Below are 41,843 nucleotides of genomic sequence, written 5' to 3'. Positions count from 1 at the left end.
TTCGAATTAAACAATGCGTTGTTATCACGTGCACGGGTGTATCGCTTGCAGGGGCTTTCAAAAGCAGACCTGGAGCAGGCCTTAAACAGAGCGCTCGAAGATACAGAGCGGGGTCTGGGTCAGCGGGGGTTAAGGTTAGAAGGTGAAGCCCGGGCAAAGCTACTGGATTTAGCCGGTGGTGACGCTCGACGGTTGCTGAATTACCTTGAAGTAGTGGCCGACTTTGTTGAAAGCAGCAGTCAGCCTATTACGCCTGAGCTAATTACCGCCGCTATTGGTGAAAAGGCCACCGCATTCGACCATCAGGGTGACCATTATTACGATATTCTATCAGCGTTTCATAAATCGGTACGGGGCTCTTCGCCAGACGGTGCCTTATATTGGTACGCGCGCTTATTAACAGGCGGCGGTGATGCTCTGGTTATAGCACGTAGGTTACTGGCTATTGCCTCTGAAGATATTGGTAATGCCGACCCAAGAGCCCTGCAGTTAGCGTTAAATGCCTGGGATACGTATCACAGAGTAGGGCCGGCAGAGGGCGAAAGAGCCATCGCTCAGGCCGTTATTTATTGTGCCTGTGCCGCTAAGAGTAATGCGGTGTACAATGCGTTTAAAGGGGCACTCAGGGCGGCCAAAGAGCACAGCGACGCGCCGGTACCGGAACACCTACGCAATGCACCCACCAAAGTGCATAAAGAGCAGGGATACGGCGCTGATTACCAATACGCGCACAACTACCCAAATGCTTATGTGCCAGGTGAACGTTATTTACCGTCAGAACTGGCTGAAACGCAGTTTTATCAGCCCGAGCCGCGAGGCTTAGAAATTAAGTTGCAGGAAAAGCTGCGCTGGCTACAGGACATGGACGCTAAGTCAGACTGGAAAAGGGAGCCGGATGAATAACTTATTGCTGCATTTTTTCTGCGTAGCTGCCGGCGGAGCCATTGGCGCCTCGGGACGTTACGCTATTGGCCTTGGGATGCAATCATTTGGACTGCGGGCATTCCCTTTTGCGACGCTGACCGTTAACATATTAGGCTCGTTTTTATTGGGACTGTTACTGGCGTATGGACAACAACAATCCTTGTCAGAGACAACCCGCTTATTCCTTGGTGTTGGGGTTTTAGGCGCATTTACAACCTTTTCAACGTTCTCGGTTGAGGTTGTGACGCTGGCCAGCCAGGGCGAAATGCTAAAAGCCGCCTTACACATAGGCTTAAACGTAATTATCTGTATTGCTGCTGTTGTTGCAGCAATGATGTTGTACTCAACAACGGTTAAATAGGACACTCATGCTAGACGCTAAATACTTCCGAGAGGAATTAGACAATACCGCAAAGGCACTTGCTAAAAGAGGCTTCGACTTAGACGTTGCTAAACTCAGCAAGCTTGAAGAACAACGTAAAGAGGTACAGGTACGTACTGAACAACTTCAGGCTGAACGTAACAGTCGCTCCAAAGCGATTGGTAAAGCAAAAGCTGCCGGTGAAGACATACAGCCTTTATTGGATGCGGTGAGTGATTTAGGTGACCAGCTGGATAGCGCGAAAGAAGAGCTTAAAGCGATTCAGGAAGAGCTTAACGGCATTATTATGGGTGTGCCTAACCTGCCGGCAGACGAAGTACCGCAAGGTGAAGATGAAAGTGAAAACCGGGAAGTACTGACCTGGGGCGAACCTAAGTCGTTCGACTTTGAAGTAAAAGATCACGTTGATCTTGGCGAAGCCTTAGCTAAAGGTATGGACTTTGAAGCCGCAGCAAAATTAACCGGTGCGCGCTTTGTTGTTATGCGTGGTGGCATTGCTCGTCTGCATCGTGCGCTGACTCAGTTCATGCTGGACTTACACACACAAGAGCACGGTTACCTGGAAACCTACGTGCCTTATATGGTGAATCAGGATTCTTTGCTGGGAACAGGGCAGTTACCTAAATTTGGTAAAGACTTATTCCACATTGAAGGCGAGTCACAAGATCAAATACCAATGTCACTGATTCCAACGGCTGAAGTACCGTTAACGAACTTATACCGTGACGAAATAGCCGATGAAGACGAACTGCCGCTTAAATTTACGGCGCATACACCGTGTTTCCGCAGCGAGGCTGGTTCTCATGGTCGTGACACCCGAGGCCTTATTCGACAGCATCAGTTCGATAAAGTCGAGCTAGTTTGGTTAGTAAAACCTGAAGAATCAATGGACGCGCTAGAGCAACTGACCGGGCATGCTGAGACTGTGCTGCAAAAGCTGGAACTGCCGTATCGTAAGGTATTGCTTTGCACTGGCGATATGGGCTTTGGCGCCGCTAAAACTTACGACTTAGAAGTATGGTTACCAGCGCAACAGGCGTACCGTGAAATCAGTTCTTGCTCAAATATGCAGGACTTTCAAGCGCGTCGTATGCAGGCTCGCTTCCGTCGTAAAGGTGCAAAGAAACCAGAGCTTATGCACACATTGAATGGCTCGGGTTTAGCAGTAGGCCGGGCGTTAGTTGCTGTACTGGAAAACTACCAACAGGAAGACGGCTCAATAGTTGTGCCTGAAGCCCTGCGACCTTATATGGGTGGTCTTGAAGTTATTAAGGGCTAAGGTTAACCCTAAATGCACTTAGCTGGTTTCGGCAGGCCCGCAATTCGTGTGGCCTGCTTAGCCGGGCCTTTCGGGAATAATTTGTAAAGGTAACGACTGTTGCCTTTATCTTCTCCCAGCTGCTTTTTCATGGCTTTCACCAAAACACGCATAGCCGGACTGGTATCGAATTCTCGGTAAAAGTCTTGTACAAAATTGACAACTTCCCAGTGTGCCGGTGTCATATCAATACTTTCAAGCTCCGCAATATGCAGGGCCAGCTCTTCATTCCAGTCATCAATATTGGCTAAATACTCGTGCTTGTCGGTTTCGTATGTTTTACCGTTAAATTCAATCATGCGGACTACCACGTCATTTGCTGCTGAAAACTGAGAACCAGTTCAACCCATTCTTCGTCCGATTTTACCACAAGGTAATTAGGTTCGGTCGCTTTTGAGATCTCGATATCGCTTTTACGAGCATAAACAGTTTGCGCTACTGGCGAGCTGTCAGGAAGTGTTTTTAGAGCTTGTTCTGACACTAAAAACGCATCGTCTTGCCCAAGCAGATGGCTGTGCATTTCTAACCATGCTGACAGTGAATTGTCCCGTATCCAATGCAAAGTTTTCATGAGAACTGCAGCACCTCGTCAAACTGATTCAGATGTTGTTTCAGCTGTTCCGTTTTAATAGTGGTCACTTCAATATTTGCCGGAAGGGCATCAATGTCTATGTCGGAGTTTGAACACAGAGCAATAGGCTCAGCATCTAATAAGTCCAACATAGCGTAACGCTTTGACGGTGCTTTCACTAATACATCAGTGGCACTGTTAATAAGAACAAGTTGTATCGGTGTGTCGAAGCTTGCCAGTGCGAGGGCCACATCGAGCGCCTCGGTAGCTGTATCTGGATTATTGCTGCTTTGTACTATGGCTATTTTTTTCATGGGACTAAAATTGTAATGTCCGGTCACTGGTGGCTATGGCTTTGGATAGGGCGGTGAGTCCTGTAGCTTCAAAGCTAGGATGAAACTCATCTATACCAATGCGCTCAGCCACGGTATGGCAAACCACCAACGGGATGCCAGATTGGTTTTTAAAATCACTCCATTGCTGAATCAGCTTCTCGTTTTCTGCAGGTGTTTGCGCAACGGCATGATCAACCGCTTGTCGGTAAAAAAACAGGCAGGTTATTTCATGTCCTTGCTTAATAGCATTCTTTGCAAAGGTTAGAGCATCCAGTGAGCGTTTCTGATTCGACGCCGAGCTTTGCAAAATAAGAGTGAGTTTAGCCACGTTTTTCCAATAGTTAATAGCCTATATACAAAAACGCCCCGCATTGCGGGGCGCATTACATTATGTGTAAATGACGATTACTCGTCGCCGCCAAATGCCATCAGTAATGTTAGCAAATTGACGAACAGGTTATAAATAGACACATACAAGGTAACGGTCGCCAGTATGTAGTTGCGCTCGCCACCGTTAATAATATCGCTGGTTTGCCACATAATCAGCATAGCCATCAATGGAATCATTATTGCTGACAATGCTAAGTGCAGAGCTGGCATTTGGAAGAACAAGTTAGCAATAGCGGCAACAATAACCATGATGATACCGGCAGTTACTAAACCACCTAGCTTGGACATGTCTTTCTTAGTCGTCAGAACATAAGCTGAGGTAGCGAAAAAGGTAAGTGCGGTACCGCCGAGGGCAGTAGCAACCATTTCGCCGCCGCCTGGCATTGATAGGGCCATATTAATAATTGGACCTAAGGTGTATCCCAGGAAGCCTGTCAGGCCGAAGGTGAAGACCAAGCCCATAGCACTGTCTTTGGTTTTATAAACACCAAACAGCAGACCAAAATAACCAACTAGGGTTAAAATCAACCCTGGGTGTGGCCAGTTCATTGCACTGCTAATAGCTGCAACAACGGCACTAAAGGCCAAAGTCATTGCTAATAGGGTGTAAGTGTTACGTAGTACTTTATTGACGGCCAGTGCCGATTCATTCTGACCGACATATACCTGACTGCGATTGTTCATAGATTTCTCCGTGTTGAACTACTGTCTGTTAAGACGCTTTATTATTAAAAAAGTTTCCTAAATACTACAGCATAAATGGGGTGTTAGGGCAGTAATTTCCAGTAAAAAGTAGACAGTTTGTCTAATAAACGCCCAAACAGTACCTTTATTTAAATTTTTCCTTTACAAGCGGAATTTAGGTCTTTAATATTCGCATCGTTCTCAACGACACAGTCATTGAAAACAACAATTCGGAGAGGTGGCAGAGCTCGGTTGAATGCACCTGACTTGAAATCAGGCGTGGGTTCATACCCACCGGGGGTTCGAATCCCTCCCTCTCCGCCAAATTTAGATGAAAAAGCCCGACTCATTGAGTTGGGCTTTTTCATTTCTGCCATTACATTCTTGTCATTCCCTTTTTAAATAGTATCCTAATCAGTAATTCAAACAGTTGTTTAACAGGGAAGCGATATGCAGTTTCACGAGACTTTAGCGTTAATTGAGAGTGACAAGAACAACCAAACCATTACCTTGCCTGAAGGCTGGGCACAGGGGCGGGCATTTTTTGGTGGTTTTAGTGCTGCCGTTGCTGCGCAATTTCTTCTGCAACAGTTTCCGCAAGACTATCATCTGCGCAGCTTTGCTATTTCTTTTGTTGCTCCGGCGACACCAGGAGATGCGACGTTAAGTTATCGAGTGCTCCGTCAAGGCTCCTCGGTATTCCAGGTTGCCGTTGAACTGACGCAAAATAATGAAGTGATGCTTGCTGGTTTAGCAAGCTTAGGTAAAGGGCGTCAGTCTTCAGTATCTGTCAGTGGTGAAACACCGCCAGACTTAAAGACTGTTAACGACGGCCCGGGCTTGCCAGAGGCTGATATTGTCCCTGAATTTGCGAAGAACTTTGATTATCGAATTACCTCCGGAGGAATGCCGTTTAGCGGACAACCGGGAAGAACCTTCGGTGGTTGGGTACGCTTCAGAAATGAGCAGCAGAAACTGACCATAGCGGCTATTTTAGCGTTAGTGGATGCCTGGCCACCGGCCGTGTTACCACACTTAAAGCAGCCAGCGCCCGCATCGTCGCTCACCTGGACTATTGAGTTTCCTGATAAGCCGTTAGCAGACTTCAGTACTCATGACTGGTATCAGTATGAAGCTTTTATCGAGCATGCTGAAAACGGTTACGGTCATAGTCGGGCCGGACTTTGGTCAGACAACGATGAGTTATTGGCAATAAGTCGTCAAACCTTTACTGTGTTTGCTTAATTTACTCTGGCCCGGGTATAACGGCGTACCGCTATGGAAACAACCGCACAATCGATAAAACAACACCTTATTGATACCCAACCAGGGTTTGATTTGGTGTTGTTGCAATTGCCTGAGCGTGCACCTCTTAAACCTTCAAATACGCCGATAATTGACGCCTTACCGCGAATTATTATTCGGCAAATGCTGTCGCTTAAAGCGTCGGCAACCATTATTGAACGTACGGAACAAGCCGCCAAGTCTTTAGGCTTACAATCCATTGCGCATCTGCCAACCAATAGCTTACTAAATTGTGGAGTGAGTCGCACAAAAGCGGCAGCAATTCAAAGCGTTGATCATTGCCAGAAAACCGAGCCTGAGCGGATTGCAAATTGGGCAAGGATGACATCAGAGGCGCTTGTTAGTGATGTGACTAAGCTTAAAGGTATTGGTCCCTGGACTGCATCGATACTTGCTATGTTTCACTTTGCGCATGAAGATCTTTTTCCCATTCAGGACTCTTCATTACGAAAAGCTATCAGCCAACTGAAAGATCAGGACGTTTACATTATTCCTGAAAAAGCCACTCCATATCGTAGTTATTTAGCCTGTTATTTGTGGGACATGTTAGATCAAGCAAGACGATAAAGCCCACGCCAAACGTGCTCTGCAAGAGTAGCGCATAAAACCATCGACGTACGAATACTGCAAAATTGCTGGTTATTGTAAAGATTTGTAAAAGCAAGTTGCGAGGCTAATGAAAACCACTGAATATTCGCTCCCGAATTCGGGCAGAGGGGTACGAGTTCATCAACTTTAAGGACAATAATATAACCAATACGCAATAAGGAACATGGCTAATGAACCGTATTATTTTAGCGATACCTAATCCTATCACCAGCGCAGGGATGGCGGCTGTGATACAACAGCACTTTCATACGCAAATTGAAGTGGTTAATTCAATGAACGCGCTGAGACAAGCGTGCTACAAATACGATGATGCACTCGTTATATTGAGCAGTCAACTCTCTGGTGTAGCAACCGTTGAGCACTGGCGACGCATTAAAAGACGGCATGTCGACTTACAGTTAATTGTCTGGGGCCGAAACCAGCAAGATATTCTTAACTTTCAGTGCGGTATTAGTCAGGTCGATGGCTATTTACTGGAATCCTCTAATAGTGACGAGCTTGTACAAGCGCTAAAGACCCTCAAAACAGGAAGCATTTATGTTGCCGCTCCGGTTGCTGAATACTTAGCTCGGAACCCGCGCAGCCGAGAACAGCAGGGAATGGTCGATGCGCTTTCAGACAGAGAATTGCAGGTGGCGCAAATGCTAAGTCGCGGCATTCGGGTCAGAGAAATTGCAAAACATTTGTGCATCAGCAGTAAAACAATAAATACCTTCCGCTACCGCATTTTCTCTAAACTTGGCATTGATGGTGATGTACAATTGTCACATATGGCAATTCAATCGGGTCTGGTTGACCTAATTCAGTTTGAAGGTAGATGACAAATAGCAATTCAGTAACCTTTAATTACAAAGACTTTCTTCGGAACCTGACTCATCAACCCGGTGTATACCGTATGTATGATGAGTCGGGCGACGTTATTTATGTTGGAAAGGCGAAAGATCTCAAAAAGCGAGTTTCCAGCTACTTTCGAGAAAAAGTTGACGCCGTCAAAACTCAAGTTTTGGTTAAGCAAATAGCGTCAATGGATGTCACTGTGACCGACACGGAAGCAGATGCTCTTATTCTCGAAAACAGCTTTATTAAAAAATACCGACCGCGCTACAACGTTTTATTGCGTGACGACAAGTCTTACCCTTATATTATTTTGACCTCCCATGAGCACCCTAGGTTAGGGTTCCACCGCGGTGCGCGCCGAGAGAAGGGCGACTACTTCGGTCCTTTCCCAAATGGTAGTGCGGTGCGCGAAAGTCTTAATTTGATGCAGAAGTTATTTCCGATTCGTCAGTGTCAGGACTCCTATTACCGAGCTCGTACCAGACCATGTTTGCAGTATCAACTGAAACGCTGTCTGGCGCCTTGCGTTAATAAATGCACCGATGATGAGTACAACGAACAAGTCCAGTTGGCAAAGCATTTTCTGAATGGAAAAAATCAGCAAGTTATTGATGAGTTGGTAACAAAAATGGAGCAAGCCAGTGAGGCGTTGGAATTTGAAAAAGCGGCACGGTTTCGCGACCAAATAGCGGCGCTGCGCAAAACTCAGGAACGCAACTCTGTCACCGGTGCCCAGCAGGAGCTTGATGTTATTGGCATGGCTCGTGGTAATGGCATGACCACGATTCAAATGATGTTTATACGGGATAACCACTTACAGGGCAGCCGCAGTTATTTTCCTAAAGTGCCGGCAGACACCAGTGACGAGGAAGTCTTGCGCGCTTTCTTACTGCAGTTTTACCTATCAGATAATGCGGGCCGAAAAACGCCACGCGAAATTATTCTGCCAGACACGGTAGAGCCCGATGAAGTCCTGGCACAAGTCATGGGGCAGGCGCTCAACCGCTCGGTGAAAATGCAGAACAAGGTTCGTGGTGAACGTAAGCAGTATCAACAGCTCGCCGCTAAAAATGCGGTGAATGCGTTGGAAAGCCGTTTGAATCAGCAAAGCACCATGAACCGTCGTACTTCTGCATTGCAGCAGGTACTGGATTTTGGTGTACCCATTCAGCGTATGGAGTGTTTCGATATTAGTCACACTATGGGTCAGCAGACGGTAGCTTCCTGCGTGGTGTTTGATCAAAACGGGCCGAAAAAGTCCGACTACCGACGCTATAATATTACCGGAATTACTCCGGGGGATGACTACGCCGCTATGTCTAAAGCATTGGCAAAGCGCTATGATAAAGCGCGAGAGCAGGGCAACATACCCGATATTCTATTTATTGACGGTGGTAAAGGGCAGCTGTCACAAGCTGAGAAGTATTTCGAGGACTGGGGCAGTGATGCCCCGATGCTTATTGGTGTAGCAAAAGGTGAGTCCCGTAAACCGGGGCTTGAAACGCTGATTATGGCGGGCAGTCATGAGACTATTCCGTTAAGTAAAGACGCCAGTGCGCTGCATTTAATTCAGCATATTCGTGACGAGTCACACCGTTTTGCAATAACCGGACACCGTCAGAAACGCGCGAAAGTGCAGAAAACATCGACTTTAGAGCAAATAGAAGGCATTGGTGCTAAACGTCGACAAACGCTTTTGAAAAATCTGGGTGGATTACAAGAGGTAAAAAACGCTAGTATTAGTAAACTTTCTAGCGTACCTGGTATTAGCCAGGCCATGGCGGAAAAAATTTATTACTCGTTTCGGGATGAGTAAAACCAAATAAGGAAACAGCGGATAATGAAGTGGAATATCCCTAATATTTTGACCAGCTTTCGGATTTTTCTGATTCCGGTGTTTCTGGTGGTGTTTTACTTGCCCTTTGAAGATGCTCGTTTTTGGGCGGCCTTTATTTTTTGGCTTGCCGCTATTACCGATGCATTAGACGGCTTTGTTGCACGTCGCTTTAATCAATTCACTAAATTTGGTGAGTTTTTAGACCCGGTGGCGGATAAAGCCATGGTTGTGGCGGCGTTAGTGGTGATAGTTGAGGACTTTAATGCGGCCTACATAACCATACCTGCGTTAACCATGATTTGCCGGGAGCTTATTGTAAGTGCCTTACGTGAGTGGATGGCGCAAAGTGGCAACCGCGGTAAAGTTGCGGTATCAAATTTAGGTAAACTGAAAACTATTGCGCAAATGGTCGCGCTTATTGGTTTAATTTGGAACGCGAATATCTATATTTTCTGGATTTCTATTGTTTTATTCTACGCAGCCTTTGTTCTGACCGTGTGGTCAATGTGGGAATATTTGCGCGGCGCCAGCAAAGAATTGACTAGAAATTAGCAGCTTTGCCGTAAATTTGCGCAAACAGTCATAAATTTGATAAAAAGTCATTGACTGAAAAAGATTAAACAGTAGAATGCCTCGGCAGATGACGGTGCGGGAATAGCTCAGCTGGTAGAGCACAACCTTGCCAAGGTTGGGGTCGCGAGTTCGAATCTCGTTTCCCGCTCCAAATTCTGGCGGGTTGGCAGAATGGCTATGCAGCGGATTGCAAATCCGTGGATCTCGGTTCGACTCCGGGACCCGCCTCCATTATTCGAGAACACTTCTTGTAGTGCCCGGGTGGTGGAATTGGTAGACACAAGGGATTTAAAATCCCTCGCTGGTAACAGCGTGCCGGTTCAAGTCCGGCCCCGGGCACCAATTCCGTATAAAATAAATAAATTTGATGCTAAACTCTTTTGTATCTAATTGGTACAAGGCGTTTCATTATGGACATCAAAGACATCCTTGAAAGCACTAAGCATTTGTCCGGCAACGACAAAGCTAAGCTTGCTCATTGTTTGATCTCTTCTTTAGATACAGCTCAAGATGATAATGTCGATGGCGCTTGGGCAGAACTGGCCGAAGAGCGACTGTCTCAACTTAATAGCGGGGCAGTAAAAGGCGTTTCATGGTCCGAAATTAAAGAGCAAGTAAAAGGCAAGTAATTGAAGCCTCTTACCTTTCACCCTAATGTAGCTCACGAAGTTGGTGCCGCGTATCATTGGTATGAAAGCCATGCAAAAGGGCTAGGGGATGACTTTTTCTCAGAGTTGGAAGCCTCCTATAAAGTCATATCTGAATACCCAGAAGCTTGGCCTACTTTTTACTCTCGTTTTAAGCGCTATGTACTCAACAGGTTCCCATTTTCCATCATCTTTAGTGTAAAAGGTGACTCCATCTTTGTTATAGCGGTTATGAATAACAGGCGGAAGCCGGGGTATTGGCATAGTAGGGCTCAATAGGTAAAAAGCGAGGAAAAAATTCCTCGCCTCTTCAACGCACTCCTTATACTTTATAGGTTCTACCGTTGTTAAGGCTTCTTCTTCCACTGACCATCAACCTTCACAAAATGCCCTGGCTGTGTGCGTTCAATGGCGCGTTTGCCGGCCAGTAGCTCAACATCAGCAACGGCAATGTCGTTTTCTTCTGCTATGCGGGCATATTCCTGACGTCTGGCTTCATTTATTTGTTCTGCTATTTGCTTTGCTTGCGCAGAGGACTTAACAACGCCTAAATAACCATTAGGTTGCTCGCCAACCCAGCCTTTATCTTTGGCTGATGACAGCTCGTCCATGGCTTCTTGTAAGGTTATTTCCTGTGCGTAACTTGCTGTTGGCAGGCTCATGCCTGAAATAGAGAGTAGGGCGACGAACGCACTAATTGTTAGTTTTTTCATGTCACAATCCTTTGAAAGTTAAAATAAACCGCTCGACTCTGAAATAACGTCGTCGAGTGCTTTGTCGACTTTAACGTAAATTTCATGCTCAATTTTTACGTTCAGATTAATGGTTATTGGCTCTTTCGGAGCCGCCACCTGAACGGTTGGGGTGCAGGCGGACATGAGCAGCACCGATAGTGTAATGACAAGCAATTGTTTCATATCGTCCTCTGATTAATTGACCCGTTGCTGGATCCGTTTACGAATAACGTCGCTGACACTGTTGCTGAGCTGTATGCCTTTAATGAGCGCAGGTAGGTCTTCCTCTAAAGTGACGTTTAATTTTACCTTACGACCATTTTCAACGGCTGGGTTATATCCGTTCAGCTGTAACTCTAAGGTTAGCTCACCGTTCTTGTCATAGCCAACGACACTCGACAGCTCTTGGTAATAAAAGTCCTCCAGTACGCTGGCGAGTGTTTTCAGATTTGGGTTTGAACCAACGGCAGAGCGCAACGCCGAAGAGTCTACCTGCAAATGCCCACCAGGCGCGACAGCACTTAAATAGCCTTTTTCGACTGTTAGTTGTTGAGAGTCCCAAACGAGGGGGATGGTTCCCGAAATTTCGCCGTCTATCGCAATTCGGTTACTTGGATACTGGCGCATGAGTTCACCGAGGTTGATACGCTCGAAGACAATAGGAATACGTATTTCGTTAACAAACTTATAAGTTTGTTCTGGTATTCTAACCGAGCCTCCCAGAGCTTTAATGCTATGACTGTTGAGCTGCACTGTACTGTTTCGCAGGTTCTTGAAAGGAATGACGCCGGCAAGCTCAGCTTCTACCGGACCAATAGTAAACCCTTGCTGAATACTGCCGACGGATAAGCTTGCCTGTTGAAAACTCAAACGCTCTGGAGTCGTATTAAATTGAGTGCTCAAATTAGCGTTGGCCACAGACGTTGTGTCATATATGGCATCGATGGACTGTAAGTTTGCGTCTCCTTCATCAATGCTCCATTTTCCTGTTTCTAAATTGCCTGACAGCCTAAAGCCCGCCGTAGCGGTGCCTTTGTTTAGCGTTAATAATGGGAGAGTGTCTTGTATCAGCGGTGACAATTGTGCCTGTAAGTCTGCTTGCGCTAAGTCATGAATGTTTATATCTATATTCGAGGTCAATCTTAAATCTTCTGTCAGTGTGCTGCTATGATTGAATGCCGCGCCCTGAGCTAATTCAATAGTGCCTTCGGCGTCAATACGGCCGTTTTTGTAATGGATATTATGCGATAGTTGAGGTTTTAAACTCTGAAAGCCAGCTACTTTTATCGCGACATTATTAACTTCCGTTGTCAGGTTTGCTGTTGCCGTTTCGGGGGCGGTAAAAGGTATTTCTGCAAAGAGCGTTGGAATTAAGAAGTCAGCATTGGCAAATTCTGATTCGGCAAAAAACGAAGAGGGCTGCTTTGAGCTAAGCATCAGCTTATCGCTCTTGAGCGTTATGTCAGCGTTTAAGGCTAAGTCGCTCAACGTATTAAGTTTGAGTGGACTTATGGCGTCAATACTATGCACCACGATTCTGTCGGCACTTAGGTTAGTTTTTGGGAGCTTAAGCCGAACAAACTGAGCGTCGTTTTGAACGAAGTGACCCATCGTAGTTACCCTAACGCCAGAGACGTCTTTACCGTCAAGCGCTGCACTAAGCTGAACCGGCCAGGCTGTTTTATTCAGTATTTGCTGATAGCTTAATGGTTCAAGCGCTAAAGAGTCCTGGCTGGTCAGCTGCCACTTTACCGTGCTTATTTCTAAAGGCAGAGTTGGCCACTGTGTCAGGTCGCCACTGAGACTTAAGTCATAGCTTTCAATAACGCCGCTTTTAACGTTGAAACGTATATTTCCGTCAGCGGCGGATGTAACGCCTGACACTGCGACATTCACAGGCTTCTGTAATTGTAAGATGAATTTGCCGGAAGTCGCGTTAATGAGGCCTTCTGGACCTGTTAATTCGGTTTCTGGTGAAAGCGAGCCTTCGGCATTAAACAATAGGGCAATGCGTTCGTTTTTTACAAACTCTGATGCTTGAGCAAGTCGTTCGGTTGGAACCTTTGCTGAACCTTCAATATTCCATTCACCACTAATAAGCTCGTAATTGGCGTTGAAGTGGCCAAGGTTATGCTCTATATCGACCGATAAAATTGAGTTGTCGCGAGACAGGTGAATAGCGAGTGCTTCAGGATGAGAAAGGCTTAAACTGAGGTTAGGGCGCTTTGTGTTTAATGTTACTTCCCCCTGAAGCGGGGAGTACTGCCTGAAAAGTTCGCCTTTCAGTGTGACCTTGTTAAGAATAACCGTTTCAGGAAGCCAGCTTGGCACAGGCGTGTTTAGTAGCTTTTTAATGGTAAGCGGTGCAGCAGCTGAGTTCGACGTGGAGGATGACGGTAACTCGTTCATTGTCACACTTAACTGTTCAATGACCACTCGTTCTTTGGACAGCGAACCGATGCTTATCGACCAGTCCTCGATACCAACCTTTGCCAGTTCACGGTTAGCTATCGACAGGCCGATTAATAGCCCAATGCCAATAAACAGGACAAGTGTCAGTAAGATACTGCCGGTAATGGCTAATAGACGCCAAAGCATGGGCTTAATGTCAGGCATTTACCGACCCTTACCTTACTCTGAAGGTTAAGTTCACGCGGACATTGCCGGTGAGTGGATGCTGGCCGTTAGCGAGTTTTTTTACGCCGTGGTAACGAAGACGATCGGGGCCGCCCCAGACAAGTACGTCACCATGTTGCAACGTCACTTTTTGTGGACTGCCACCTCGTTTGAGGCCTCCCCAGAGAAAAGTAACGGGTAAGCCAAACGAGAAAGATACAATAGGCTGTGAAAAGTCGGACTCGTCTTTGTCCTGATGAAGTCCCATAGCAGCGCCGGGATGGTACACGTTAATTAAGCAGGCATTGGGAGAAAACGATTCAAATCCACACTTTGCCGCTGCCTGTTCAGCAAGTGTTTCTAGCGTTTCAGGCATAGGCGGCCAGGGCTTCTCAGTTATTGGGTCTGTGTCTGTGTAGCGATAGCCCTTTTTGTCGGTTATCCAGCCAAAGTCGCCGCAGCTGCTGGTACGTACTGACATTTTACCGCCCCCGGGCGTCACAAACTGTCTTAGTGGTGACTGTTTAATAACGTCCCTGAGGTGGCTTAAAATAGTATCTGCCTGAGGTTCGACATAGCCATGAAGTAGGTAGGCACGTTCACTAAACTGTGTAACCTCCTGTTTCTCGCTTGCAAATAAGTCGAGTGATGCCATAGCTCAGCAAATCCGGTTAGAGTGCGCGACTCATAATTAGGCGATCTTCGCCCGGGCCTAAGTAATCCTGAATGGTTTCGATAACTGAAAAGCCCGTTTGCTTATATAACTTGATGGCAGCGGCATTGTCCGGAGCCACACTGAGCTCCAGTGTTTTCCAACTGCTTTCAGCCGCTGATTTAATAGCCTGCTCCAACAATATACGGCCAAGCCCCTGACCTTGAAAGCTTTTACCAATAAGCAAAGACATTAAGGTTGCCCGGCTGCCATCGAGCGGCACGATAAGGCTGTAACCGGCAACTTTTTCGTCACTTTTTATGGTTAAAAAACCTCTAGGCCATTGTCGTAGAGCTTGGTAAAAAAACAAGCTGGAGTAGGCGTCGTTGTCATAAAGCTGCTTTTCAAAAAAAGCGATACGAGCAATATCTTCTGAGGTGGCCGCTTGTACGGTCACAGGTGCATCGCTTTTATCCGCTTGTGCCAGCGAGCCGACACATAGCCGACACTCGCCGGAAGCCTGCGCAGAGCCTTCAACATAACGGAGTTTATGAGAAGCGCTCTCTCTGTTACTGGATACCTGATAAACTCTGTCTCTTGAAGGAGTTTCGCTGCTCATAATAACCTTTGTTAGTTAAAAGGGGTAAACCCAACTGAGCCAATAAAAGTCGAGGCCGTCGTTAGGGCGCTTAATGTCTGCATTAGAATAATGAGTATAGCCAAAGTCAATGCGAGCGTCAGAGTTTTTGCTGAACTGCCAGGACAATGAGATACGATCTTCAAACTGAAACTTGGTTGAGAGCTTTCTGTTACCGAGACTGGTCTTATCGAAATAACTGCCGCCAATACCCGCTTCTAAATAAAGCGGCCGCTCTGAGCCGGCTATATGCCAGGAAGCAACAGGGCTTATAGTAAACGCCGTAATGTTGTCAGATGTATCATTCGAGTCCTGCCAATGGTTTAACCCCATATCCACATAAAGCTTAGGCGAACCCAAAAAGCCCGGCATTTCTAAAGGAATGTCGGTAAAACGGTAGGCCACACGAGCGCCACGGAATTGGTCGGTTGAATACGAAGCCGTAAAGCTGACTTCATTAGCCAGTGCAGAGGATGAAGCTAAACTACTTGATAATAATAAGGCACTTAGAAGCGAAAAACGTCTTAACATGTCGCTCTCTTAATGGTTGATGAAAAGTGCCTTTATTTTATATACATTCACGAATGTATGTAAACGAGTTATTGGTTAATTAATTGTAACCATTTAATAAAAGCGACAAGGGCAACTGACTGACGCTTCCGTTTTTTGTAAAATACCGAGAGTGGTGACTTAATTGGCTGTGCATACTCTCGAAAAGGCGTTAAATGAGATAGTTGAGCGTTTAACAGGCTGCTATCGACTAAGGTCACGGCTTTTTCTGTTTGAGCTAAGTCCAGCGACATGTAAAAGTCATCGCAATGTATAATACGCTGGCTTTTGAGCTTGGACTGGTTTGCTTCGGCCAATTTGGTATGTTCCGGATTATCTGGGTTAATTATCCAGCTTTGGTGATATGGCGTGTCATTGGTTGAAATAGCCGATGCCGGGACAAGGTCATTTTTCGATAAACGCTGACTTTGTAAGTGTTTGTCGTTTATCTGACCATAGCCAATAGCAATATCCCAGCTTTGATGTTGTACGGCAGAGACCATGTCAGCGGCATGTTCACCGGCAAAGTAGTCAGCACAGCGTGTAAAGTTTAATTGTATATGCGGGTAAAGGGCATGAAAGTCCTCGAGCTTATTGGCTAACCAAAAGCGGAAACGTTCAGAGCTTATAGCAACGGTCAGCTGAGTTGTTGTGTTATCACTCAAACTTCGGGTACGCTCTATAGCACGCTCTAACTGATCAAATATTTGCTCAATTTGTGGAGCCAGTTCAAGCGCCACTGGCGTTAAAGAATGAACCCGGTTATCGCGCTGAAAAAGTCGCATGTCGAGTTGCTCTTCAAGCGCTTGAATTTGACGGGTAACGGCCGACTGAGTCACTCCAAGTTGTTGTGCAGCCTGCTTAAAAGAACCGCTTCTGGCCGCAACATCAAAGACTCGAAGTGCATTAAGTGAAGGAAACTTTGCTTTTTTCATATTAATTATTTGGTATTTGTAATTAACAAAATGTAACTTTGATTCTCGCAGGTAAGTTACTAGAAAACAAGGAAGGAATACGTTGTCGTACTGGAGTGAGTTTTTAACTATTGCGTTAATTCATTTGTTTGCTGTCGCAAGTCCGGGCCCCGATTTTGCGGTTGTGTCGCGCTACAGCTTGAGCTTTGGCAGAAAAGCGGGTTACTGGGTAGCGCTGGGTATCGCGGCAGGCATTATTATTCACGTTGCGTACTCGCTGGTCGGTGTGGCACTCATTATTCACCAAACTCCCTGGTTGTATCAGACCTTGCTGGTGGTAGGGGCGTTGTATCTTGGATTTATTGGTACTCAAGCGATAAAAGCAAAACCCCGAACGACAATGTCTAGCGACGAATTTGAGGCCATAAAGCCGAAAAAGCGCAAAGCCTTTATTGTCGGCTTCATCACTAACGGTTTGAACGTTAAGGCCACTTTATTTTTTCTGACGTTATTTACGACTATTATCGCACCTGAAACTCCTTTTTCAGTTAAGTTTGGTTATGGGGTTTATTTGGTTATAGCAACCGGCGCCTGGTTTTTGTTTTTAACCTGGCTGCTAACCCAGCCAGCCATTTTTAAACGGGTTTGGCGTTACAGCCATTGGGTAGACAGAGCCATGGGGCTGGCGCTTATATTACTGTCTGCTAAGTTACTTTGGGAATGGTTTTTACTTATCGAGCTTATCTGAGCCGGGCTTTCGGGTTATACTGAGTAAAATTTTAGAGAACAGCAAAGAGTCACTTTTTATATGCAGTTATTTGTGAACGACCTTACCGTTATTGATTGCTCTTATCTTTGCCCGCAGCGCGGCATTGTGGGGGAAAGTTGGATTGTCGATATTGTTCTTGACGGTAACCTGAACGAACAGTCCATGGTGCTTGATTTTGGTAAGGTCAAAAAGCAAGTGAAAGCCATTATTGATGACTCGGTCGATCACAAGCTGCTGGTTCCCGGCGACCATCCGTACACTAAGGTCACCCATAATGAAGACGACAGCTCTTACTGGGTCGACTTTGAGCGTGACAACTCCCGTTCAATACACCTGTTTTGTCCGTCAGACTCTTTTGCCTTTATCGATGCCGAAGTAGTCAGTATCGAGACGGTTACTGATTACGTCAAAGCGGTGATTAAACAAGAACTACCGGTGAACGTTGAAGGTCTGAAACTCACCTTACGTCCTGAGCAAATTGACGGTTTTTATTATCACTACACTCACGGTTTAAAAAAGCACGATGGCAACTGTCAGCGTATTGCCCACGGGCATCGTTCAAAGCTACAGATATTTATTGACGGTATTCGCCAGCCAGCGTTAGAGAAAAGTTGGTGCGATAAATGGGAAGACATTTATATTGGTACCGAAGACGATATCGCGACTTTTAATGAAATGACGCTATCGAAAGCGGCAAATGGCGTAGACGAAAACACTCACATTGGTTACAGCTACACCTCAATTCAGGGATTGTTTGAATTGGTTATGCCGCATAGCGAAAACTACGTGATTGAAAGTGACTCTACGGTTGAATGTATTGCGCAGTACCTGGCCTCGACAATAGGGCAGGAGCACGCAGGCAAGTCAGTGGAAGTCAGAGCCTACGAAGGCGTTGGTAAAGGAGCTATTGCTTATGCGTAAGTCTCGTTTTATGGGCGTGTTGATTGGTCTGATTGTATCGGCCCCTCTGCTTGCCAACAGCTCTGTGCCTCTTGAAGTTAAAGGGCCTTTTACACAAGGGGCGTTGCATTTAGGTAAAACGGTCGCTGGAGCTGAAGTGACGCTAAATGGTGAAGCGGTGGAAGTGACCGACAATGGTTACTTTGTTTTTGGGTTCGGTCGCAAAGCAGAACTTGAACATGAGCTCAGTGTGTCGGCCAACGGAGAGACCCGCACTAAAACCATTACACTGAGTGAACGAGAATACGATATTGACCGTGTCGATGGTGTGCCGCAAAAGACAGTGACACCAGACCCGGAGCAGGTTAAACGAGCTCGAAAAGAAGCTGAAAAAGTGTGGTTGGCAAGACAAAAAGCGTCTAAAAATAAGCACTTCCTGACGCCTGTGGCGAAACCTGCTGAAGGGCGTATTAGTGGGGTTTATGGCAGTCAACGAATCTTTAATGGCGAGCCTCGTAACCCTCATTATGGAGAAGATATTGCTGTGCCAACAGGTACCCCTGTAAAAGCGCCATGGACCGGGAAAGTGGTTTTGGCGGAGCCTGACTTATTTTACTCGGGTGGCACTATCATTATTGAGCACGGCTACAAAGTAAACACCACCTATTTGCACCTCAGCAAGTTGCACGTGGAAACTGGCGATACAGTAAAGCAGGGTGAGGTAATAGGAGAAGTTGGCGCTACAGGCCGCGCTACGGGGCCTCATTTAGATTGGCGGGTTAACTGGGGAAATACCCGGCTAGATCCGGCATTACTTCCCCAGCTTTACGAAGACTAACTTTCTACGGTAAGCCATCCATTCAATTTGGCAGCGTCTTTAATCAAGAGCTGCCAGCATGCCGGGGTTGGCTCCTCCCAAATTAAATCTAACGTTAATAGCTCGTCACGTCGAAATGCATGCACGGTAACTTTCTGACCAGGGCGATAACGTGACAAGACAGATTTCACGTTTGCATCCGTCACTTGCAAGTGATCAATCGCAATAATACGGTCTGACGCGGACAAACCAGCGTTGTAAGCTGTTTCGTCATGGTAAACACTTAATAGCTCCAACCCAGCAGAAGAGGCTTTGTACTTTGCGCCTAAATTGACTGGAGCAGGGTCATCAGCAGCTTTCAGTGAGTTGTCATCCGCGGGTACTGAGCGCGTAACTTCTAGTCCAAACTGATTCAATAAGCTTTCTAACGGCAGGCTTTGTTTGACGTACAGTTGCTCGCGTAAAAAGTCGGCAACATCAACGCCTGAATAACTGTCCAAAATGTTAAGGACGGTGTCATCTGCCGTTCCTAAACCGGTTTTCCCGAACTCATGCCAAAGCTTTTTCATGACATGAGCCAATGTCAGCGAATGGTTGCTTTGCAAACGCAGTATTAAATCCAGACTAAGCGCAATAAGCGCGCCTTTTGAGTAGTAGCTGACAATACTGTTCGGCGCATTCTCATTTTGCTGATAAAACTTAGTCCAGGCCAAATAGCTCGACTCTGTCACGCTTTGTTGGTACTGACCGGCGCCACGCTCAACCCGAGCTAAGGTTTCTGACAGAACTTTTAAGTATTGCTCGGCGCTGACAATGCCTCCGGCATGTAGTAGATAGTCGTCGAAATAGGAGGTCATGCCCTCATAAAACCACAGTTGTTCGGTATAGCTTTCTTTATCCAGTTGATAAGGAATAAACGCTTTAGGTTTTAATGTTTTCACATTCCAGCTGTGGAAATACTCATGGCAACAAAGGCTCAAGAAGGTTTGGTAGTCTTCATTAATACCATGGTCATGCTCGCCAATTAGACTTTTACGACTGCACAGAAGGGCGGTTGAGTTACGGTGCTCGAGCCCGCCAAAGCCTTCACCAACAACCATAGTCAGAAAGGTGTAGGACTTAAATGGAGCTTCTCCAAACATTGATATCTGAGTTTCACAAATACGCGCCAAATCGGCACAGATTTTTGAGGTGTCGGCAAAGTGACGCCCGCTTAACACCAATGAGTGCTTAATTCCGTGGGCAATAAATTCTTCAATGACCAGGTCGCCCATTAAGAACGGATAGTCGATAAGGGCGTCGTAGTTTTCTGCCTCGAAGGTTCCCCAGGAATGAGGTTGGCCGGTTAAGCGGGGCATGCCAGTCGCCACTTTCCATTCAAGCGCATCGACTGGTGCGTGCAATGTTAATTGGCAAGCTTCGTCTTCTCGGCCAGCAACAGCAAGACATAAACTGGTGTTGTTAAAGAACCCTTGCAATTGGTCTAAATAGGCAGAGCGAACAGACAAGTCCCACGCGTAGACTTGATACCTAACAGTGACTGTTTTTTCAGCTGTATTCAGCCGCCAGCGGTTTTTGCTTACTTGCTTTATTGCTACCGCTTCACCGTTAGCTTCGGCATACAATCCGATAATATGCCTAGAGAAGTCGCGTATGAGATAACTGCCCGGAATCCAGTTAGGTAACCACAGCTCCTGCTCTGGCTCGGGGGCGTCGATAGTAAGAATGACTTCGAATAGGTGACCATGTAAATCGATAGGTGTTATATCGTAAGCGATCAAGAGCGTCTCCTTTGCTTGACACTGACTGACATCTAGCGATCATAGTAGCATACAGATAGCTAGCGCGAGACCCGTATGAGCACCAAAAAAATCACCGAACTGGTTCCCGGACAAAGAATTGAAGTACAACTGACTAATTCAAACGTGCCCGCACGGTTTTTTACTGAGTTTATCGGTGCCTTAAAAGATCGCTGGCTTATTCTAAATATGCCCGATGCACGAAAATACAGTGATTTACGGGAGTATATCGAGGAAGCGATTCCTGTCGTAGTACGGTTTGTGTTAGAAGCAGGGAACGGTGAAATTTGCGCTTTTCGAAGCGACATTAACTACATTGTTTCTCACCCGACAAAAATGCTCTTTATTCGTTGGCCAAATGAGGTGGAATACCGCGTAATTCGTAAAGGGCGGCGGTTTGATGCATTCTTACCAACCGTTGTTGAAGGTCAGTCTACCGAGGGGGCCAAGGTTTCCCTCAAAGGTCATGTTCTGGATGTGTCGGAAACCGGCTGCCGGGTTAAACATGAGCTACCAGAGAGTAATGACAAGATCTTGTGGGAAAACGGCAGTAAAGTCGACCTAGTCATAGAGCAAAAAAATAACCGTCAAGTGACGTTAAAAGCCATTGTTCGTCAGATTAAACGAAACGACCACTATGAATTGGGCTTACAGTTTTTAGGCAACCAGAAAGACGAAGTGAATGCGTTGTTCTCCGGAAGCTTAGTCGATATTGAAGAGTTGTCTAAACTGGAGGCGTCAGGAAGCGCATGAAGCATTTGTTGAATCAGTGGCAAATGCTGATGGAAAATAGAAACCGGTTCTTCTGGTTGTTACAAGCCGGCGGTTGGATTGGCTACGCGTTAGTGAACTACATTGGCTCACTCATGCATGAAATGCGTGATATTTACACGCTTATTATTATTCTTGGCGCGTATGCTGGCTTTCTTCTGACGGTTCCGTTGCGCTATTTCTACCGGCGAATATGGGAGATGGCACCACCGCTTATGGTGCTTATTGCTATCGTTGCGTCTTATGTTATTTCGGTGCTTTGGGCCATTATTGATAACGCGACTTACTGGGAAATTTATAAATTTGGATTCAGACCTGACAGCCCATTCTTTTATTTAAAAAACAGCCTGGCGAAGTTTTATATTATTTTAAGCTGGAGCGGGCTGTATTTTGGTATTAAATACTACCAAATGCTGCAGGAAGAAAAGCAGAAAGCGCTGTTGGCCTCGTCTATGGCCCACCAGGCGCAATTAAAAATGCTGCGTTACCAGCTCAACCCGCACTTTCTGTTTAATACACTTAATGCGATATCAACACTTATTTTGATAAAAGACTCAGACAAGGCCAATAAGATGGTTAATAAGTTGAGTCGATTCTTAAGGTTCTCACTGGATAACGATCCGATTAAAAAAGTACCGCTGGAAAAAGAGATTGATGCGCTGCTGTTGTATTTGGACATTGAAAAGGTGCGCTTTGATGAGCAACTAGAAGTGACTATAAATCTCGAGGAAGAAACTAAGCAGGCATTGGTTCCCAGTTTAATCTGCCAGCCGCTTATTGAAAACTCGATTAAGTACGCCATTGCGCAGGTCGAAGGGGTGGGTAAAATAAGTATTCAATCGAAAAAAGTAAACGATGATTTAGAAATAACTATCTGTGATAACGGCCCCCAACTGGAATCTGACCCTAATAAACTGTTCAGGAAAGAAGGCGTTGGTCTGAATAACACTAAGCAACGTTTACAGTCACTGTACGGTAAGCACTTTATATTTAACATGAGTAAGAACGAAGGCTCAGGTCTTTGTGTCACCATTGTTATACCTTTTGAAACACTGGAGAAAGTATGAGTCAGCGCTTAAAAACGCTCGTTGTTGATGACGAACCTTTAGCACGAAAGGGCTTGTCAGTGCGTCTGGAAGCTTTTGAAGAGCTTCAGCTTATGCCGGAGTGCCCAAACAGTCGCACGGCTGTCGATGTTATCGTCGAAGAAAAGCCGGATTTAGTGTTTCTGGATATACAAATGCCCGGACTGAATGGCTTCGAGGTCTTAAAAGCTGTCAAAGAGCAGGGTGGCGAATTGCCGACCGTTGTTTTTGTTACGGCTTATGATGAATATGCGATAAAAGCCTTTGAAGTAAGGGCGTTAGACTATTTGCTGAAGCCGGTCGATGACGACCGACTGAAAGAGTGTGTCGAACGAGTTATTGCTGAAAACAGCAGTTTCGATACAGAGCAACATGAAAAGTTGGTGGGTTTGGTTGCTGAAGTGACAGGGCAGAATGCGGAAGATCTGCTGAAAACCTTATCGGAAGGTGGTGACATAGCGACGAACCAGTACCCCGATCATATTGCGATTAAAGACAGCGGTGAAATTACACGGGTGGCTATTAAGGACATTAAATGGATTGATGCAGCGGGCGACTATATGTGCATCCACGCTAACGATGACACCTATATTTTGCGTCGTACCATGAAGGAGCTTGAGAAAGAATTAAGCCCTCAGCTATTTCAGCGTGTACATCGCTCTGCTATTGTCAATGTTAACCAAGTCGAGAAACTGTGTAATCAGCAAAATGGCGAATACCATTTGCAGTTAAAAAATGGACAGCAGCTGAAAGTCAGTCGCAGTTATAAAGACAAAATTAAACAGCTGATTTTAGGTCAGTAAAAGGCTACCACTATGCGCATTTTGGGCTTCGCTTTACTAACTCTACTGGTGCTGTCGGGCTGCACAGCGAATATCGGCTACCAGTTCGCAGATACGCTAGTTGAATGGCGGGTAAAAGAGTACGTTGACCTCAATGACCAACAAGAAGCGACGCTTGCAAAAAAAGTGGATGAGCTTCATTTATGGCATGCCCGCACTCAAATACCCGAGTATCGTGAAGCGCTCTTTAACTTGCGTGAAAAGGTGCATAACCAAACGCTTGAAAAAGCCGATATTATCGCTTTTGAAGACACTTTATTGGACTTTTGGCAGAACGTGTTGAACAGAGTGTCAAAAGAAACCGCGTTAATTAACGACTTGTCGGTGAAACAAAAGCAGCAACTGTTTGAAAGAATAGAAGAGAAACAACAAGAGCGTTTCGAAAAGTTTGAAGAGAAACAGTCTGAAAACCCTATTTTGCGACAGCTTGAGCGGGTTAATGAAGTTGAAAGTGACTTGGAAGATATTATTGGTGACCTGACAGAGCAACAGGATAAGTTACTGCGTGACTGGGTTGCGAAAAGCCCTTCTATACAGGAAGATTGGCTGAATTACCGGGCACAATGGCTTACAGAATTTGAAACCATACTACTGACAGAGCCAACCGATACCAATAAGCTGACAGCTCTGATACAAGACCCTAAGCAACTGCGAACCGAAGCGCTTCAGGAAAAGATAGAGCAAAGCAGTAACACAAGAAATACGTTTTTATGGAATATGTATTTGAGCTTGTCTGACAACCAACGAGAAGCGGCAGTAGAGAAGGCCGACGAATACATCGACCTTCTTGATAGTATTATGGAAGACTTTAACGATTAACGGACTTCGATAATTTTACAGGTGTTGCTTGAACCAACCGTTTCCATAACATCACCGTGTGTGAGAATCACTAAGTCACCGGTTTTCAAGTGGCCTTTGGTTTTCAGCACGTCTATGGCTTCCAGAATAGGGTTATCCGTTTTAGTTGAGTCAAAATCAATAGGGTATACACCACGGTACATCGCCGATTTATTGCGACTTTCCGCATGACGAGACAGCGAGAAAATTGGCAAGTGTGAGGTAATACGCGACATGAGTTTAGCCGTAAAGCCAGACTCTGTTAGTGCAACAATAGCGGCAACCCCACTTAAATGTGTAGCTGCATACATTGCTGACATGGCAGTCGCTTCAGTAATGCTGGAAAAAACCTCTTCCAGATCTTTATGATCGAGCTTCGCTGAGGGGTGCGTTTCTGCGCCCAGACAAATATCAGCCATGGCCTTTACGGTGGCAATAGGATGCTTACCAGCAGCTGTTTCAGCCGACAACATCACCGCGTCAGTGCCATCGAGCACTGCGTTGGCGACGTCCATGACCTCCGCTCGAGTTGGCATTGGGTTCTCTATCATCGACTCCATCATTTGCGTTGCAGTAATAACAACGCGGTTTAACTGACGAGCGCGAGAGATAATAAGCTTTTGTTTACCAACAAGCTGAGCATCGCCAATTTCTACACCTAAGTCACCGCGGGCAACCATAACAGCATCTGACGCTCGAATAATGTCGTCTAAGGCATGTTCGCTGGCGACGGCTTCTGCACGTTCTATTTTGGCACAAAGCAAGCCCTTGCCACCGGCATCACGCAGCAGATGACGTGCCTGGTTGATATCATTACCACTACGGGGGAAAGATACAGCTAAATAATCAACGCCAATTTTAGCGGCGGTTTTTATGTCTTCATGATCTTTTTCCGTTAGGGCAGCGGCAGAGAGGCCGCCACCTTGGCGGTTAATGCCTTTATTGTTTGATAGCGTGCCACCAATAGTGACAACCGTATGCACCTTGGTGCCTTCAATATCAGTTACTTTTAACTGCAGCCGACCATCGTCCAGCAAAAGAATGTCGCCAGGCTTCACATCTTGTGGTAGCTGTTTATAATCAAGTCCCACAGCGTGTTCGTCACCGGCGTCTTTCGCCATTTCCGCATCCAGCGTAAACTGATCGCCAGCGTTTAATTCAACGTAGTCATTTTTAAAGCGGGCAATACGAATTTTCGGGCCTTGCAGGTCACCAAGTATGGCAACGTGGGCATTTAATTCTTTAGCAATGTCGCGCACCATAGAGGCTCGTTTAATATGATCGTCAGCGCTGCCGTGCGAGAAGTTGAGACGAACTACGTTGGCACCCGCTTCAATGAGGGCTCGTAAGGTGTCTTTTGAGTCTGTGGCAGGGCCGAGGGTTGTAACAATTTTGGTGCGTCGAAGCATGCTTAACTCCAGCAATTTATTAGTAATACTCAGTTTAACATAGGCTTTATATCAGTAGTATGACAATAAAGTCACAACTCTTTAAGGGGGGAGAATTGTTCAATGGCAGATAAAGACTGGAAAAAACTATCGGACGCTGAATGGCGAGAACAGCTGTCCGACGAGACCTATTATGTTTTAAGAGAAAAAGGGACGGAAAGACCTTTTACGGGTGAATATTTGGTGGCGGATAAACACGGTGTCTATCGCTGTGCCGGTTGTGGTCAGCCTATATTTAGAGGCGACACCCAATTTGATTCACATTGTGGCTGGCCCAGTTTCGACGCTGCTATTGATGGTGCCGTACGTTACGAAAAAGACATGAGTCATGGCATGGTACGCATTGAAGTGTTATGCAGCCGCTGCGATGGTCATTTAGGCCATCTATTTGATGATGGCCCTACAGAAACCGGGCAGCGTTACTGCATCAATTCAGTGGCTATGCATTATGAAGATGAGTAACGGCCTTTAAACTGACCATCCTTGATTTGGTCGACAATATCTTCCGCCTGATCGTCCCAGTCATCGTATTCATCTTCTGATGCGGTGACGATATTTTTCATGCTGTTTTTATCCAGGTTGTCCTGGCCAAGCTGCCAGGCAACTTGTGACCAAACATAGGCTTTTTCAGCTTTGCCTTCTTTAAGGTACATAGATACTAACGTCGAAGGTATTTCGGGGTTAATGCGATCACCTTCCTTATATAGGCGTAGGGCGTTGTAAAGCAGCTTGAATGTTTTTTGTGAGTCTTGCTTGGTGTAATAGGTAGCCAGAGCGAGTTGCAGCTCGGGTGTCTGCATACGCTTAGAGCCTTCCATTGCCAACAGCTTATCAAGTGCGTTTGTATCTCCTTGATTAGACCAATGCCAGTAAAGCCAAAGAGGGTGCTCAGAATTTTCGGTTTCTTTTGCCAGCGCTTTTATATTTTTCTGCGAGTTAATGTAAGCTTCAATACGGTTTGACTGTTTTTGTTTCAGCTTTTTATGTTCGATAGTCGACGCCAGCTCAATGCATTTGCTGTATTCCTGCAGGTCCTGCATCAAATAGTATTGGTTTTCGGGAGTTTTGTTCTGACTGACATCGTAACGACTGAATATGAGTTGACGGCGTTCGGAGTTACACCAGTTGTCATCATTTAAGTCACTGCACATTGATGGAGTACCCTGACAAATTTCCCTAACTGTCGGAGCGCTGTCATAACATCCCGCCAAGGGAAGCAAGGCAATAAAAACTGCGTATTTTTTAAACATAGTCACCCGTTTACGATATCACTAAAAGCTGATTTTCTCTTAAAGTTGGCTTCATGCCGACCTTTTCAGTACAATACTGCGGATTTTTAAGCGTAGCACTTTATTTGCTTACTGAACACGCTCACTGAACATTAAGTACAGAGGACAGGGCTCAATATGAATGCTAACCAGCAAGATCCAACTCTAGCAAGCTGGCAAGAACGCCAGGAATACGCCGAACAAATGCAGCCGATTCTCGGCAAGCTTTACCGTAACTTTGGTGTTGAAATTCTTGTTTACGGACGTTCTCTTTTGAACGTTTCAACTATCAACATTATCAAGTCTCACCGTTTAATTCGCCGTTACGAAGGCCAGAAAGTTCGCTTGCGTGAAAGCTTCCCATTCCTGGAAGCAATGGCTGAGTTGAAACTGTCTCCAGCACGCGTTGATTTGGGTAAGTTAGCTTATGGTTACCTGTTTGGCGGCAAAAGCGATGACTTGTCAATTAAAGACTATGTTAAGCGCGAACTGACTGACATTATTGACAGAGAAGACGATATTGAGCCGCGTGATGTTGTGCTTTATGGCTTTGGCCGTATTGGTCGTTTACTGGCTCGCCAGCTTATAGAACGTAATGGTGCTAACAACAAAATGCGCTTAAGAGCGATAGTTGTTCGCGGCGGACGCGATGGCGACTTAGAAAAGCGTGCAAGTTTGTTGCGCCGTGACTCTATCCACGGTCAGTTTAACGGTTCTATTACCGTTGACCACGAAAACCAAAGCATTAAAGCAAACGGTACCAACATCAAAGTGATTTACTCTGATGGTCCGGATCAAGTCGATTATACCCAGTACGGTATCAACAACGCGATTGTTATCGATAATACGGGTATTTGGAAAGACGAAGCTGGCCTTGGTCTGCACTTAAAGTCGAAAGGGGTAAACAAAGTCTTGCTGACAGCCCCCTCAAAAGGTGACATCAAGAACATCGTATTTGGTGTTAATGACAGCGATATTGAAGACAGTGATGCGATCGTTTCAGCGGCAAGCTGTACAACCAACGCAATTACGCCTGTATTGAAAGCCGTTAATGACAAATACGGTATTCGCAACGGTCACGTTGAAACTGTGCACTCGTACACCAACGACCAAAACCTGATTGATAACTACCACAAAGCAGACCGCCGTGGGCGCTCAGCTCCGTTAAACATGGTTATTACCTCAACAGGTGCAGCAAAAGCGGTCGCTAAAGCATTACCGGAAATGGCTGGTAAGCTTACTGGTAACGCAATTCGTGTTCCAACGCCGAACGTGTCGATGGCTATCATGAACCTGAACTTAGAAAAGACGACGTCTCGCGATGAGTTAAACGACTTCTTGCGTGACACTGCTTTGCATTCTGAGTTGGTTAACCAAATAGACTACACCGCATCAACTGAAATTGTGTCCTCTGACTTAGTCGGTTCGCGCCACGCGGGTGTTGTTGACTCACAAGCAACTATTGTCGATGAAGATCGTGCTGTATTGTACGTTTGGTATGACAACGAGTTTGGTTATAGCTGTCAGGTTGTTCGTGTAGCAGAAGCTATGGCGGGACTTAAGGTTCCGAACCTGCCTAAATAACGTTAAAAGAGCGCCCGGCGGGCGCTTTTTTGTTACAACAGAATTGCTTAATAAAGGGTGAATTATGCGTATTTCTGCTAACTTTGATAGTGGCAACATTCAGGTTATTAGCGCTGACAGCGCCGACAATATCCGACTCGCAATAAGTAAAGACAACCAGTCCGAGTTTTATCAGTGGTTTCACTTTAAACTTTTTGGTGAAGCCGGTACTGAACACGTCATGGTCATTGAAAATGCATCGGGCTCAGCTTATCCAGACGGCTGGGATGGTTATGAAGCATTAGCGTCTTATGATCGCGAAACTTGGTTCCGTGTCCCGACAGAATACAATGGTAAAGAACTGACCATTCGCCACACACCAGAGCAGGAAAGTGTCTATTACGCCTATTTCGTGCCGTATTCTTATGAGCGCCATCAGGACTTAATTCAGTCGGCTCAGCAGTCAGTAGACTGCTATCACGAATTACTCGGCGAAACCATTGACGGTCGCGAGCTTAACTTATTGGTGATTGGCGAACCGGCAGAACACAAAAACACCATTTGGGTTACTGCGCGTCAGCACCCGGGCGAGTCTATGGCTGAGTGGTTCATGGAAGGCTTTTTAGGTCGCTTATTAGATGATGAAGACGGTGTAGCTCGTAAGCTGCTCGACAATAATGTCTTTTATGTTGTTCCTAATATGAACCCAGACGGCAGCGTTCGTGGGCATTTGCGTACCAACGCGGTAGGCACTAACCTGAACCGCGAATGGGCGGAACCAAGCTTGGAAAAAAGCCCGGAAGTTTTCTACGTTTTAAAACGTATGGAGCAAACCGGCGTCGACATGTTTTTAGATGTGCATGGTGATGAAGCCTTGCCATATAACTTCGTTGCCGGTTGTGAAGGCATTCCGTCATACGATGAGCGTCATAAGGACTTGGAAAACACTTTTAAAGCTGCTTTATTAACGGCGACACCAGAGTTCCAGACCAAGTATGGTTATGACCTTGATGAACCCGGCCAGGCTAATATGACAGTTGCCAATTCAGCCGTGGGCGAGAAGTTTAAGTGTCTTTCGTATACGCTGGAAATGCCATTTAAAGACAATGCTGACTTACCAGATGAGGATTTCGGCTGGTCTGCGCCACGTTCGCAGCGTTTAGGTGAAGACGTATTAACCGCAATATTGGCAGTATCGCCAAAATTGCGTTAAAACTAGAGTGAATTAACAATAATAACAACAAGAGGGGGTCTTCCTTGGAAGCGCTCAATAATTTTCTATTATGGATTGATGGGTTCTTAGGCTCTGCAGCCTATTTCCCATTCATTCTGCTGGGTGTGGGTCTGTTTTTTACGTTATACCTTGGTTTCCCACAAGTTCGTTACTTCAGACACGCATGGCGCGTTCTAGCCGGTAAATTTGACCGCAAAGACTCGCAAGGCGACACCAGTCACTTCCAGGCTTTGTCGACAGCCCTGTCCGGTACAGTAGGTACCGGTAACATCGGTGGGGTTGCACTGGCTATATTCTTAGGTGGCCCAGCCGCTATTTTCTGGATGTGGATGACGGCATTCTTGGGTATGACCACCAAGTTTGTCGAGGTGACCTTATCGCATAAATACCGTGTAAAAACCGAAGACGGCACTATGGCTGGTGGCCCTATGTATTACATGGATCGCCGCCTTAACATGAAATGGCTAGCCGTTATCTTTGCTGTTGCCACTATTGTTAGTTCTTTCGGTACGGGCAATATGCCGCAAATTAATAACATTGCTCAGTCGATGGAGCAAACTTTCGAGATTGATCCTGTCTGGACCGGGGCTATTTTGTCGATACTGTTGGCGATGGTTATTATTGGCGGTATTAAACGTATTGCGGCGGTAACGTCAAAGATTGTTCCTATCATGGGGATTCTTTATGTTATCGGCTCTTTAAGCGTTATCTTCTTCAATATTGATAACATTGGTGAGTCATTCGTCTCTATTTTCAGAGATGCCTTTACTGGCTCAGCGGCTGCCGGTGGTTTCTTAGGGGCAAGCTTTGCGTACGCCTTTAACCGAGGGGTTAACCGTGGCTTGTTCTCGAACGAAGCGGGTCAGGGTTCTGCGCCAATTGCTCACGCCTCTGCGAAAGCGAAAGATCCGGTTGCTGAAGGTTTGGTATCGATTCTCGAGCCTTTCCTGGACACCATTTTAATTTGTACTTTAACCGGTTTGGTTATTCTCTCTTCTGGTGTATGGACCGAGAAGCATGAGAATAACTTTGCTCGCAGTGACCTCGACTTTATTGTTGGTCAGTACAATGACGTTGATACTGACGACCGTGAAGAGCTTTATAAGTACTTGAACGGATTCAGTGATACTGAAATTGAGCGTTACTCCGGTAAGCTGGAAGTGGTTGATGGTGAAGCGCAAACAGGCGGTGAAATTACTATTTTGCATGCCCGTTCAGTAGCTGAAGATGTTCGTTTTATTATTGCCGGCGAGGATGCCTATAATGGTACCGTTGAGATTAAGAACGGTAACTTAATAAAAGAAGACATCGAAGTGGTTGGTAAGTCATTGGTGCACTCGGCTGCGTTGACTTCATTAGCCTTCGCTAACGGCTACTTCGGCGATTACGGACAATATATTATTCCATTAACGCTACTGATGTTCGCGTTTTCGACAGCTATTGCCTGGTCTTACTATGGTGACAGGGCGGTTGTCTATCTAGTCGGGCAAAAGGGAGTTATGCCATACCGTATCCTGTATGTTGCTGGTTTCTTCTGGGCGTCTTTCGCAGATACCACACTGGTTTGGACGGCGTCGGCAGTTGCTATTGTTCTGATGACGCTACCTAACTTGCTGGGTATGTTATTGCTTCATAAAGAAATGAAGTCGACTGTTAAGTCTTATTGGAAAGACTTTGGTGACGCTGACAAGAAAAAATAAATTCTTTTGAGTCAATTAAAACGGCCAGTTCTTGCTGGCCGTTTTTTATTTTCTTATTCACTATGCTTGAAATTCAGCGCAAAAGCCTTATATTGCAAGGACTGCATAAGAGGTAGGTTATAAAATTATGGCGTTAACGAAATGCCCATCTTGCAATAAACGAATTTCATCAAAGGCTCGTGAATGCCCACATTGCCAATTTGTTTTGGCGGGGCAGAGCAAAGAAGACATTCAGCGCGAGCGGCGCCGCTTGAACCAGGAAAAATCCGATAAGCTGGTTTCTCGTTCAATGCTGGCCTTAATTATTGCAATAGCCGCTTTTACCTATTTGTTTATGCAACAACCACAACCTCAGTCATGGGGCTATAATATCGCTATTGGCGGTATTGTTGTTGGCTTAATATGGTTTGTTATAAACCGAGTTCAGTTGATGTTCCTGAAAAAGAAACGGTAACCCATGCAGTTCGATGACTTAATTAATAGCATGACGCCTGAGGTGTATGAACGCTTGGTTCAATCTGTTGAGACTGGCCGGTGGCCTGACGGCAACAAACTAACCGACGAGCAACGAGAAAATTCGCTGCAGTTGGTTATGGCGTACCAAGCTCGGTTCGGTAACTCTGACGAGGCGTATACGGTGGGTCCGGACGGCAATATTATTTCTAAATCTAAGCGAGAGTTAAAAGACCAATTCCGCTCTGACAATGACACGGGTTCAATAGCCCGTTTCAAGCTCGATAACTAAGTTGAAACTACTATGAAAGCTAAGTTGTATTCCGACCTTTTACGCCAGTCTCAAGCTATTACAGAGGGCGAGCCTAACTTAATAGCTAATTTAGCCAACATCTCCGCCTTGTTGTACGACACTGTCGATGACATAAACTGGCTTGGATTTTACCTAACCGACTCAAATAATGAGCTTGTTTTAGGCCCATTCCAGGGCAAAGTAGCTTGCGTAAGAATTCCGTTTGGAAAAGGTGTTTGTGGGGTTGGTGCACAATCTCAAGAAACGCAGTGTGTTAAAAATGTGCATGAGTTTGAAGGTCATATTGCTTGCGACTCAGCATCAAATAGTGAAATTGTGGCACCTATTGTCGTGAACGGCATAACCGTGGCTGTTCTCGATATTGATAGCCCATCTATTGGCCGTTTTGACAATGAAGATGCTGAAGGTTTTCAAAAAATAGCCGATTTCTGTAGCACGCTAAACTGGCCGAAATAACACTGATGTTTGCGGAATTCGATATTCATAGTTATTTAGTCACGCGCGAGGACGCTATATTCTTCGACGATGATGCCGAAGAAGCTGCGGACCAAATTAATGAAATGCTGCATCATATTAATGCGTTGCGCGCAGATGACGATAACACAGAGCAATTGGAAGAAATGGTTCGTCGTACCCTGTATGACTGGATAGAGGAACCGGCTCTTTTAGAATTATCATTTGACGAAATGGACGAATACGTTCAAAACCTAATGGACGACGTTCGAGAACAGGAAGAAGAACAGAATGAGTGAACCGGAAAAACTAACGAAAAGCAAAGACGTTATTGCCTATCTAGCAGAACAGTTTCCTAACTGCTTTTCGTTAAAAGGTAATGCCAAGCCTCTAAAAATCGGCATTTTTGAAGATTTGGCCAAACGCTTAGAAGACGATGAAAAAGTCAGCAAGACACGCTTAAGAACAGCGCTTCGTCACTACACAAATAGCTGGCGTTACCTTTACAGTATTAAAGCCGGTGAAGCTCGAGTCGATCTTGACGGTAACGAAGCCGATAAGGTCACTGAAGAGCATCAGGAACACGCTCAAGAGTCATTAAAAGAATCTAAAGCGAAAGCGGCACAAAAAGCTAAAGAGAAAAACGCCGCGAAGCCTAAGGCACCAACAAAAAAGAAAAAAACTGAAGTTAGCAAAACCAGTAAACCTAAAGCAGCTAAGAGAAATCCGAAACCAGAGCTCAAACTGGAAGAAGCGGAACTAAGCAAGCTTTCTGTGGGTCAACAAGTACAGGTGAAAGCTGGAAACCAACCCATGACGGGAACCATTACTGAATTGGACAAAAGTGATGTTCAGGTTCAGTTGGCAAATGGTCTCAGCATGAAAGTGAAAGCTGATAAGATATTTTTGCGCGCTTAGGAGCATTGAATGAAACACTTGGCTGTAAAAAGTTATTTATTGGCGTTGGCTGTCGCAGTACCTGCAGCTTACGCTATCCCTCCAAAACACAGTGTCGATGAGTTGCCGGAATTAGAGCAAGAGTCTCAGCACGATACAGCCAGTGAACGCATTACATCCTATTTCACTCGTTATCACTTTAGCGGAATGACGCTGGATAACGAGTTGTCTGAGCAAATTTACGACCGCTACTTCGAGATGATCGATTACAGCAAAATGTTTTTGCTGAAAGAAGATGTTGAAAGTGCGGCTGAATATAAGCACTTGTTTGATGACATGCTTAAAAGCGGTGAGCTCGACGTTGCTTATGATATTTATCAAAACAGTTTAGAACGCCGTTTTGAACGCTATACCTACGCGTTGTCTTTGCTTGACGACGAAAAGCCAATGGACTTCTCGGAACAAGGCGATAAGTATTATTACGATCGCGAAGATGCTGAGTGGGCTAAAACGGAAGAAGAGCTTGATGAGCTCTGGCAAAGCCGCGTTAAATACGATGCGCTTAATTTGAAGCTTGCCGGTAAAGAGTGGCCTGAAATCGTTGAAACCCTGGGTAAGCGGTACAATAGTGCACTTAACCGTTTAACGAAGTCTAAGAGTGAAGATGTATTTCAGACGCTAATGAATGCTTTTGCTCGCTCTGTGGAGCCGCATACCAGCTACTTATCGCCCTCGAACTCTGAGCGCTTTAAACAGAACATGAATTTAGAGCTTGAAGGTATCGGTGCTGTTTTGCAGTCAGAGTATGACTACACCGTTATTCGTAGCCTGGTTCCTGGCGGTCCTGCTGATAAAACAGGCAAATTATCGCCCGAAGATAAAATTATCGCTGTTGGTCAGGGCGAGGGCGAAGATAAAGAAGAGTTTGTTGACATTATTGGCATGCGTCTGGATGACGTTGTTGAGCTAATAAAAGGCCCTAAAGGTACTACCGTACGACTTCAGGTACTTAAGTCCAGCCAAGGGGCAGGCGGCACGCCAAGTGTTGTTAAGGTTACTCGTGACAAAGTTAAACTGGAAGACAGAGCCGCTAAAGCAGAAGTGAAAACCATTGAAGAAGGCGTTTATGAAGGCCAGAAAATGGGCGTTATTGAAATACCAGGCTTTTACAACAATCTGACTGCTGATGTCCAAAAGCTTATTAAAGAGCTTCAGTCTGAAAATGTGGAAGGCCTTATCATCGATTTGCGTGGAAACGGCGGTGGTGCCCTGACAGAAGCTATTGGATTAACCGGTTTGTTTATCGATAAAGGCCCTGTCGTGCAGGTAAGTGATGGTCGTGGTCGCGTTGATGTGAGTGAAGATAAAGACGGTAAAGTATTTTACTCCGGACCTCTGTTTGTCATGGTTGACCGTTACAGCGCGTCAGCTTCCGAAATATTCGCAGCGGCGATGCAAGATTATGAACGTGCGCTTATTCTGGGTGAAAATACCTTTGGTAAAGGCACTGTTCAGCAGCACCGTGGGTTAGCGCGTCGTTTCGACTTTTTTGATGAGCCTCTGGGCAGTGTACAGTACACCATCGCTAAGTTTTACCGTATTGACGGTGGTAGCACGCAGCTGAAAGGTGTTCAGCCTGATATCGTATTTCCTTCGTATGTTGAGCCATCAGAATGGGGCGAAAGCAAAGAAGATAATGCGCTACCGTGGGACAAAATCAAAAAAGCAGACTTTAAGCCTGTCAATAGAGTTGATGACTCAGAAGTTGAAGTGCTGCAAGCGCGTTTAAATAAACGCATTGAAAAGGCGCCAGAGTTTGAGTTTATCTTTGAAGATATTGAGCGATACCGCATAGAAAAAGATAAAACATGGGTAAGTCTCAATTCAGACCAGCGTAAGAAGAAAGAAGATGAGCAAAAAGCTCGTCAGCTTGAACGAGTCAATGCCCGATTAAAACGAGCGGGCATGGAGCCGGTTGAAGATATAGAGGACGCTCCTGAAGAAGTGACCGAGGTTGATCCGTACCTTGAACAGGCGTTGCTCGTTGCGATGGATTTCATTAACGGCGAGGAACTTGCCGCAAATAATTAATGAACACTGTATCATTGAAATACCGCCTTAACTGGCGGTATTTTTTTAATACAACCGACAACAACAGAAGCGGTTGTGATATAACTCAATAAAATAACAACAATAACTAAAACACGATGACAAACAATCAGACAATTTCAAGCCGCTGGTCTAGCAGGCTAAGCTTCATTCTCGCATCTTCCGCAGCTGCTGTGGGCTTAGGTAACATCTGGAAGTTCCCTTACGTTATGGGCGAAAACGGTGGCGGTGCCTTCGTACTTATTTATCTGCTTTGTATTCTCGGCATTGGTATCCCCATTATGGTTGCGGAAGTAATCATAGGCCGTCGGGGCCGACACTCACCAGGATACGCTGCGAAGTCGGTGGCGGAAGAGTCAGGTAATAGTTCATTTTGGCAAAGCGCCGGTTGGCTGGGGATGCTGACCGGGTATTTAGTTTTAAGCTTTTACGCTGTTATTGCCGGTTGGGCGTTAGCATACGTTTTCAAGGCAGGACAAGGGTTGTTTGAAGGCGCTTCGGCAGAGCAAGTAGGTAATGTGTTTACTGGTTTGCTCTCATCGCCGGGCGAGCTCATGTTATGGCATAGCATTATCATCGTAGCGACAGTTTTAGTGGTTGGTAATGGTGTGAAAAACGGTTTAGAACGTTCTGTCCGATTTCTATTGCCTGCGATGATCCTGTTACTGGTTGGCATTGCTATATACGTTGGCAACATCGGCGATTTCTCTGCCGCTATTACTTTTATGTTTGAGCCTGACTTTAGCAAACTGTCGGTAAACGGTGTAATGATTGCTTTGGGTCACTCATTTTTCACATTAGGCTTGGCATCTGGCGTGGTGATTATGTATGGCGCTTACTTGCCTCGCGAAACATCAATTGTTCAAACCAGTCTATGGATAGCTGTGATTGATACCATAGTTGCACTACTTGCCGGTTTGGCTATATTTCCCCTGGTTTTTGGTTTCGGCCTTACGCCTAGTGAAGGACCTGGACTCATCTTTACAACCTTACCGCTGGCATTCGCGGAAATGCCTGCCGGCACTCTACTTGGCACCGTCTTTTTTGTGATGCTGGTTATAGCCGCATTTACTTCAGCCATTGCGATGATCGAGTCGTCGGTCGCTTTTGTTGCAGAGAAGTTTTCCTTAAACCGCTGGCCGGCTACGTTAGTTTCGGGTCTTGTTTTGTGGTTGCTGGGGCAGCTAACTATTCATTCATTTGCCGGTACTGAATGGGCACAGCTTAGTGGCGAATGGTTAGGTAAACCCATTAACTCAATTTTTGATATTATTGACCTTTTGACATCGAGCATACTTTTGCCATTAGGCGGTTTACTGCTCGCAATTTTGGCTGGCTGGGTAATGAAAAGAGAGCATAGTGCAGACGAGTTAGACAGCCACAAATCCATTTTTGATATTTGGTTATTGTGCGTTAAATACATAGCGCCGGTAGCTATTATTATTATTTTCTTGCAGTTAATTGGTTTTATAAAACTTTAGGTTAAAAATTAATGAGTCATACAAATAAACAACCGAGTTTGCTCCAGGCGCTTATTCCGCTAATGGCGCTGATAGTTATGTTGGCATCATCCGTTTATCTATTCGGAGAGGATTCCTCCTATGGCCCTAACCAAATAGCACTATTAGTGGCGTCAGGCATAGCCGTTATTATTGGCTTTCGCAATGGCTTTAGCTGGACACAAATAGAAGAGGGGATTACTGAGGGTATTTCAGTCGCCCTTGGCGCTATGCTAATCATTCTTGCGGTTGGCTCATTAATTGGAACCTGGTTGCTGTCCGGTACAGTACCAACTCTTATTTATTTTGGTTTAGAGCTTTTAAACCCAGGACTGTTTTACGCCGCCAGCTGTATTATTTGCGGTATTGTCGCTCTCTCAATTGGTAGCTCCTGGACAACTGCGGCTACCATAGGTGTCGCGCTTATGGGGGTAGCTTCAGGTATGGGGCTGGAACCTGCTATTGCAGCCGGTGCTATTGTTTCCGGGGCTTATTTCGGTGACAAAATGTCGCCGCTTTCAGATACCACAAATCTGGCCCCCGCAGTGGCCGGAAGCGAGCTTTTCGCCCATATTCGTTATATGGGGTATACCGCAGGTCCTGCTTTCGTTATTTCAGTTATTCTTTTCTTAATTTTAGGTTTAAATGCTGACACGAATGTCAGTTTACAACGCCTCGAACAAATGCAAGTTCAGCTTCAGAGCACCTTTAACATTGGCTGGGAAATGTTGGTGCCGCTGGCAATACTGTTATATTTGGCAGCGACTCGTAAGCCCGCATTACCGACGGTTTTTTTCGGGGCCTTACTTGGTGGCGCCTGGGCGCTTATTTTCCAACCGGAAATGGTCACGCAAATTGCTGGTGAAGAAGGTTGGGTTGCATCGTTAAAAGTTGTTTGGCTGGCATTGTCTGATGGAACCAGCGTCAGTACCGGCAGCGCTAACTTAGACTCCCTGTTAAGCGGCGGTGGTATGGTTTCCATGCTCAACACCGTTTGGCTGATTCTTAGCGCCATGACTTTCGGCGCTATTATGGAAAAAATAGGCCTACTTGAGCGTTTTATTCGGGGCATGTTAAAAGCGAGTAAGTCTGTTGGTTCACTTATTACCGGAACTATATTTACCTGTTTTGGTGCCAACGTTTTAACCGCTGACCAGTATATGGCTATCGTTCTTCCAGGGCGCATGTTCCGGGAGGAATATGAGCGCCGTAATCTTGATCCTCGCGTGCTGTCTCGTACGTTAGAAGACAGTGGTACTATCACCTCAGCACTAATTCCATGGAATACGTGCGGTGCTTATATGTTCTCGGTGCTTGCGGTAAGCCCATTTGAGTATGGTATCTTTGCGTTCTTCAATTACTTAACACCGTTAATTGCTATCGTGTTTGCCTACACAGGCTGGACCATTCTTTATAAAAAGCCAGAGCAAAAAGAAGCAATGGCTTAATCAGTAACGAAAGGAAGTTATGACACAGTTACCGAAAGCGAAGTATAGAAAAGATTATCAACAACCCGAATTCACTATTTCAACGGTTGATTTGACCTTTGAGTTACACCCTGAAAACACACGGGTCACTAATGTCATGAAGGTTGAGCGTCAGGGCAACCACAGCAAACCGTTGGTGCTTGATGGCGAAGACATAACGCTGGATAGCGTCAAAGTGAATAATGAGGTTATTCCAGCCGAAAAGTGGAAGGTTGAAAATAACCAGTTGGTACTAGAAACAGCGTTCGATAGCTTTGAACTAACCATTGAGAATACGGTTAACCCAAGCGCCAATGAGGCGCTTGAAGGTTTGTATTTAGCCGAAGGAACGTACTGTACTCAATGTGAGGCCGAAGGGTTCCGTCGCATTAGTTACTTCATGGATCGCCCAGACGTTCTGGCAAAATACCGCACAACGGTTATTGCCGATAAAAAAGACTATCCATACTTGCTATCAAACGGTAATCGCGTTGAATATCGTGAAATGGAAGGTGGTAAGCACCTGGCAGTGTGGGAAGACCCTCATCCGAAACCCAGTTATTTGTTTGCTTTAGTTGCTGGTAACTTCGACTTACTGGAAGATACTTTCACAACCAAAGATGGCAGAAACGTAGAGCTTCAGCTGTTTGTCGATAAAGGCAATCTTCATCGTGCCCCACACGCCATGGAGTCGCTCAAAAACGCGATGAAATGGGACGAAGAGCGTTTTAACTTGGTTTATGACCTCGATATTTATATGGTCGTTGCCGTCGACTTCTTCAATATGGGAGCTATGGAGAATAAGGGCTTAAATGTCTTTAATGCCAAATACGTATTGGCGAATCCAGAAACCGCGACTGACCAGGACTTTCTCAACATCGAGTCGGTTATCGGCCATGAGTACTTTCATAACTGGACGGGTAACCGAGTGACTTGCCGTGACTGGTTCCAGCTGTCGCTGAAAGAGGGCTTAACCGTTTTTCGAGATCAAGAGTTTAGCTCTGACTTAGGCTCTAGAGCGGTAAACCGCATTAACGATGTCAAAGTCATTAGAAGCCATCAGTTTGCTGAAGATGCCAGCCCAATGGCGCACCCCATACGTCCGGATAAAGTGGTTCAAATGAACAACTTTTATACCGTTACGGTATATAACAAAGGTGCAGAAGTCATTCGCATGATTCATACCTTGTTAGGCGAAGAGGGCTTCCAAAAAGGCATGGCGCTATATTTTGAGCGCTTCGACGGCCAAGCCGTTACCTGCGAAGATTTTGTTGCGGCGATGGAAGATGCCAATGGTGCTGACTTTAGCTGTTTCCGCCATTGGTATTCACAAGCGGGTACACCAACAGTTTCCGTCGAGCAAGATTATGATGCTCAGCAACAAAAATTGACTATTACCCTGCGCCAGGAAACGCCTGCAACGCCCGGACAAAGTGAGAAGGCCCCATTCCATATTCCGGTGAAATGGTCAGCGTACTCCTTAAAAGGGCAGCCATTGCAGTTGTCTGATGAACAGCTGATTCATCTTAAAGATAAAGAGCTAACGCTAAGCTTCGAAAATGTCGCCGAACAGCCTGTTTTATCGCTGTTTGAGAACTTTTCAGCACCGGTGAAAGTGAAGCGCGACATCAGTGACGATGAATTACGTGTTCTAATGGCTCATAGTCAGGACGAATTTAGTCGATGGGATGCTGCACAAACACTATTTTCGCGTAAAGTAGAGCAGGCTATATCAAAAGACACAACTGTAGAGTTAGACGAACAAACGGTTACATCTTGCCGAAACTTACTGCTTGGAAACAGCGATCCGGCTTTAATTGCTTTAGCGTTAACATTACCAACGCCTGCAACCATCGCTGAAAACTTTAGTGTGATACCTGTTGAGCGAATTAACGAAAACCTCGATGCGCTTAAACAGAAGCTCGCTGAAGCGTTAAAAGAAGACTTTATTAGTGTTTACTATAAGTGTGCAACTCAGCACCCTTATGAGTTGTCGGCACAAGACATTGCGGCGCGACAGTTGAAGAAAACCTGCTTAAGCTACCTGGCCTTAACCAGCAACAGCGATGAACTGCTTGAGCAAGAATTTAATCAAGCGGACAATCTGACTGATCAGCTTGCGGCATTGCAGGCCGCAGTTTGGTCAAATCATTCGCTGGCGAACACACTCCTGGAGGCCTTTGATAAGCAATGGCGTGAGGAGAAGTTGGTGATGGACAAATGGTTCAGTACTCAAGCGATAGCCAATAACGAAGCGACCGTTGAGCGACTGATTGAGCTTATGTCGCACCCTGATTTCAGCATAAAAAACCCGAACCGGGTTTATTCGTTACTCGCTGCTTTTACACAGAATCAAGCGCAGTTCCATAGAGCTGATGGTAAAGGGTACCAACTGGTAGCTGAGCAAATTAAAGTGTTGAATGACTTTAACCCTCAGGTAGCGTCGCGCTTAGTGTCTGCGTTTGTCAGTTGGCGTCGCTATGACGAAAAACGTCAAGAGCTAATGAAAGCTGAGTTGAAAGGCATTCAGTCTTTACCAAACTTAGCCAGCGACTTGTTTGAAAAAGTAGAAAGTTGTCTAACTGAATAATTATTTAAGGTAGGCGAGTAACGTGATCATCCAGTATGTCTTTAGTCTGTCCATGAGCTATCAGGAATACTGTGATGTTTACTACAACAAGGGGTTTCAACAGGTCGTAGTAACCACCGACAATGGCACGCGGGTCGCTATTCCCGCGGGCCGTTTCATTAAGTTTATTGACAGTCAGGGCATAAGAGGGCGCTTCCGCCTACAAGTCGATGAAAATCAAAAATTTGTTGATTTAAGTCGCCTCTAAAGACTTCCATTCATTTAAATAACATAGTTATTTCTCAATCCCCGAAATATCTGGTCTAAACACTGGTTTTTAATGCGAAATAGCGTTGAAAGCCTATGATAAATGTCCGACAATAACATCAATCATAGATTCATTGGCCGCGGGCCGCATTTGGCTTGCCTGCGACGTTTCACCAACAACCTCAAGGACTCTGTAATTATGTCGTTGGTCGATAGTCAATCTCCGGTTTTACTGGAAAAAGTCGTTGAATTGATAAATAAGAAAGTTCC

45 protein-coding genes and 4 tRNA genes are annotated in these 41,843 nt (G+C 45.6%); 34 read left to right on the top strand and 15 right to left on the bottom strand.

The window, feature by feature from the left end; all coding sequences use genetic code 11:
• The 3 genes from B3850_RS02835 to serS form a co-directional block, all read left to right on the top strand.
• Window positions 1–903 (top strand): recombination factor protein RarA (locus B3850_RS02835; RefSeq protein ID WP_286911365.1); only part of this gene is annotated, 903 nt, incomplete at its 5' end.
• Complete coding sequence (gene crcB / locus B3850_RS02830; RefSeq protein WP_286874377.1) at window positions 896–1,285, top strand: fluoride efflux transporter CrcB; 390 nt, start codon at window positions 896–898, stop codon at window positions 1,283–1,285. The genes B3850_RS02835 and crcB, both read left to right, overlap by 8 nt.
• A 7-nt stretch (window positions 1,286–1,292) precedes the next feature.
• Window positions 1,293–2,585: a serine--tRNA ligase gene (gene serS / locus B3850_RS02825; RefSeq protein ID WP_286911364.1), complete on the top strand. Its 1,293-nt coding sequence runs from the start codon at window positions 1,293–1,295 to the stop codon at window positions 2,583–2,585.
• A gap of 8 nt (window positions 2,586–2,593) precedes the next feature.
• Here serS and B3850_RS02820 read toward each other — a convergent pair whose 3' ends face one another.
• From B3850_RS02820 to B3850_RS02800, 5 genes are all read right to left on the bottom strand, one after another.
• Entirely contained in the window at window positions 2,594–2,923 is a 330-nt protein-coding gene (locus tag B3850_RS02820; protein WP_053953594.1) for a TusE/DsrC/DsvC family sulfur relay protein, read from the bottom strand.
• A 5-nt stretch (window positions 2,924–2,928) separates the two neighbouring features.
• On the bottom strand, window positions 2,929–3,195 hold the full coding sequence (locus B3850_RS02815; protein WP_126751252.1) for a hypothetical protein: 267 nt from the start codon (window positions 3,193–3,195) through the stop codon (window positions 2,929–2,931).
• A complete protein-coding gene (locus B3850_RS02810) occupies window positions 3,192–3,509 on the bottom strand; it encodes a DsrE family protein (RefSeq protein ID WP_286874373.1) in 318 nt (105 codons plus the stop codon). The genes B3850_RS02815 and B3850_RS02810 overlap by 4 nt, the downstream gene beginning before the upstream one ends.
• 4 nt (window positions 3,510–3,513) lie before the next feature.
• Window positions 3,514–3,858, bottom strand: a complete 345-nt coding sequence (tusD, locus tag B3850_RS02805) for a sulfurtransferase complex subunit TusD (protein WP_286874371.1) — start codon at window positions 3,856–3,858, stop codon at window positions 3,514–3,516.
• A gap of 77 nt (window positions 3,859–3,935) precedes the next feature.
• Window positions 3,936–4,604 carry a Bax inhibitor-1/YccA family protein gene (locus tag B3850_RS02800; RefSeq protein WP_053953598.1) on the bottom strand — a complete coding sequence of 223 codons (669 nt, stop codon included), beginning with the start codon at window positions 4,602–4,604 and terminating at the stop codon, window positions 3,936–3,938.
• 232 nt (window positions 4,605–4,836) lie between these two features.
• Here B3850_RS02800 and B3850_RS02795 point away from each other — a divergent pair.
• From B3850_RS02795 to B3850_RS02750, 10 genes are all read left to right on the top strand, one after another.
• Window positions 4,837–4,928, top strand: a tRNA-Ser gene (locus B3850_RS02795).
• Between the two features lie 126 nt (window positions 4,929–5,054).
• Window positions 5,055–5,849 (top strand): thioesterase family protein, encoded by a 795-nt coding sequence (locus B3850_RS02790; protein WP_286874369.1) that lies wholly within the window; start codon window positions 5,055–5,057, stop codon window positions 5,847–5,849.
• Window positions 5,850–5,882: 33 nt separating this feature from the next.
• Window positions 5,883–6,476, top strand: coding sequence for a DNA-3-methyladenine glycosylase family protein (locus B3850_RS02785; RefSeq protein ID WP_286874367.1), 594 nt, complete (start codon window positions 5,883–5,885; stop codon window positions 6,474–6,476).
• 212 nt (window positions 6,477–6,688) lie between these two features.
• Window positions 6,689–7,339, top strand: coding sequence for a LuxR C-terminal-related transcriptional regulator (locus B3850_RS02780; RefSeq protein ID WP_286874365.1), 651 nt, complete (start codon window positions 6,689–6,691; stop codon window positions 7,337–7,339).
• Window positions 7,336–9,171 (top strand): excinuclease ABC subunit UvrC, encoded by a 1,836-nt coding sequence (uvrC, locus tag B3850_RS02775; protein WP_286911363.1) that lies wholly within the window; start codon window positions 7,336–7,338, stop codon window positions 9,169–9,171. The genes B3850_RS02780 and uvrC overlap by 4 nt, the downstream gene beginning before the upstream one ends.
• 24 nt (window positions 9,172–9,195) lie before the next feature.
• Complete coding sequence (pgsA, locus tag B3850_RS02770; RefSeq protein ID WP_058579208.1) at window positions 9,196–9,744, top strand: CDP-diacylglycerol--glycerol-3-phosphate 3-phosphatidyltransferase; 549 nt, start codon at window positions 9,196–9,198, stop codon at window positions 9,742–9,744.
• A 96-nt stretch (window positions 9,745–9,840) separates the two neighbouring features.
• A tRNA-Gly gene (locus B3850_RS02765) sits at window positions 9,841–9,916 on the top strand.
• Between the two features lie 6 nt (window positions 9,917–9,922).
• Window positions 9,923–9,996: transfer RNA gene (locus B3850_RS02760), tRNA-Cys, on the top strand.
• A gap of 24 nt (window positions 9,997–10,020) precedes the next feature.
• Window positions 10,021–10,107 (top strand) — tRNA-Leu (locus B3850_RS02755).
• A 68-nt stretch (window positions 10,108–10,175) separates the two neighbouring features.
• Window positions 10,176–10,394: an addiction module protein gene (locus B3850_RS02750; RefSeq protein WP_058579207.1), complete on the top strand. Its 219-nt coding sequence runs from the start codon at window positions 10,176–10,178 to the stop codon at window positions 10,392–10,394.
• Window positions 10,395–10,759: 365 nt separating this feature from the next.
• On the opposite strand, the gene B3850_RS02745 is transcribed toward B3850_RS02750, so the two are convergent.
• The 7 genes from B3850_RS02745 to B3850_RS02715 form a co-directional block, all read right to left on the bottom strand.
• The gene (locus B3850_RS02745) at window positions 10,760–11,125 is read right to left on the bottom strand and encodes a YdbL family protein (protein WP_286872743.1); all 366 of its coding nucleotides are present in this window, start codon (window positions 11,123–11,125) and stop codon (window positions 10,760–10,762) included.
• 18 nt (window positions 11,126–11,143) lie between these two features.
• Complete coding sequence (locus B3850_RS02740) at window positions 11,144–11,329, bottom strand: YnbE family lipoprotein (protein ID WP_053953607.1); 186 nt, start codon at window positions 11,327–11,329, stop codon at window positions 11,144–11,146.
• Between the two features lie 12 nt (window positions 11,330–11,341).
• On the bottom strand, window positions 11,342–13,762 hold the full coding sequence (locus B3850_RS02735) for a YdbH domain-containing protein (RefSeq protein WP_286911362.1): 2,421 nt from the start codon (window positions 13,760–13,762) through the stop codon (window positions 11,342–11,344).
• Between the two features lie 10 nt (window positions 13,763–13,772).
• Window positions 13,773–14,417 (bottom strand): DNA oxidative demethylase AlkB, encoded by a 645-nt coding sequence (gene alkB / locus B3850_RS02730; RefSeq protein ID WP_286911361.1) that lies wholly within the window; start codon window positions 14,415–14,417, stop codon window positions 13,773–13,775.
• Between the two features lie 16 nt (window positions 14,418–14,433).
• Window positions 14,434–15,033 carry a GNAT family N-acetyltransferase gene (locus B3850_RS02725; RefSeq protein ID WP_286911359.1) on the bottom strand — a complete coding sequence of 200 codons (600 nt, stop codon included), beginning with the start codon at window positions 15,031–15,033 and terminating at the stop codon, window positions 14,434–14,436.
• A gap of 15 nt (window positions 15,034–15,048) precedes the next feature.
• A complete protein-coding gene (locus B3850_RS02720) occupies window positions 15,049–15,582 on the bottom strand; it encodes an acyloxyacyl hydrolase (protein WP_286872731.1) in 534 nt (177 codons plus the stop codon).
• 68 nt (window positions 15,583–15,650) lie between these two features.
• Window positions 15,651–16,535 carry a LysR family transcriptional regulator gene (locus B3850_RS02715; protein WP_286872729.1) on the bottom strand — a complete coding sequence of 295 codons (885 nt, stop codon included), beginning with the start codon at window positions 16,533–16,535 and terminating at the stop codon, window positions 15,651–15,653.
• A gap of 82 nt (window positions 16,536–16,617) precedes the next feature.
• Between B3850_RS02715 and B3850_RS02710 the strand changes: the two genes are divergently transcribed.
• Genes B3850_RS02710 through B3850_RS02700 form a run of 3 tightly spaced genes read left to right on the top strand, consistent with a single transcriptional unit; the run spans window position 16,618 to window position 19,021 of the window.
• Window positions 16,618–17,262 carry a LysE family translocator gene (locus tag B3850_RS02710; protein ID WP_286872727.1) on the top strand — a complete coding sequence of 215 codons (645 nt, stop codon included), beginning with the start codon at window positions 16,618–16,620 and terminating at the stop codon, window positions 17,260–17,262.
• Window positions 17,263–17,322: 60 nt separating this feature from the next.
• On the top strand, window positions 17,323–18,204 hold the full coding sequence (locus B3850_RS02705; RefSeq protein ID WP_286872724.1) for a 6-carboxytetrahydropterin synthase: 882 nt from the start codon (window positions 17,323–17,325) through the stop codon (window positions 18,202–18,204).
• Complete coding sequence (locus tag B3850_RS02700) at window positions 18,197–19,021, top strand: M23 family metallopeptidase (RefSeq protein WP_273268578.1); 825 nt, start codon at window positions 18,197–18,199, stop codon at window positions 19,019–19,021. The genes B3850_RS02705 and B3850_RS02700 overlap by 8 nt, the downstream gene beginning before the upstream one ends.
• On the opposite strand, the gene B3850_RS02695 is transcribed toward B3850_RS02700, so the two are convergent.
• Entirely contained in the window at window positions 19,018–20,781 is a 1,764-nt protein-coding gene (locus B3850_RS02695) for a M61 family metallopeptidase (RefSeq protein ID WP_286911357.1), read from the bottom strand. The two genes, B3850_RS02700 and B3850_RS02695, sit on opposite strands and share 4 nt — an antisense overlap.
• 75 nt (window positions 20,782–20,856) lie before the next feature.
• On the opposite strand from B3850_RS02695, the gene B3850_RS02690 reads away from it, so the two are divergent.
• Genes B3850_RS02690 through B3850_RS02675 form a run of 4 tightly spaced genes read left to right on the top strand, consistent with a single transcriptional unit; the run spans window position 20,857 to window position 24,316 of the window.
• Window positions 20,857–21,552, top strand: a complete 696-nt coding sequence (locus B3850_RS02690) for a flagellar brake protein (RefSeq protein ID WP_286911354.1) — start codon at window positions 20,857–20,859, stop codon at window positions 21,550–21,552.
• Complete coding sequence (locus B3850_RS02685) at window positions 21,549–22,637, top strand: sensor histidine kinase (protein ID WP_286875819.1); 1,089 nt, start codon at window positions 21,549–21,551, stop codon at window positions 22,635–22,637. The genes B3850_RS02690 and B3850_RS02685 overlap by 4 nt, the downstream gene beginning before the upstream one ends.
• Window positions 22,634–23,458 carry a LytR/AlgR family response regulator transcription factor gene (locus B3850_RS02680; RefSeq protein ID WP_053953619.1) on the top strand — a complete coding sequence of 275 codons (825 nt, stop codon included), beginning with the start codon at window positions 22,634–22,636 and terminating at the stop codon, window positions 23,456–23,458. The genes B3850_RS02685 and B3850_RS02680 overlap by 4 nt, the downstream gene beginning before the upstream one ends.
• Window positions 23,459–23,470: 12 nt before the next feature.
• Window positions 23,471–24,316 carry a DUF6279 family lipoprotein gene (locus tag B3850_RS02675; RefSeq protein WP_286875821.1) on the top strand — a complete coding sequence of 282 codons (846 nt, stop codon included), beginning with the start codon at window positions 23,471–23,473 and terminating at the stop codon, window positions 24,314–24,316.
• Here the strand turns inward: B3850_RS02675 and pyk are convergent.
• Complete coding sequence (pyk, locus tag B3850_RS02670; RefSeq protein WP_286911352.1) at window positions 24,313–25,743, bottom strand: pyruvate kinase; 1,431 nt, start codon at window positions 25,741–25,743, stop codon at window positions 24,313–24,315. The two genes, B3850_RS02675 and pyk, sit on opposite strands and share 4 nt — an antisense overlap.
• Window positions 25,744–25,845: 102 nt before the next feature.
• Between pyk and msrB the strand changes: the two genes are divergently transcribed.
• Window positions 25,846–26,244, top strand: coding sequence for a peptide-methionine (R)-S-oxide reductase MsrB (gene msrB, locus B3850_RS02665; protein ID WP_286911350.1), 399 nt, complete (start codon window positions 25,846–25,848; stop codon window positions 26,242–26,244).
• Here msrB and B3850_RS02660 read toward each other — a convergent pair.
• Complete coding sequence (locus tag B3850_RS02660) at window positions 26,229–27,032, bottom strand: DUF2989 domain-containing protein (RefSeq protein ID WP_286911348.1); 804 nt, start codon at window positions 27,030–27,032, stop codon at window positions 26,229–26,231. The genes msrB and B3850_RS02660 overlap by 16 nt on opposite strands.
• Window positions 27,033–27,188: 156 nt before the next feature.
• On the opposite strand from B3850_RS02660, the gene B3850_RS02655 reads away from it, so the two are divergent.
• From B3850_RS02655 to B3850_RS02595, 13 genes are all read left to right on the top strand, one after another.
• Window positions 27,189–28,634 (top strand): glyceraldehyde-3-phosphate dehydrogenase, encoded by a 1,446-nt coding sequence (locus tag B3850_RS02655; RefSeq protein WP_053953624.1) that lies wholly within the window; start codon window positions 27,189–27,191, stop codon window positions 28,632–28,634.
• Between the two features lie 64 nt (window positions 28,635–28,698).
• The gene (locus tag B3850_RS02650) at window positions 28,699–29,826 is read left to right on the top strand and encodes a M14 family metallopeptidase (RefSeq protein ID WP_286875702.1); all 1,128 of its coding nucleotides are present in this window, start codon (window positions 28,699–28,701) and stop codon (window positions 29,824–29,826) included.
• A gap of 44 nt (window positions 29,827–29,870) precedes the next feature.
• On the top strand, window positions 29,871–31,547 hold the full coding sequence (locus tag B3850_RS02645; RefSeq protein ID WP_286911346.1) for an alanine/glycine:cation symporter family protein: 1,677 nt from the start codon (window positions 29,871–29,873) through the stop codon (window positions 31,545–31,547).
• A 127-nt stretch (window positions 31,548–31,674) separates the two neighbouring features.
• Window positions 31,675–32,001, top strand: coding sequence for a zinc ribbon domain-containing protein (locus B3850_RS02640; RefSeq protein WP_053953627.1), 327 nt, complete (start codon window positions 31,675–31,677; stop codon window positions 31,999–32,001).
• A gap of 3 nt (window positions 32,002–32,004) precedes the next feature.
• On the top strand, window positions 32,005–32,292 hold the full coding sequence (locus tag B3850_RS02635) for a YeaC family protein (protein WP_053953628.1): 288 nt from the start codon (window positions 32,005–32,007) through the stop codon (window positions 32,290–32,292).
• A gap of 12 nt (window positions 32,293–32,304) precedes the next feature.
• Window positions 32,305–32,769, top strand: a complete 465-nt coding sequence (locus B3850_RS02630) for a GAF domain-containing protein (protein ID WP_286872267.1) — start codon at window positions 32,305–32,307, stop codon at window positions 32,767–32,769.
• A gap of 5 nt (window positions 32,770–32,774) precedes the next feature.
• The gene (locus B3850_RS02625) at window positions 32,775–33,065 is read left to right on the top strand and encodes a hypothetical protein (protein ID WP_286911344.1); all 291 of its coding nucleotides are present in this window, start codon (window positions 32,775–32,777) and stop codon (window positions 33,063–33,065) included.
• Window positions 33,058–33,684, top strand: a complete 627-nt coding sequence (gene proQ, locus B3850_RS02620) for an RNA chaperone ProQ (protein WP_286872262.1) — start codon at window positions 33,058–33,060, stop codon at window positions 33,682–33,684. The genes B3850_RS02625 and proQ overlap by 8 nt, the downstream gene beginning before the upstream one ends.
• 9 nt (window positions 33,685–33,693) lie before the next feature.
• Entirely contained in the window at window positions 33,694–35,754 is a 2,061-nt protein-coding gene (gene prc, locus B3850_RS02615; protein ID WP_286872260.1) for a carboxy terminal-processing peptidase, read from the top strand.
• Window positions 35,755–35,870: 116 nt separating this feature from the next.
• Complete coding sequence (locus B3850_RS02610) at window positions 35,871–37,253, top strand: sodium-dependent transporter (RefSeq protein ID WP_286872258.1); 1,383 nt, start codon at window positions 35,871–35,873, stop codon at window positions 37,251–37,253.
• Between the two features lie 11 nt (window positions 37,254–37,264).
• Window positions 37,265–38,719, top strand: coding sequence for a Na+/H+ antiporter NhaC (gene nhaC, locus B3850_RS02605; RefSeq protein WP_286911343.1), 1,455 nt, complete (start codon window positions 37,265–37,267; stop codon window positions 38,717–38,719).
• A 19-nt stretch (window positions 38,720–38,738) separates the two neighbouring features.
• Complete coding sequence (gene pepN / locus B3850_RS02600; RefSeq protein WP_286911342.1) at window positions 38,739–41,327, top strand: aminopeptidase N; 2,589 nt, start codon at window positions 38,739–38,741, stop codon at window positions 41,325–41,327.
• A 22-nt stretch (window positions 41,328–41,349) separates the two neighbouring features.
• On the top strand, window positions 41,350–41,574 hold the full coding sequence (locus B3850_RS02595) for a DUF2835 family protein (RefSeq protein ID WP_286874292.1): 225 nt from the start codon (window positions 41,350–41,352) through the stop codon (window positions 41,572–41,574).
• Window positions 41,575–41,843 lie beyond the last annotated feature (269 nt).

Origin of the sequence: Idiomarina sp. UBA4520 (genome assembly GCF_002388365.1) — a bacterium.
Taxonomy (GTDB): domain Bacteria; phylum Pseudomonadota; class Gammaproteobacteria; order Enterobacterales; family Alteromonadaceae; genus Idiomarina; species Idiomarina zobellii.
The sequence above is the reverse complement of the archived record's forward strand: the minus strand, read 5'-3'. Positions and strand labels throughout refer to the sequence as shown.

What these genes read in the sequence shown, in the direction of transcription:
- crcB (WP_286874377.1), top strand. Translation starts at nt 896, where the DNA reads ATGAATAACTTATTGCTGCATTTTTTCTGCGTAGCTGCCGGCGGAGCC.
- serS (WP_286911364.1), top strand. Translation starts at nt 1,293, where the DNA reads ATGCTAGACGCTAAATACTTCCGAGAGGAATTAGACAATACCGCAAAG.
- B3850_RS02820 (WP_053953594.1), bottom strand. Translation starts at nt 2,923, where the DNA reads ATGATTGAATTTAACGGTAAAACATACGAAACCGACAAGCACGAGTAT.
- B3850_RS02815 (WP_126751252.1), bottom strand. Translation starts at nt 3,195, where the DNA reads ATGAAAACTTTGCATTGGATACGGGACAATTCACTGTCAGCATGGTTA.
- B3850_RS02810 (WP_286874373.1), bottom strand. Translation starts at nt 3,509, where the DNA reads ATGAAAAAAATAGCCATAGTACAAAGCAGCAATAATCCAGATACAGCT.
- B3850_RS02800 (WP_053953598.1), bottom strand. Translation starts at nt 4,604, where the DNA reads ATGAACAATCGCAGTCAGGTATATGTCGGTCAGAATGAATCGGCACTG.
- B3850_RS02790 (WP_286874369.1), top strand. Translation starts at nt 5,055, where the DNA reads ATGCAGTTTCACGAGACTTTAGCGTTAATTGAGAGTGACAAGAACAAC.
- B3850_RS02785 (WP_286874367.1), top strand. Translation starts at nt 5,883, where the DNA reads ATGGAAACAACCGCACAATCGATAAAACAACACCTTATTGATACCCAA.
- B3850_RS02780 (WP_286874365.1), top strand. Translation starts at nt 6,689, where the DNA reads ATGAACCGTATTATTTTAGCGATACCTAATCCTATCACCAGCGCAGGG.
- uvrC (WP_286911363.1), top strand. Translation starts at nt 7,336, where the DNA reads ATGACAAATAGCAATTCAGTAACCTTTAATTACAAAGACTTTCTTCGG.
- pgsA (WP_058579208.1), top strand. Translation starts at nt 9,196, where the DNA reads ATGAAGTGGAATATCCCTAATATTTTGACCAGCTTTCGGATTTTTCTG.
- B3850_RS02750 (WP_058579207.1), top strand. Translation starts at nt 10,176, where the DNA reads ATGGACATCAAAGACATCCTTGAAAGCACTAAGCATTTGTCCGGCAAC.
- B3850_RS02745 (WP_286872743.1), bottom strand. Translation starts at nt 11,125, where the DNA reads ATGAAAAAACTAACAATTAGTGCGTTCGTCGCCCTACTCTCTATTTCA.
- B3850_RS02740 (WP_053953607.1), bottom strand. Translation starts at nt 11,329, where the DNA reads ATGAAACAATTGCTTGTCATTACACTATCGGTGCTGCTCATGTCCGCC.
- B3850_RS02735 (WP_286911362.1), bottom strand. Translation starts at nt 13,762, where the DNA reads ATGCCTGACATTAAGCCCATGCTTTGGCGTCTATTAGCCATTACCGGC.
- alkB (WP_286911361.1), bottom strand. Translation starts at nt 14,417, where the DNA reads ATGGCATCACTCGACTTATTTGCAAGCGAGAAACAGGAGGTTACACAG.
- B3850_RS02725 (WP_286911359.1), bottom strand. Translation starts at nt 15,033, where the DNA reads ATGAGCAGCGAAACTCCTTCAAGAGACAGAGTTTATCAGGTATCCAGT.
- B3850_RS02720 (WP_286872731.1), bottom strand. Translation starts at nt 15,582, where the DNA reads ATGTTAAGACGTTTTTCGCTTCTAAGTGCCTTATTATTATCAAGTAGT.
- B3850_RS02715 (WP_286872729.1), bottom strand. Translation starts at nt 16,535, where the DNA reads ATGAAAAAAGCAAAGTTTCCTTCACTTAATGCACTTCGAGTCTTTGAT.
- B3850_RS02705 (WP_286872724.1), top strand. Translation starts at nt 17,323, where the DNA reads ATGCAGTTATTTGTGAACGACCTTACCGTTATTGATTGCTCTTATCTT.
- B3850_RS02700 (WP_273268578.1), top strand. Translation starts at nt 18,197, where the DNA reads ATGCGTAAGTCTCGTTTTATGGGCGTGTTGATTGGTCTGATTGTATCG.
- B3850_RS02690 (WP_286911354.1), top strand. Translation starts at nt 20,857, where the DNA reads ATGAGCACCAAAAAAATCACCGAACTGGTTCCCGGACAAAGAATTGAA.
- B3850_RS02685 (WP_286875819.1), top strand. Translation starts at nt 21,549, where the DNA reads ATGAAGCATTTGTTGAATCAGTGGCAAATGCTGATGGAAAATAGAAAC.
- B3850_RS02680 (WP_053953619.1), top strand. Translation starts at nt 22,634, where the DNA reads ATGAGTCAGCGCTTAAAAACGCTCGTTGTTGATGACGAACCTTTAGCA.
- B3850_RS02675 (WP_286875821.1), top strand. Translation starts at nt 23,471, where the DNA reads ATGCGCATTTTGGGCTTCGCTTTACTAACTCTACTGGTGCTGTCGGGC.
- pyk (WP_286911352.1), bottom strand. Translation starts at nt 25,743, where the DNA reads ATGCTTCGACGCACCAAAATTGTTACAACCCTCGGCCCTGCCACAGAC.
- msrB (WP_286911350.1), top strand. Translation starts at nt 25,846, where the DNA reads ATGGCAGATAAAGACTGGAAAAAACTATCGGACGCTGAATGGCGAGAA.
- B3850_RS02660 (WP_286911348.1), bottom strand. Translation starts at nt 27,032, where the DNA reads ATGTTTAAAAAATACGCAGTTTTTATTGCCTTGCTTCCCTTGGCGGGA.
- B3850_RS02655 (WP_053953624.1), top strand. Translation starts at nt 27,189, where the DNA reads ATGAATGCTAACCAGCAAGATCCAACTCTAGCAAGCTGGCAAGAACGC.
- B3850_RS02650 (WP_286875702.1), top strand. Translation starts at nt 28,699, where the DNA reads ATGCGTATTTCTGCTAACTTTGATAGTGGCAACATTCAGGTTATTAGC.
- B3850_RS02640 (WP_053953627.1), top strand. Translation starts at nt 31,675, where the DNA reads ATGGCGTTAACGAAATGCCCATCTTGCAATAAACGAATTTCATCAAAG.
- B3850_RS02635 (WP_053953628.1), top strand. Translation starts at nt 32,005, where the DNA reads ATGCAGTTCGATGACTTAATTAATAGCATGACGCCTGAGGTGTATGAA.
- B3850_RS02630 (WP_286872267.1), top strand. Translation starts at nt 32,305, where the DNA reads ATGAAAGCTAAGTTGTATTCCGACCTTTTACGCCAGTCTCAAGCTATT.
- B3850_RS02625 (WP_286911344.1), top strand. Translation starts at nt 32,775, where the DNA reads ATGTTTGCGGAATTCGATATTCATAGTTATTTAGTCACGCGCGAGGAC.
- proQ (WP_286872262.1), top strand. Translation starts at nt 33,058, where the DNA reads ATGAGTGAACCGGAAAAACTAACGAAAAGCAAAGACGTTATTGCCTAT.
- prc (WP_286872260.1), top strand. Translation starts at nt 33,694, where the DNA reads ATGAAACACTTGGCTGTAAAAAGTTATTTATTGGCGTTGGCTGTCGCA.
- B3850_RS02610 (WP_286872258.1), top strand. Translation starts at nt 35,871, where the DNA reads ATGACAAACAATCAGACAATTTCAAGCCGCTGGTCTAGCAGGCTAAGC.
- nhaC (WP_286911343.1), top strand. Translation starts at nt 37,265, where the DNA reads ATGAGTCATACAAATAAACAACCGAGTTTGCTCCAGGCGCTTATTCCG.
- pepN (WP_286911342.1), top strand. Translation starts at nt 38,739, where the DNA reads ATGACACAGTTACCGAAAGCGAAGTATAGAAAAGATTATCAACAACCC.